The organism is Acinetobacter sp. YH12117 (assembly GCF_013418865.1).
Classification (GTDB): domain Bacteria; phylum Pseudomonadota; class Gammaproteobacteria; order Pseudomonadales; family Moraxellaceae; genus Acinetobacter; species Acinetobacter indicus.
In genome coordinates this window covers 1-57,671 of record NZ_VPBF01000018.1, presented here as the reverse complement: position 1 = coordinate 57,671, position 57,671 = coordinate 1, and the positions used below count along the sequence as shown (strand labels likewise).

Here is a 57,671-nt window from a genome sequence, read left to right as displayed (position 1 = left end):
GCTGCTTCCACCATGCCCGCACCAACGGTCACGTTGCTTAAACGGTCAATGAAAATAAACGAGCCGGTATAACGGCTGTCCTGATAACGGTCAAATACCACTGGCGCATCAAACTCGATCTGAACATCAGCAATCGCGTTCAGTTCCAGCTGCTCTACCTGGGTTTTTTCCAGCGTATTCACGTTTACACGATAGTTAATTTCAGCAATTTTGGCAGGAACAGTTTGTGTACCGAGCTTAATGTTGTACAGCTTGCCTTTGACCAGTGGCTGATCATTCATCCACACCACAGTTGCGCGTGCAGAACGTGAAATTTCCGGTTGATCGCCCGCTTTGACCAGCAGGTTACCGCGTGAAATATCAATTTCGTCATTCAGGGTAAGGGTAACCGCCTGACCGACAAAAGCACGTTCCAAATTGCCATCAAAAGTTACAATGTCTTTGACGGTAGAACGTTTGCCTGATGGTAAAGCGACAATTTCATCACCCACACGGATGTCGCCCGAAGCAATGGTGCCAGCAAAACCACGGAAGTCGAGGTTTGGACGGTTGACATATTGCACCGGGAAGCGGAATTCGTTTTTACCTGAAGTCCGGCTAATTTCCACGTTTTCCAGCGTTTCCATCAAAGTTTCGCCGCTGTACCACGGAGTATTGGCCGACTTGTTCACCACGTTATCGCCATTCAGGGCAGAAATTGGCGTGAAAATGATATTGGCCGGTTTACGGTCACCAAGCTGGTTCACGAACTCGTTATATTGCGCCTGAATTTCATTGAAGCGCGCTTCAGAGAATTCCACCAGGTCCATTTTGTTGATGGCAACAATAATGTTCTTAATACCCAGCAGGCTGGCAATAAAGGTATGACGACGGGTTTGGGTCTGCACGCCATAACGTGCATCAATTAAAATAATCGCCAGATCCGCAGTTGATGCACCAGTGGCCATGTTACGGGTATATTGTTCATGTCCCGGGGTATCGGCAATGATGAACTTACGCTTTTCAGTCGAGAAATAGCGATACGCCACATCAATGGTAATACCCTGCTCACGTTCTGCCTGCAGGCCATCGACCAGTAAAGCTAGGTCAGGTGCATCCCCTGTCGTCCCGACTTTTTTCGAGTCACGGGTTACCGCTTGCAACTGATCTTCATAAATCAGTTTTGAATCATAAAGCAGACGACCAATTAAGGTCGATTTACCATCATCGACGTTACCGCAGGTCAGGAAACGCAATAAGTCTTTATTTTCGTGCTGTTTTAAATAGGCCAAAATATCTTGGCTAATGAGTTCTGATTGATGAGACATTGCTCAAACTCCACAAATTCTTTAGAAACCGGTTTAATCTCCCTGTATTCCCCTTTTACCAAGAGGGAATTTCCTCTCTTGTCTAAAGAGAGGTGGGGAGAAATTAGAAGTAGCCCTCTTGCTTCTTCTTCTCCATCGAGCCGGCTTCATCATGGTCAATCATACGACCCTGACGTTCCGAGCTGGTGGCCAGCAACATTTCCTGAATAATTTCAGGCAAGGTATCTGCGCCTGACTCAACTGCACCGGTCAGTGGGTAACAGCCAAGTGTACGGAAACGTACCGATTTCATTTGTGGTACTTCGCCTTCATGTAAACGCATACGCTCATCATCAACCATAATGAGTGTGCCGCTACGTTCTACCACTGGACGTTCAGCAGCAAAGTACAACGGAACAATTGGAATCTGCTCGAGATAAATATATTGCCAGATGTCCAGCTCGGTCCAGTTCGACAATGGAAATACACGAATGCTTTCGCCTTTGTTGACCTTACCGTTATAAAGGTTCCACAGTTCTGGACGCTGGTTTTTCGGGTCCCAACGGTGTTTGGAATCACGGAAAGAATAGACACGTTCTTTGGCACGTGATTTTTCTTCGTCACGGCGCGCACCACCAAATGCAGCATCAAAACCGTATTTATCCAGCGCCTGTTTCAGCCCCTGGGTTTTCATGATGTCGGTGTATTTCGAGCTACCATGATCAAATGGATTGATTCCGGCGTCACGGCCTTCCTGGTTCTGATGCACAATCAGATCAAAACCATGTTTTTTGGCCATGTTGTCGCGGAATTCAATCATATCTTTGAATTTCCAGCCTGTATCAACATGTAACAGAGGGAATGGAAGTTTTGCAGGATAGAAGGCTTTCAAGGCAAGATGCAGCATCACCGCAGAATCTTTACCAATCGAGTACAGCATAACCGGATTTTCAAACTCGGCAGCAACTTCACGGATGATATGAATACTCTCAGCTTCAAGCTGTTTCAGATGAGTAAGTCTTTCCTCATTTAATGACATGGACAACACCAGCTTAAATCAACGTGTACTTATTACACTTTATAAAATTTATATTCATTATAGAGATTTAGTTATCTGTACTATTGCTTGTTTTATTATATTAATATGCAAAAACGTCATATACAGGATTACTGATATTGCTATCAAAGTTTACTCATACCCTGCACAGCATCGCTTATTTTTAGCCTGATCACTATTTTCCAGTCGCCGTTTTTATGCTCACCTCTATCTATTGAGTTATTGTTAAAAGCTCTAATAGATCGCTTCATTTTCCAAGTGAAACACCTAAAATAAAACAAATTTTAATTTTTTCTGATTGCTCCCATGCCTTATAGTCATTACGATTTAGCCACCTTAAAAGCCCAGCTGGAACAGGCGCAGCTTGCCGGCTTTCTGTATCAGCATCAGCAGCACATGCTGGTGTTGCAAGAAGCGTTTGATGAAGATGGTTCTGCACTAAATACCTTTGTCCAGCACGAGTTCAGTGCCGATCAGATCGGGCTGCAATTTGGTCTACGACTTTCGGACCATAACATCGAGTTTTTGATTGGCCTGACCCACAGTAATCAGGATCGCGGTTATGAAATTGGTGCCGGCAATTTAAAAGGTGACCAGAAAGCCTTTAACCTGATGTATGCCTTTTATAACTATCCAAAAGCCTTTTATCTGGTCAGCATGCCACTGGCCTCCACCTCAAGCCAGCTGGAACAGGCCATTGAACAGCAACTATTCCAGCGTCCGGAACTGGCCTTCCTCGACACCGCAGTCAAAACCAATCCAATGGGTGAACAGGTGCAGTGGATGAAATCGTTTATTGTGCAGCAAAGCCTGAACATGAAAGTGCGTATTCAGACCAGTTTAATCTAAGCGATTCTTCTGATCTGTGCTTTACGTATAGCTTGATGATACTCAAACAAAAAAATAACCCGCGAGATTCGCGGGTTATTTGATGTAGCAGATTTTAGTTCTTGTGACGCATATGCGGGAACAAAATCACATCACGGATACTTGGTGCATTGGCGAACAACATCACCAGACGGTCAATCCCGATCCCTTCACCTGCTGTAGGTGGCAAGCCATATTCCAGTGCTTCAACGAAGTCTGCATCATAGTGCATCGCTTCATCATCACCAGCATCTTTCTCAGCTACCTGTGCCTGGAAACGCTCCGCCTGATCAATTGGATCATTTAACTCTGAGAAGCCGTTTGCCAGCTCACGACCACCAATGAAGAATTCAAAACGGTCAGTGATGTGCGGGTTTTCATCATTACGGCGAGCCAGCGGTGAGGTTTCTGCTGGGTATTCAGTAATGAAGGTTGGCTGACGCAGTTGAGTTTCAACTGTTTCTTCAAACACGATGGTTTGCAGCTTGCCTAAACCAAATCCTGGTTTTACCTGCTCTTTCAATTCGTTTTGTACGAAGTTGGCCAGAAATTCACGGTCATTCACGTTTTCAGGGGTGAATTGCGGGTTGTGCTCAAGAATCGCATCAAACATCGAGATTTTCTTGAACGGACCTTTGAAGCTATACACTTCATCGCCATACGGCACATCGGTCGAACCCAAGATGTCGATGGCCAGTTTCTCCAGCATCTGCTCGGTCAGTTCCATCAAATCTTTGTAGTCTGCATAAGCCTGATAGAATTCAATCATGGTGAATTCCGGGTTATGACGGGTCGATACACCTTCGTTACGGAAGTTACGGTTAATTTCGAATACGCGTTCAAAACCACCCACCACCAGACGTTTTAAATAAAGTTCTGGCGCAATACGCAGGAATAATGGCATATCCAGTGCATTATGATGGGTTTCAAATGGACGCGCCGATGCACCACCAGGAATCACGTGCATCATTGGGGTTTCAACTTCCATGAAACGCTTTTCAGTTAAAAACGCACGGATGCCCGATACCACTTTGGCACGAATTTCAAAAGTCTTACGGGTTTCTTCGTTTACAATCAGGTCCAGATAACGCTTACGATACTTCACTTCAGTATCGGTCAGGCCGTGAAACTTGTCTGGTAATGGACGCAGCGATTTGGTCAGCAATTCAAAATGCTCGATATGCACATATAAATCGCCTTTGCCTGAACGGCCGATATAACCTTTAACGGCAATAATATCGCCCAGGTCTAAACCTTTAATGGTTTCCAAGGTTTCAGGGCTAAGTTCTTTACGGGCCACATACAGCTGGATACGACCCGTCATGTCCTGAATTACGATAAATGAACCACGGTTGAGCATGACACGGCCAGCCACCGACACATACACCTTGTCGCCGCCTTCAATTTCTTCTTTAGATTTGTCGGCAAACTGTTCTTGTAAATCTTGCGCGTAATGTTCACGCTTGAAGGTGTTTGGCCATGGGCTACTGTTGCTTTCCTGAGCCTTTTCTTGGATTTGCTTTAACTTGGCATGACGCTGTGCAATTAAATCGTTTTCGGAAATAGTGGGTTCAGAAGTCGACTGAGCGTTTGGTTGCGTCATCTCTGCCTCGAAAATTACTAAAAAATGAAGTGCAATAGCATAGCAGATTTATTTGGCTTTTCGTATGCTCTGCTGAATCCTAAGCCATTTTTTTCATTTTCCAAACCTCTGCTAAACAGCACCTCGCCTTTTGCTGAACTGTTAGACCAATAGCTAACTTCTTTCTTGCATCACCACTCTTACAATGAGCAGGAGAAATTAATTGAAAAGGGAACTTTTCAACTATTCAATAGACGCTTGAGTGTGAATGAAAACAATGAATAGATGCACCTCGAAAATCCTATTTCTGCATGGGCTGGATTCCTCACGTGAATCGAGTAAGTTTCATGCCATCTGCGCAGATAAAAAATACTGTATTACCGTGGATTATCGCAATCTGAACTACCAGACGGTGGCCAGTTTCTATAACGATATTATTGTTAAAATCCAGCCTGAAATTATTGTCGGACATAGCCTCGGCGGCTATTGGGCCTTAAAGATGTCGGCGCTGCATGGTATTCCCTGCGTCATTGCTAATCCGAGTTTACAGCCCGACTTCCGACCGGACTATCCGCAGATTTCCGAACAGGAACTGGACCATGATATTCCGCAGCTGGCCTATCTGGAACTCGGCGATGAACAGCTGGACATGCACTGGGTACAAACCCAGCTGGAAAATTACATGCCAATTCATGCTTTTAAAGGCGGTCATCATCGACTGGTGTGTCCGGAAAATATCAATCCTTTAATCTGGCAACTGGAACAGCAATCACTGCACAAATAAAAAAGCCTTGCACTCGGCAAGGCTTTCTATGTTTCACAGGGTAGTGCTCAGACTTAAGCAACTGCTTCCACCGGCTTAGAGCGTTCATCCAGTACCGACCAGATGTTCAGACCCAAATCTGCGTGTAAATCTGGTAAATCCAGGAAAATGCTCGCACCCAGAATTTCATGCTGACATTTTTCTGCCAGTTGTTTCACTGCTTTTAAGGTACCGCCAGTCGCTAATACATCATCCACAATAATAACTTTCTGACCGGTGACATCTGCCGCCATTTCCAGACGGTCCAGACCGTATTCCAGGCTATAACCCACACCCACTACCGGTGGTGGTAATTTACCGGCTTTACGCACCAGCAATAAGCCCTTGCCAGTACGCTGTGCCAACAGGCTGGCCAGCACAAAACCACGTGCTTCTACCGCAATAAAGCTGTCTACTTCAGCCAGTTTTTCTGCAGGAATACTTTCAATTAAAGCATCTGTCAACGGACCAATATTTTTCATGAATAAAGGGGTCAAGTCATAAAAACAAATACCGGCTTTAGGAAAGTTTTGGACAGTACGAATGTGAGACCACAACGTTGTAGACAGCTTGCTCATAAGGAGATCGGAGAGAGATTAAAAAGAATAGGTGAATTTTACAGCGTCTTGACCGCGAAGACCAGCCAAAGTCCGCCCTTCAGGTTTAAATAAAACCCGATTAAAATTAGTAAATCATTGTTTTTATTATTGGTATTTTTATACTAAATAACCAATATAGATTATCCTAATTATAGAATAGCCTATTTAAGCAAAAATAGCTGTCCGACTTTAGTCGAAATTTAGATGATCTCTCATATATTTTGAAAAGATTTGCGCTGGTTTTTAGTGTGCATATTGTCCGACACTATGCAATATTTGAGATTTTAAAGATAAATTTTGTCCTTCTTAGCCATTCAGCTTTAGAAATGAAGCATTAGACTCCGATATTTACTTTACTTTAACCTCATAACTGCGTAAAAATTTAAGCGAATATGAAGTGTTAAAATCATATCAACTGAGTCATGCTGGTTAGGGAATTTTTTGCCGGTCAGGTTTATTGAAGATCGGCTTTTGGAGAGTCAAATGAAAAAGTATCAATGCATCGTTTGTGGATGGATTTATGACGAGGCAGAAGGCTGGCCGCAAGATGGCATCGTCGCGGGCACCAAATGGGAAGATATTCCAGATGACTGGACCTGCCCGGACTGTGGCGTATCTAAAGTCGATTTTGAGATGGTCGAAATCTAAGTACGCCTCGAAGACCATAACTGCATGGTCTTTTTTTATGTCTTGAAACTTATGCTCAACCTTTTATGGAGAAAATAATGCATCCGATTGTCATCATTGGTTCTGGTATGGCTGGCTATACAGTCGCCCGTGAATTTCGCAAACTGAACCCTGAGCAGGAACTGGTCATGATTTGCGCAGATGATGCAATCAACTATGCAAAACCTACCCTCTCCAATGCCCTGGCCGGCAAAAAAGCACCCGAACAGATTGCGCTGGGGGATGCCGCAAAAATGGGGGCACAGCTGAATATGCGTATTGAAGTGCATACCTGGGTCAAAGCCATTGATGCCGAGCAGCATCTGCTGACTTTAGAGAAAGATGGCGTCGAAAGCCAGCAAGCCTATGCCAAACTGGTACTGGCAGTCGGTGCCAACCCGATTCGTCTGGCCATTTCTGGCGATGGCAGTGATGATATTCACGTGGTCAATAATTTAAATGACTATAAAGCCTTCCGCGAACAGCTGGCAGCGCGTCAGGACAAACGTGTGGTGATTTTAGGCGCGGGCCTGATTGGCTGTGAATTTGCCAATGACCTGCAAAATACCGAGCATCAAGTCACGGTGATTGATCTGGCACCTCAACCGCTGGGCCGTTTATTGCCTGAATTTATTGCCACTGCATTTAAACAGAACCTGGAAGAAACTGGGATTCATTTTGTCTTGGGCACCACGGTCGATAAAGTATCGAAACTGGATAAGGGTGATTATCTGGTGACACTGGCCGATGGCCGTAGCCTGAGCGCTGATGTGGTACTGTCCGCCGTCGGTTTACAGCCGAATATCACTTTAGCCAAAGAAGCCGGCATTCATACCAGTCGCGGCGTGCTCACCAATGGCTTACTGGAAACCAACCTGGCTGATATTTATGCAGTGGGCGACTGCGCTGAAGTCAACGGGACTTTATTGCCGTATGTCATGCCAATCATGCAGCAGGCACGTGCCCTGGCCAAAACCTTAAATGGTGAAACCACACAAGTACACTACCCGGCTATGCCGGTTGCAGTGAAAACCCCGGCGGCACCATTAACGGTGTTACCTGCCCCGGTAGATGTGGAAGTGACCTGGCAAAATGAAGAACTGGACGATGGCATGATTGCCAAAGCCTTTGACAGCACTGCCACCTTACGCGGCTTTGTGCTGCTCGGGCCAACAGCCGGCAAACAGCGCCTGGCTTTAAGTCAACTTGTTCCTGACTTGATTCCAGCGGCAGTTTAGCGCTTTAATCCATCAGGGGTGCGCGCTCACCTTGAAGAAAGGAATATAAGAATGAATAGTTTGCGGTTAAATGTTTCACCTTACAGCAGTTTTATGCACGAAACCAAAGTCGACTTGGGCAATGGCATTGAATTGCATGTCGAAATGGGCGGCGAAATTGGCAATCCGACCATTTTACTGGTCATGGGATTGGGCGCACAGCTGCTGTATTGGCCAGACTTTTTCTGCAAGTCACTCATTGACCAAGGCTTTCGGGTCATCCGTTTTGATAACCGCGATATTGGCCTGTCCTCTAAAGTACGCCATCAGGGCGAGCGCCTGAATACCCTAAAACTGATGGGCCGTTTTGCCTTGGGTTTAGAAAATCAGGGGGCGCCTTATAACCTGTATGATATGGCCGATGATGTGGCCCTGCTGATTGATAAACTGGAGCTGGAACAGGTTGATGTGATTGGCGCTTCAATGGGCGGCATGATTGCACAGATTCTGGCGGCCCGCTATCCGGACAAGGTCAGAAAACTGGCACTATTGTTTACCAGCAACAACCAGCCTTTCCTACCGCCACCTTTCCCGAAACAGCTGTTCAGCTTAGTGGGCAAGCCGGCATCCAATGATGAAGAAGGTATTATTAACCACAGCCTGAAACTGTTTAAAGTGATTGGTTCGCCGGGTTATCTGAATGAAATGGAAGCGGTACAGACCGCCCGTAAATTATATCAGCGAAGTTACCATCCAGCGGGTGTACTTCAGCAGTTTTTAGCAATATTATGTACAGGCTCATTGCGCAGTCTGGACAAGCAGATCCAACAGCCCACGCTGGTTGTTCATGGTTCTCGTGACCGCTTACTTCCACCTGCACATGGTAAGGCTGTTGCGAAAGCAATACCTGACGCTAAATTTGAATTAATTGAAGGAATGGGGCATGATATCCCTCCGCATTTCATTCCATATCTTAGCGAATTATTTGCTCATCACTTTAAATTATAAGCATTAGGACACTATGGCTGCATTACCATCCTTAAGACAGCTGTCATACCTCGTTACACTGTCTGAAACGTTGCATTTTACAGAAGCGGCGCGCCGTTCATTCGTGACTCAATCGACATTGTCGGGCGGGATCATGGAGTTAGAGCGCTTATTGGGTGGCGTATTGGTTGAACGCGATCGCCAGAATGTACGTTTGACTCCTCTCGGTGAACAAGTTGTAGCCCGAGCGCGTGTTCTATTGGCCGATGCGCAGGACTTGATGCGCCTAAGCCGTGAAATGAGCGAGCCCTTAACCGGCGACCTGCATTTAGGTGTGATTCCAACCATTGCACCGTTCATTTTGTCGCAGCTGTTAGATGAAGTGCATAAGCAACTGCCAAAAATCCAGTTACACCTGCATGAAGCACAAAGTGAAAAAATTGTAGAAAAACTGGAACATGGTAACCTGGATATGGTGTTACTGGCGCTGCCGTTTGATACCCGCAGTCTGAAAGTTGCCGAAATTGCCAAAGAAAATCTGGTACTGGTCCACCATAAATCCGATGCACACTCGGCTCAGGCCAAATCTTTAGAAGATCTGGACCTGTCTCGCCTGATGCTGCTGGAAGAAGGCCACTGTTTGCGTGATCATGCCTTAAGTGCCTGCCCGATTGGCGAGCGTAAAAATGATCATCGTTTAAAAGCCAGCTCGCTACCAACCCTGGTGGAAATGGTATCAGCCAACCTCGGCTTTACCTTACTGCCTGAAATTGCCATTCATACCAATATGATTCAGGCCAATTCAGAGCTGGTGGTAAAACAGATTGACGCGGCGCCTACCCGTACCTTGGCCTTAGTAACGCGTAAGAGTACTCCGCTGCAAAGCGAATTTGATGTGTTATTGCAGATTCTGCAAAAAATCTCGCACAGCTAAGTTCTTCAATACCCATAAAAATAAGGAGCATCAGCTCCTTATTTTTTTAGCGGATAAAAGCCTGACATTCTTTAAATGTCAGGCTTGCCTCGCTTACTGAATCATCTCGATCAGGGTGCGCTGTGCATTGGAAGCCGGCTCACCTTCTGCGGCCTGCGCACGAATCCAGGTACCATCTCCCTGCAGTAGCCACGCCTGCTGGTTATCTTGCAGATAAATTTGCAGACCTTGCTGATAAATACGTTTTTTCAGTGCCGGATCTTCAATCGGGAAGCAGGCTTCAACCCGGTTAAACAGGTTACGGTCCATCCAGTCAGCACTTGAACAGTAAATACGCGCATCACCATTATTGCTGAAGTAATACACGCGGGTATGTTCCAGGAATCGGCCGACAATGGAACGTACCCGGATATTTTCCGACAGCCCCGGCAAGCCCGGACGCAGGCAGCAAATCGAACGGATAATCAGGTCAATCTGCACGCCAGCCTGGGAAGCTTCATACAGTTTATTGATCAGCTGCATTTCGGTTAAGGCATTCACCTTCACAATAATTTGTGCTGGTTTACCAGCTTTGGCATTGGCAATTTCATCATCAATAAAGTTGATCAGCTGGGTATGCAAAGTAAACGGCGCATGCAGCAGCTTTTTCAGCTTGGCCATTTTGCCCATGCCGGTCAGTTCCTGGAAAATGCGGTGTACATCTTCACAGAGTTCCTTGTCTGTAGTCAGCAAGCCGTAGTCGGTATAAATCCGCGCATTACCGGCATGATAGTTACCGGTGCCCAAATGCACATAACGCACCAGCTTGTTGTTTTCACGGCGCACCACCAGAATCATTTTGGCATGGGTTTTATAACCGACAATGCCATAGACCACCACCGCGCCGGCCTCTTGCAGCACGTTGGCCACAGCAATGTTGGATTCTTCATCAAAACGCGCACGCAGCTCAATGACCGCGGTCACTTCTTTACCATTACGCGCCGCTTCCGCTAAGACTTGTACGATTTCAGAATCGGCACCACTACGGTACAGGGTCTGTTTAATTGCCAGTACCTGCGGGTCACGCGCCGCTTCACGCAGCAGGTTAATCACCGGGGCAAAGGATTCAAACGGATGATGCAGCAGAATATCCTGCTTTTGCATGGCCGAAAAAATATTCTCGGACTTTTTCAACACTTTCGGAATCACTGGCGTATGTGAGTCATAACGTAAATGTGGACGTTTAAAGTTAGACAATAAACGCGCCAGATTCACCGGACCATCCACTTTATAGAGCTGATCTTCATGCAGATCGAACTCATTTAGTAGATATTCATAAATCGGTTGCGGACAGTTCTGGGTGACTTCCAGACGCACCGCGCGGCCAAAACGGCGGGAGTTCAGCTCGCCTTTCAGCGCTTTAGCCAGATCTTCGACATCTTCGTTTAAGGCCAAGTCAGCATTACGGGTGACACGGAACTGATAACAGCCAGTCGCAGTCATGCCCGGGAACAGGTCCGATACATGCTCATGAATAATCGCAGACAGCATCACGTGATGTTCTTTACCACCGGTCAGTTCATCTGGTAAACGCACCACACGTGGCAAGGAACGCGGCGCTGGTACCACGGCCAGGTCAATCTGACGGCCGAAAGCGTCTTTCCCTTCCAGCGTCACAATAAAGTTCAGACTTTTATTGACCAGACGCGGGAATGGATGGGCCGGGTCCAGGCTGATTGGGGTTAAGACCGGTGCAACCTGTTCCTGGAAATATTTTTTCACCCAGGCCGATTGGGCTGGCGTCAGCTCACCACGGCGCAAGAAACAGATGTCTTCTTCACGCAGTTTAGGCAGAATTTCCTGGTTTAAAATACGGTATTGGCGCTCAATGGCAGCGTGGGCAGTTTGGGAAATCTGCTCCAGTACCTGTTTCGGAGTCAGACCATCCGGGCTACGGCTTTCATTACCCAGATCCAGCTGCTCCATGACACCTGCAACACGAATTTCAAAAAACTCATCTAAGTTACGTGAAAAGATGAGTAAAAAGTTCATACGTTCCAGCAACGGATGCAAAGGATCGACTGCCTGCTCCAGCACGCGCAAATGGAAATCGAGGATAGAAAGCTCACGATTGATGTATCGATCATTATAGGTATAGTCTATTTGCGCAGGGGTCGCGCTCGCTGCCGTATTCATATGCACCCTATGACTTTTTCTCAAGTATTCACTATTCATAAGTATGCTTCAATTTTGTGACAATTTCATAAAAAAAGCCCACTGCTGTGGGCTTTTTTTCAATTTTACAACTCAAGGAATCTCGCTGTAACGCATGTATTTACGGATCATGCGTTTACGTGGTTCCAGACCACGGCCGGAACGGTTGTCCTGATAATATTTTGGATTCGGTAAAATCGCAGCCAGAAAAATCGCTTCTTCACGACTAAGGCTGCGTGAAGACTTGCCAAAATAATGCTGGGTCGCCGCCTCAATACCGTAAATGTTGTCGCCAAACTCTACCGAGTTTAAATACACTTCCAGAATCCGCTGCTTGCTCCACATGCGTTCCATCATCCAAGTGGCAATCGCTTCCTGACCTTTACGCAAAAACGAACGCTGGTTAAATAAAAACAGGTTTTTCGCCAGCTGCTGGGAAATGGTCGAACCGCCAGCCACCACCTGTCCCTGATCTTTATTGCGTTCCAGCGCATGCTGAATACCTTCCCAGTCAAAGCCATGGTGCTGCATAAACTTGCCATCTTCGGCAGCCACCACGGCTTTTTTCAGATATTCACTGATCTGGTCATAGTCACGCCATTCATGCCGGATGGGCTGGGAAGTATCTGACCAGTAGTCCAGGCGCATCATCATGGTACTTTGTACCGGCTGGGTTCGCCACCAGGCCAGACTCGAGAAAATCCACAACTGGATCAATAAAAACAGACTGACAAGAATTAATAAGGTACGGACAATAAAAGCTTTCATGTCAGCTTGGGGCTCCTGAGGCGTGAATTTTTCGTGTTAAGCTTATAACGAAATAAATCATCATTGTATAAAAATAGCATGTCTGAATATTCACCGCCGCTGATTCACCGTAAACCCGAAACGCATTTATGGTGGCTGACGGCCCTGTTGATTGCCCTCAATATTGGTGTATTTGCCTGGCAAATCCTGACCGGTGTCGATGCCAGCCAGCCCAGCACCCGGGATGCGATTCTCTGGGGCGCCGACTATGCTCCCCTGACCTTTCTCGAACAGCCGCAGCGTCTGTTCAGCAGCATGTTTTTCCATTTTGGCATGATTCACCTGATGCTGAATATGTGGGCCCTGTATATTTTTGGCAGCGTGGCCGAACAGCTTTTTGGCCGGATGTATTTTTTAGGCCTGTATCTACTGGCCGGACTGATGGGCAGCCTGCTCAGTGGCTATTTACAGATTCAGGATTCTTTAGAAATTCTTGCACATGGCCTGACCAGCCCGGATTTACTGCCAAGTGTGAGCGCTGGTGCATCGGGTGCAGTGATGGGTTTGGGTGCGTCCCTGACGGTTTTATCATTATTGCCACGTCTGCCAAAACAGCGTTTCCTGCTGGATAAAAAAACCTTATTGCTGGTGATGGGTCTGAACCTGTTTATGGGCTTTATGATTAGCGGGATTAACAATGCCGCACATATTGGCGGCATGGTGATGGGCGCAGCCCTGGCAGCGCTTTGGTATGCCGGCCAGAAGCTGCACAAGTCAGCGCTGTTTTCACTGCTGGCGCTGACCGGCGCCGCCATCATCAGCTGGCTGTTTTATCAGTACTGTCTGCAACAGGTACAGATCCTTGCCCCGCTGTGGCAGGAAATTCTACAGATGATGCGCCAGCAATTGCAGCTTTAATGCATTCCTATCATTTTAATGCAGAGATGACGCTTATTGATTCATCTCTCGCAGGCTTTGCAAAGGCGGAATATCCGATAAATAACTAAGCCGATAACGACCAATCAAAGCACACAATAAAGTCATTACAACCGGCAAGATTAGCCAGATTTCCCAGTGTGGCTGAATTGCCAGTTCCATCCGGTAACTGGCAATCGCACTAATCACCTCGGCAAACAGACAGGCCACCACTCCGGCAATCCCGCCAATCAGGCCAATTTCCAGACTCATCATCCGTTTTAATTTCTGCTTGGAACTACCAAAAGAACGCAGCAAGGCCACCTCACGTTTCCGCTCATCCATCAGCAGGTTTAAACAGGCAATCAGCACCAGAATCCCAGACACGGCCACCAACACTGCCAGAATGGTAATAATCTGTACCAACACATTCACAATCCGTTTAATCTCTTCCAGAATCAGACTGACATCAATAAATACGGTATTGGAAAACTGCTGGATCAGCTGCACCAGTGCCGGCCGGTCCTGCTCTGGCACATAGAAACTGCCCAGATAGCTGCCGGCATTTTCATCCATGGTCTGCGGTGAAAAAATAAAGAAGAAATTCGGACTAAAACTTTCCCATTCCACGCTGCGCAGATTGATGACTTTGGCCTGCAACAAGCCTTCCGGCAAACTAAAGGTCAGCGTATCGCCAATCTCAATGCCCAGCTCTTGCGCGGTATTGGCCTCAACCGAGACCTGCCCGATCTGGCTAAACTGTTCCTGCCCGGCCACAATCAGGTTATCGGCCGGAAAGCGCTCGGCCTGGGTCAGGTTTAATTCACGTCGGAGCGAATTATTGTGCTGGATTAGCGCTTCTGCAAAGGGCTGATCGTTTTTGGCCACCAGCCGCCCGCGCACATTTGGGTACAGCGGCGTACTGTGCCAGCCCTGCTGTTCAAGCTGCGCCTGAAACTCTGGCATATCAAACGGTGGTAAACCATAAACAAACTGGTTCGGCGTGCCTTCCGGCAATTGCTGCTGCCAGCGATCCAGCAGATCGGTACGTAATACTGCCAGCACGGTAATCAGACTAAGGCCCAGCGCCAGTGCAGTAATCTGAAATGCAGTCTGATACGGCGTGCGTACATAGGCCGAGATACCGCTTTTTAAATTGCGGATCAGTTTCAGGAAGCTCCAGACTACGGCATAGAGTACGCTACACAGCAGGATGATGGCGCCCATGACCCATAGCGTTAGCACGATATTTTCAGTCAACACCACACTAAACAGCATCAGGCTGAGTGTGCCAGTCAGCAGCATCCATAGCATCGACTGGACTGATTTTTCCTGCTGGCGAATCACCCTGATTGGTGGGGTATTTAGCAGCTGCCACAGACTTGGCAAAATAAAGCCCAGCAGTACCACGGCACTGGTCAGCATGGCAATCGGGAGTGGCCCCAGCAGCATCTCGACAGCGGAAAACTGCAATTGCAAATGCGGAATCAGCTGTAACATTAATTGCAACAGCCCATAGCCTAGCGTAATGCCGACCGCACTACCGAGCAGCATCGCCAGTAACAGCACCACCGCCAACAAGGTCAGATAAGCGCCCAGAATCTGCTTCTTGGTCGCGCCAATGCAACGCATTAAAGCAATATGATCCTGATTCTGCTGCACATAACGCTGGCTGGTCAGGGCAATGGCAATGCCGCACAGTAAAATGGTGAGAATATTGGCCAGCTGTAAAAAGGTATCCAGATTGGCAATTGGACGCATCAAGCGGGTATTGCCTTCACTGGCATTGCGCAGGCGCAGCCCATCCGGCTCACTGATATTCTGCCCGTCAATTTCCTGGGTCTTGGGCAAGCTTTCCTGATACTGTTTAAAATCCTGCTCGAACTGGCGAGTATGCTGGGGTGTACCGGCCATCAGCAAGCGGTAATTAATCCGACTGCCAACCTGAATGGCATTGGTACGCGCCACATCTTGCTGGGCAATGATCACCGTCGGTGAAAAACCGCTAAAACCCAGTTCCTGATTGGAATCATGCTCGATGCTGGCCGTGACCTGAAAGGCGCCATCGGCAATATTTAAGGTATCGCCCACCTGAATTTTTAGCAGCTCCATCGCGCGCTGGCTGACCCAGACCTCGCCCGGTTGAATGGCAGCAGCAGGCTGCGGCGCAACCCGCAGCTCTCCGCGTAACGGAAAGGCCTGATCAATGGCTTTGACATTCACCATCACAAATTCATCGCCGGTGTGTGCCATCGAGCTAAACACCGTAACATGCGACTGCTTTAGCGCTAACTCATCGGCCGCCGCTTCCCAGCGCGGTGCAATCGGTTTATTGTCAGACAGCACCAGATCACCGGCCAGCATTTCTGCCGCCTGCAAAGCCACCGCATTTTGAATCTGCTCATTGCTGAATTTCAGCGCGGTTGTGGCACTAATTGCCAGAATTAGCGCAATCAGTAACAGATAAACACCGGTACTTTTAAAACTCTGGGTCAGTAAAGGACGAAATAACGGGTTCATCTCATCCTCCTGCCGGGTGTTCCAGCAATTGTCCCTGACTGAGTTCAAAATGGCGCTGACATTGCTGCGCCAGTTTCGGATCATGCGTCACCAGCACCAAGGTGGTCCCCAGTTCACGGTTCAGTTGAAATAACAGCTGTTCAATTTCTTTGGCGGTTTCGCCGTCTAAATTCCCGGTCGGTTCATCGGCAAAAATGATTTTAGGCTCACTGATTAAAGCCCGGGCAATCGCCACCCGTTGCTGCTCACCACCCGACAGGACTTTCGGGGGCTGCTCTGCCTGCCGTTCCAGTCCGACTTTTTTCAGTAGATTACGCGCCTTGTGTTCGGCCTCGGCAAATTTAAAATTCGGTTGCAAGCGTAGCGGCAGCATGACATTTTCCAGTGCGGTTAAATGCGGCAATAACTGGAACGACTGGAATACAAAACCAATATATTTCAGCCGCACCAGCGCACGCTGTTCTTCATTCAGCTCCTGAATTGATTCACCACAGACCGTTAACTGCCCGGCACTGGCCTGATCCAAGGTCGCCAGAATCCCCAATAAGGTCGATTTGCCTGAACCGGAACGGCCGGTAATTGCCACCTGTTCCCCCGCCCGGATCTCCAGATTTAAATTTTCAAAAATCGTCAGTGTTTTTTGTGCAAGTTGTATCTTTTGTGTCAATTGTTGGGCAGAAATAATGCTTTGTGGCATGATGGCGGTATCTGTAGTGAATTGAGTCATAGTATCCTTAAATGCACATTCGCAATTTCAAAATGAGTTGTTTTGCTTATTTCGCTGTGGCTGGGCTTGCCTTCATGCCCATGCTGGTGTCTGCCAAAACCATCATGATTCTGGGTGACAGCTTAAGTGCCGGTTACGGTTTGCAACCACAACAAGGCTGGGTCCATCTGTTACAAAAACGTTTAGAGCAACAGTATCCGAAACAGCATAAAGTGGTCAATGCAAGTGTGAGTGGCGAAACCACCAGCGGCGCGCTGGCACGTTTGCCCAAATTACTGCAAACGCATAAGCCGCATGTGGTGGTAATTGAACTGGGCGGTAATGATGGCTTGCGTGGTCAGCCACCGCAGCTGATTCAAAATAATCTGGCGCGGCTGATTCAGCACAGTCAACAGGCCAAAGCCAAGGTGATTGTATTTGGCATGAAAATGCCACCCAATTATGGCAGCGCCTACAGCAAGGCGTTTGAAAATAACTACAAAGTGGTGAGCCAGCGTTATCAGGTCAAATTACTGCCCTTCTTCCTAGACGGTGTCGCCGGTAAAAATACCCTGATGCAAAAAGATCTGATCCATCCGACGGCTGCAGCCCAGCCCATTTTGCTGAAAAATGCCTATCCCTTGATTCAGGCAGCATTAAAATAAAGCCGATTCAACGCTGAGATGGTTTTCAAGATCCGGATTTCAGCCATAAAAAAAGCGGGACATCAATGCCCGCTTTTTGATTATTTTTAGAATCAATTAAAAATCAAAGAAAGTTACTTCACCGGTTTCTAATGAATATTCTGCACCTACGACTTTCAGCTGCCCCTGTTCAATCAGGTTTTCTAACACTGCTGAACCATGACGTAGCTGATTGACTGAGGCAAACACATTGGAACGAACCGCATGTTTCGACAGCTTGGCCAAATCATTTTTCAGTTCAGTCTGCATCAGCGTTTCTACGGACGGGCGAACACGGTTCACAATTGACATCAGATTGGCAGATGGTGGACAGTCCGGGCACATCAAGGTATCAATGGTGGCCTGAATCGCGCCACAGTGACTATGGCCCAAGACCACAACCACGGCGCAGTCATAACGCTCTGCCGCAAATTCAACACTGCCGACCTGAGATGGCGCAACAATATTCCCTGCCACACGAATCACAAACAGATCGCCGAGTCCCTGATCAAAAACCATTTCTGCAGGTACACGTGAATCAGAACAACCGAGCACAATCGCAAAAGGATTCTGGTCTTCGGCCATCTCTGCACGTTGATGGTGGGTTAGTTGTTTCGGATGATTGGTATTGCCCGAAACAAAACGTTGGTTTCCTTGTTTAAGACGTTCTAAAGCCTCTTGAGCTGTGAGCATTCTTGTTACCACCAGTTTTTGAATTTTCAGCATTTTAATCCTCTGCCGGGACAAAGTCACTTGCAAAAAAAATAGCTGATCAATTTTTATAAGATAAATTTTTTCAAATTTTCCTAAAGTAATTGCGATTTACATCACACTTCAAAAGCAGCACACCAACCCGATCAAAAAACAGCTAGGTGACATTTTCTGCAAAGCCCTTACAATAACCAGAAACAGCATTTTCAATTCGACTTAAGGCGAAAATTTACACAATTCAAACAAGCCAAGCCGACGCCTATTTAAAAAATATTCTTGGGGATATCGTCAATGAAGCAGGATTCTTCGCGATTTTTGTCTTGGCCACGACTGGCAGTCCTGGCACTGGCACTGTCTGCACCTCTGCTCAGCTCTGCCGCCAAACTCTCGCCTGAACAGCAAGTGGTGCAGCATTATTATCAGACTGAACGCCAGGCGGCGGGTCTGGTCTCGAAAAGCTTGAAAATTGGCAATATTACCTGGCGCTATAATGAAGGCGGCGATGTTAATCGGCCAACCATTTTGCTGTTACATGGCTTTGCCGGACACCGCGACAACTGGAACCGGGTGGCCAAATTTCTCACCCCGTCCTATCATGTGATTATCCCCGATTTACCCAATACCGGTGAAACCCAGAGTTCGGGCAATTTTGACCTGTCTGTACCAAGCATGAGCGCACAATTGCGTCAGCTGGTAGAAACCTTGAATATTGCCGACAAACTGAATATTGCCGGGCACTCATTGGGTGGCTCTGTGGCAACGGTCTATGCAGCCCAATATCCGTTTGATACCCAAAGCCTGTTCCTGCTGAACAGTGCCGGTATTTATAAACACTCCAATACGCCTTATACCAAAGATCCGCTGTTACTGAAAAATCTGGTGGTCACCGCGCCGGGCGATTTAGACCATATTGCGCATCAGCTGATGCAAAACCCGCCGAAAGTACCAGAGCAGTTTAAATCTGCTCAAGAAAAACTGTTAATTTCACGGGCCAGTCAATCCTTAAAATTTATTGACCAGATGGTCACCCTGAACCGGATTTATACCCCGGACAGCTTTGCCCGTCTCACCCGCAATATTGAAGCACCGACCCTGATTCTCTGGGGCAAGCACGATAAAATTATTAATGTTGAAGTGGCCAAAGAATTACAGGGTCTGTTTAAACGCGCAGAAACCCCGGTCATTTTAAATAATGTCGGTCATGTGCCAATGCTGGAAGCCGAACAGCAGGTGGTACAACATTATTTACCCTTCCTGGCCAAAACACAGAACCTAAAAAACCCGCTAGCTGATAAACTGATTCCTTTAAATTAAGTTCCAGAGATTGTATGCAGCAAAACCCGATGCTTGAGCAGTTGATTGAAGCTCATCTTGACTTTTTAGCACATGAGTTTTCTCAGCCTGAAACCGTACAGCAGGAATTTCTGCATTTTTATCACTGGTTCCGCAAGCAGCATCTGAAAGATCTCTGGAGTTGCGAACAGCTGAATGCCCTGCTGCAAAAACAGATTCTGGACACACCGGCCAGTGCCTTTCTGATTGAACAGATTGCAGAACACATCCGCTTTGCCTTGGTGCATCCGGTGAATGACAGCGCCAAAATTGCCGATGTCATTCCGGTACTGACCATTGATAAAATTGCCCAGTATGTGGCCAGCAAAAGTGGTCATCGTCAGCGTCTGATTAAAACCGTGGTCAGCAATCCGGCCTTTTCTGCGATGATTAGCCAGTTAATCCAGCACTCGATTCAGGATTATCTGGACAATTCACTGATTGCCAAAAGTGTGCCTGGCGTGTCGCGTTTTATGAAAATGGGCAAATCGGTACTGGAAACAGTGACCGATTCCAGTTTAGACAGTGCAGTGAGTGCCTATTTGCAAAAGAATATCTTAAAGCTTAGCCAGATGAGTGAATCGGTCCTGAACCAGCATTTTGATGATGACAAGCTCTATCATCTGCAGGCCAATATCTGGCACAAGATTAAAGACCTGCCTTTGTCGGTCTTAAAAAACTATATTGAAGTACAGGATCTGCCACAGACTGTGGCGCTGGGTCATGAAATCTGGGACTTTATGCGCCAGAGTGATTATTTAAAACAGCAGCTACATGATGGGGTACACGCCTGGTATGTCCGTAATCAGGAACGCACTTTTGACCTGTTATTGCGTGATCTGAATATTGATGAAGCCCTGATTCAGCAGGAATTGCAGCAACTGTTGAACCCGGTGATTCAGCAGATGCTGTCGCAGCAGTATTTACGGGAACGTGCACGGCTCTATCTAGAAAAGTTTTATTATTCCGAGCCAGCACAGAAAATTCTGAACACCAATACCTAAGCCTCAAAAAAAGCCGCAATTTCGGCTTTTTTTCTTGCTTGATCATTGAAACGTAGATGTTTAGCAGTTGATGATTAGAACCTGGCCATCAGGCTAATGCCATAACGGCGGCCATCTAGAAGCTGGTCACCATCACGGTCTTCAGCTTTTTCATCCAGCAGGTTATACACGCCAAATTTACCACTGATATTTGGGGTAAATTTATAGTTCAGACCCACATCTAAAAACTCATAACCCGGATTTGGCTGGGCAACAGAAGTCCGGCTTAAATAGGCAGATGTTTCTGAACGATAATGCAGGCGTGACCAGACATTCAAGGCATCATTAATTTCATGATCGACCGTAATATTCAGCATATGCTCTGGCATCTGGTTTACAGGCTGGCCTTTGAACTCACCTGTCTTAAATTCGGAATCGGTAAAGGTATAGTTGGCCATGAGCGTGGTGTAATCACTCAGGCTGGCTTCCAGAGTCGCTTCCACACCTTTTAACTCGGCTTCATCGACATTAATCCGTTCACTGATGAAATAAAACGGTGTATCGCCTTCAAAACATTTCCACTCCTGCCAGTTATCCCGGTTGGTCGAGCTGCCATCGGTATCGGTTTCGCAGGCACGCACTTCGGTAATCCGGTCTTTATACTGAGTGACATAAGCGGTTAAGGACGCCTTGACCCTGTCATTTTGCCAGTTCACGCCCAGCTCTGAAGACAGACTCGATTCCGGGTCTAGGTCCGGATTGGCGCGAATAATGCCGCGTCCGGTGGCTAACGGTGAACCACCACCGCCGGTGACGCTATAAAAGCCTTCCGTGGCAGCACGAATATCCGGCTGTTTATAACCGGTTGACACCCCACCTTTCACGGTCCATTGGTCATTCAGGCTATACACGCCATATAAGCGCGGCGAAACATGACCACTGTAGTTTTCGTCATGGTCATAGCGCAGCCCGGCGGTTAAATCGAAACGGTCACTCAAATGCCAGGTATCTTCCAGAAAAGCCGCGGCCGACCAGCGGGTTAATTCACTAAACTCCGGCGCATTCGGATTACGGTTGGTGGCCTTATCGGTGAGTTTCTCATCTTTATAATGCGCACCAAAAGACAGTGTATGATTGCCCAGCAACCAGTTCCACTGGTTATTAAAGGTCCAGGTATCCAGTTCAATGCCTTTGGTGCCCAACTGGGTATTACCACGATCGGGGTTTTTAGAATTTTCATACTGCAGATAGGTGGTACTATCAAGCTGATCGCTATAACGGCCATGATGGGTTAAGGCATAAACATGACGATAATTACGTGAACTGGAATCGGCGGCATTGTTGGCCGGTGCAACCGTTTTACCCACCGTGGTTTCCGATTCCTGCTGGACAAAATTGGCTTCCAGTTGCAGATCATGATTGTCATTGAGTATATAACTCAAGCGGCTATTCAGGCTTTCCCGTTCAGTCCCGCGAAAACCGCCAACATAGGCATCTTCTTCACGTTTTTGCTTATTCAGCGACAGCTGTAAACCAAGCTTGTTCTCTAGTAATGGACCCGCCAAATAGACCGAACCATTTTGAATATCGCCGGCATTGCCCTGATCCTGAATGACACTGCCCAGTTCGACACTGCCCGACCAGCGGTCACTGACTTTCTTGGTAATAATATTCACCACCCCGCCCATCGCATCTGTTCCATACAGTGTTGAGGCCGGCCCACGAATAATTTCAATTCGCTCAATCGCGGAGACCGGCGGCAAAATATTTTTCTCAAAACCGGCATCATCGCCATTTGGATTGACATCACGGCCGTATTGACGTTTGCCATCGACCAGAAACAAGGTGTAATTCGAGCTCATACCGCGAATGCTGATGGTTTGTGCCGAGCCAGAACCGGACACCACCACGCCGGGAGTATGTCTAAGTACATCTGTAATATCATTATATTCACGCTTTTCCAGCTCTTCCCGATCAATCACGGTAATGGACGCCGGCGCCTTGGACAGGTCCTGTTCATAGCCGGTAGCGGTTACCACAATGGTATTTAACTGGGTCGCATCTGCAGTGCTATTGTCTGGATTTGCTTGAGCAAGGCTGCTCATCACGGCAAGGACCGCAAAAGATAATGCTGACTGGTTCAGAGTTTTATTCATCAGGTTATCCCAATTTAATTAAGGAGAAATTCTGTGTATTTCGTTGCGCATTGTAACAATCTTGACTGATAATTCAATTATTACTGATAATTATTATCATTATTATATTTATTTAAGACAGTAAAAAGCCTCCACGATGGGAGGCTCATTTGCTGAAGTGAAACTTATTTATTATTTAAAATAAGCACCTTCGGCCTGGCTGTGGTCAGTCTGGTCTACCACACGCATTAATTCAGGCACATGCTGTTTTAATGTGGTTTCCACACCCTGTTTCAGCGTGACATCAATCGCTGAACAGCCCTGACAACCGCCACCGAATTTCAGGATCGCGGTTAAACCATGTTCCGGATCTTCAACCACTTCCACCAAGGCACAGTTACCGCCGTGACCGGCAAGGCCCGGGTTAATTTCAGACTGTAATACGTAAGTAATACGCTCTTCGATTGAGGCATCCGGACCCACGCGTGGCACTTTCGAGTTAGGCGCACGGAAGGTCAGCTGGCCCCCAAAACGGTCTTTGTTGTAATCAATAACCGCATCCAGTAAATATGGAATAGACGGGGTGTCGATATAGGCCGGAAAATCCGGATAATCCTGCTTATAATCTGTTGGTACGACTTCTTCTGGCGCACTATAAGCCATACAACACTCAGCACGCGGCGTTCCAGGATTCTCAACAAAAACGCGCACACCAATCCCCGGTGTATTTTGCTTTGCCAATAAATCTTTTAAATACTCTTGAGCATTTGGGGTGATCAATAAGTTTGGAATCTCTTCTGCAACTGCAGTGCTGTGGTTCTCAGTCGACATAACAATATTTCCTCATGCTGAAGTTGCCATTTTAACTGAAGATGCGGCGGAATTAAAAAAATTCAACTAAAATTGTCGGAATTATCCTATGAAAGTTCTGTTTCATTTGTTTTTTAATGGCATTATGATCAGGAAACCCGAAAAGAAGAACATCTGTTTATGTTAGATTTACCGTTTAATCATACTGTTACGCTGATTGTGATTACAGCGATTATCTCCTTTATTGCTTTTTCCAAAGAAAAAGTCATGAACCGGCTGATTTTCTGGCCACCGGCGTTGGAACGGGGTCAATATGACCGCTTCATTACCCACGGTTTTGTCCATGCCGATGGTACCCACTTGCTGTTTAACATGATTACCCTGTTTTTCTTCGGCAGTATTATTGAAAGCTTTTACCGTCAGTATCTGTATGATCTGGGCTTTGTGCTGTTTTACCTCGGTGGTCTGATTGCCGCAATTTTACCGAGTTATCTAAAACACAAAAATGATCATCGCTGGGCCAGCCTGGGTGCTTCCGGTGCGGTGTCTGCAGTACTGTTTGCCTATATCCTGTTTGAACCATGGAAACTGATTTTTGTGTTCTTTATTCCGGTTCCGGCAATTATTTTTGCGGTGCTGTATGTGGCCTATAGCATCTGGTCGGGTAAACGTGGCAATTCCAATATTAACCACAGCGCGCATTTGTGGGGAGCAGCCTATGGGGTGATTATCACCATCATGATTGAGCCGCGTTTAATTCCACATTTCCTGAATAAACTTAGCCAGCTTCCGTTCTAAATTTGAGCAATCTGAAGCGCCTGCGGTATATTTTGACAACGCATAACTACAATTAACACAGTATGCCTCAGCGGTTGGCGTCTAAAATAACTCGAATAATAACGAAGATGGAAGATGAGAGATGAAAAAGTTATTTCTGATTGCCGGCTGTTTACTGAGCTTGAGTGCCTGTGCCGTCCATACCCCAGAAGGCCGTTTGGTGATTGATCCTGACTCACGTATTTATGGCTATCCAGGAGATTTCTGCCCACCAGGTCAGGCCCAAAAAGGCCGCTGCTAAGCCCATTTTTCCATTTAGCCTCCAGAATGGAGGCTTTTTACTGCGTCCTCATAAACTGCAATTTCATTGGATAATTCATACAATTTTGGTAGTTAATGCCACCCCATCTCACAATTTGGCATAGATAATGTATACATCTGTATATTAATTTGCTTTCAAGCTGCGAGTTTTTGCATGTCCACATTAGACGGCCTACAATTTCCACATTTCGAAAACCAGAAACCCAGTACTTCACGCACAGGACGTGCGATTATTGCCGAGGCACTGGCCGGTGTTGCACCGCAACTGTCCCAGCAAACTCTGTCTGAAAAAAACTGGCGCAAACAGTATCCCAAATATTTTAAGGCGCTGGTCGAATACGGCATTCAGACCTGCCAGAACCCGATTCAAATTGCTGAACAGGGCCTGAATAAAGCACATGGCAGTTTCGAGTTTTATCGACATGGTCAAAAACATCTGCTGAAAGATGTGATGAGCCTCGATGCCCAGCCTTTGCACACAGTTAAAATCCAGGGCCAAAGCACGGCGGCGCCGGAATGGTATGTGCCGTATCAGGGACAGAAACTGCAAGGTCAGACACTGCTTGAGCAAATCCAGCGCTGGGAAGATGGCGGGATTATTGAACACAGTCATGCTCAAGCTTTACGTGCAGCAGTCGCTCATCCGGAATGGTTCGATTTATCAGACCGTACCATGGTGCTGTTTGGTGCTGCTTCTGAAGCTGGCCCCCTGACCTGGCTATCGAAATGGAAAGCCAATATTGTCGCGGTCGATTTACCCAATGCCCGGGTCTGGAACAAAATTCTAGAAACCGTGCAACAGGGTAATGCCACCCTGTATGCACCAGCGACTGAAGCGCTAGATGAAAACAGCACGACTGAGCTATTAAAAGAGCAGCTTGGCGCCAATTTACTGACTCAAACTCCTGAAATTGCCCAGTGGCTAACCCAGTTTGAACAGCAGCTGGATTTGGCTGCAATTGCCTATTTAGATGGTGAAAAACACGTGCGTGTGGCCATGGCGATGGATGCGATTATGCAGGCCGTCAGCGCGCAAAAAGCCGAGACCAGCCTGATGTTTATGTGCACCCCAACTGATGTCTATGCAGTGCCTGCCGATGTGATTCAGGCCTCAAAAGACAAGTATCAGCAACGCTCGAAAGCCCAGCAACTGCTGACCCGTGGGGTTTCAACGGTCACGGCGCAACATTTCTTCCAGAAAAACCTGCATGATCTGGTGCATTCAGACAATGGACAGGATTACGGGATTGCCGACTGTCTGGTGGTGGAACAAGGACCGAACTATGCGCTGGCCAAACGTATTCAGCAATGGCGCGCCACCCTCGCCCGTCATCAGGGACAACGCGTCAGCATTAATATTGCACCATCAACCACGACCTATTCGGTGACTAAAAATCCGTTATTAAAAGCGGCATTTAATGGTGCCAGCCTGTTTGATGTAGAAGCTTTTGCGCCAGAAACCACCAATGCGATTATGGCCGCGCTCTGGATTCATGACCTGCGTAATCCACAGTCGGGGGCCAATCCGGAAGTGACTCTGAACCATCCTTTAGAGTTGATGATGGAAGGGGCCAACCATGGCGGTTTATGGCGTGTCGCATATTTGGCCCGTACTGCCCTGCCTTTTGCAGCCTTATATGGTTTTGCTACCGAGAAGCTGCCTAAAGGCTTACTGGCCAAGTTAAAGAAATAAGAGATTTTAATCTCTCTTCGATCGTTCCCTCTCTCTTGTGTAGCGGTGCTACGTATCCAAAACGGAGAGGGAGATTTTTTTAGAGACCTGCTGTCTACCTGAAAGATAAAAGAGTGGATAGGTTCATTAAAGAAAGAGAAGCTTTGATATTGCTTAGGCTATTTCCTTACCCCCAGCCCTCACCCCTTGAGAGAATGCATTGTAGATTTGCTGTCTATCTAAAAAATAAAGGACGTCACGACTTAGCATTTGGATCATCTGTTTCATCTACAGATATAAAAAAACGCTGCCCAGGCAGCGTTTTTTATTGCGGATGAACCGGCTTAGAATACTTTCAGGAATAACCAGAACAGGCCACCCGATAAACAGATGGTTGCAGGCAAGGTGAAAATCCACGCCGATAGAATGGTTTTAACCATCTGGAAATTCAGGCCAGATTTATTCGCCACCATGGTCCCGGCCACCGCACTGTTCAAGACATGCGTGGTCGATACCGGCATACCAAAGCCATCTGCTGCAGCAATGGTCGACATCGCCACCAGCTCGGCTGACATGCCCTGACCATAAGTCATGTGCTGTTTACCAATCCGTTCACCCACGGTGACCACAATACGCTTCCAGCCGACCATGGTTCCTAAGCCCAGTGCCAGTGCCACCGCAACTTTAACCCAGGTTGGAATATATTGCAGGAAGGAATCGAGATGGTCACGGTAATCATCGACTACTTTTTCCTGTTCCTTGCTCATGGCAGGTAAAGCTTCCGCTTTATCCAGACGCTTGAATGACGTGGTGCTGAGGTACATATCATTACGCAATGCTGCCACTTCTGCTTCCGGAATATTTTTCAAATCGCCGTATTGACCCACACGCTCACCTAAATGATCAGTCAAACTGGCCAAAGCCGGTACCACTTCCGGGGTGATTTCCTTGGTCTGGATGTACTTGGTGATTACTTCACGGGCCTGCGCATCCGGAATATCGGTATGGTTGGCATAAATTGCAGACGCGGTTTGCGTCGACAATTGCTGGAAAGACTGGATATGCTGATTGTCCAGTTCCTTATTCAAGGAATAAGCCAATGGCACAATCCCAATCAGAATCAGCATGATTAAGCCCATGCCTTTCTGACCATCATTGGAACCGTGGGCAAAACTCACGCCAGTACAGGTAAAGATCAGGATGGCACGGATTAATGGCGGTGGCGGTTTGTTGCCTTCAGGCGGCTGGAACAGTTCCAGCTGACGTTTGAAAATCTTTTTCACCAGCAGGAACAGTACGGCAGCAAAGGCAAAACCAATTAATGGCGAGAACAGTAAAGCCTTACCGACTTTCATCACCTGTTCCATATCCACGCCGGATGCACCAGCGCCCGCATTGAGGATGTAGTTCATAATTCCCACACCCAGAATGGAACCAATTAAGGTATGCGAACTTGAAGCCGGAATACCGAGGAACCAGGTGCCTAAATTCCAGAGAATGGCCGCAATCAGCATGGCAAAAACCATGGCAAAACCTGCGCCTGAGCCAACATTCATGATCAGCTCGACCGGTAGCAAGGCAATAATACCGTAGGCCACGGCACCACTGGCGACCATCACCCCAAGGAAGTTACAGAAACCGGCCCACATTACCGCAACCGGTGCAGACAAGGCATTGGTATAAATGACCGTGGCCACCGCGTTGGCGGTGTCATGGAAACCGTTAACAAATTCAAAGCCTAGCGCAATAAATAAAGCGGTGGCCAGCAGAATCACCGAATACAAGCTAAGCGCCGGAACATGCGATAAATCTGCCGATAATTGAAAGCCAATATAAATAAGCGTTGAAATAATAAGCGTTAGAAACACCGGCATAAAGAATTTCGGTGTTGGCACATGAACATTGGTCGACTTTTTCGGAGCCGACTGGTGTGCTGAATCTACGGGAGTTTGATTAGAATTCATGCAAGCAGGAAAAGAGGATACAAAATCCCCTTATTGTTCAGTTAAATTGTGACAATTATATGACAAAAGCAGGTCAAATAAAGTAATTTTTCTACTTTATTTGCCACAATTTCCTGATAATTTTATAGACAAAAAATCAAACTATTCAAAATAAATCAAAAACTTATAAACCACCATCTCATCTTCATCCGGTTTTCTGTCATTGCTGTCATCTTTGATGACCTTGAAATATTACAAGCACAGCAAAACCCGGCCCATTTTTAGACCTTCTCATGCTGCCATAGCTATATGACAATTTTATGAATCCTTACAATGATTTATTTATAACGATGTGTATATTTTCAAAATAAGCCCATGAAAACGTATACTTTTTCAGCAAAGATGCCACAAAGTTCCGTTCCATCTCATCAATTGCGGAAAAAAGCAGTCGAACTCTGCTAAAATATTGCGCATTTCTGATTCATCAAAACAAGGGTTTTTTATGTCCACGCTTGCTACCCTGAAAGAACTTCTTGCCAAAAGAATTTTAATTATCGATGGTGCCATGGGTACCATGATCCAACGCCATAAATTGGAAGAAGCCGATTATCGTGGTGAGCGTTTTGCTGACTGGGCCTATGACCTGAAAGGCAACAATGACCTGCTGGTACTGACCCAGCCGCAGATTATTCAAGGTATTCATGAAGCCTACCTAGATGCCGGCGCTGACATTATTGAAACCAACAGCTTTAACGGCACGCGTGTTTCCATGGCGGATTACCACATGGAAACGCTGGTTCCGGAAATTAACCGTGAAGCTGCGCGTCTGGCCAAAGCTGCCTGTGAAAAATATTCAACACCGGAAAAACCACGTTTTGTGGCGGGTGTCTTGGGGCCAACGTCACGCACCTGTTCAATTTCACCAAACGTGAATGATCCGGCATTCCGTAATATCACTTTTGATGAACTCAAAGAAAACTATATTGAAGCCGCGCACGCCCTGATTGAAGGCGGTGCCGATATTCTGCTGATTGAAACCGTTTTCGATACCCTGAACTGTAAAGCGGCAATTTTTGCGGTAAAAGAAGTCTTTAAACAGCTGGGCCGCGAATTACCGTTGATGATTTCCGGTACCATCACCGATGCCTCAGGTCGTACCTTAACCGGCCAGACTGCTGAAGCGTTCTGGAACTCGGTGCGTCATGGTGATTTACTCTCTATTGGCTTTAACTGTGCCTTAGGTGCAGATGCCATGCGTCCACACGTAAAAACCGTGTCCGATGTGGCTGATGTCTTTGTTTCTGCACACCCGAATGCCGGCCTGCCAAATGCCTTTGGCGGTTATGATGAAACCCCGGAACAAACCGCTGCCTTCTTAAAAGAATTTGCCGAAAGCGGCTTAATTAATATTACCGGTGGTTGCTGTGGTACCACGCCGGATCATATCCGTGCCATTGCACAAGCCGTTGAAGGCATTGCACCGCGTCAACTGCCAGAAATTGAACCTGCCTGCCGTTTAAGTGGTTTAGAGCCATTTAACATCACCAAAGATTCCTTGTTCGTGAACGTCGGTGAACGGACCAACGTCACCGGTTCGAAAAAATTCCTGCGCCTGATTCGTGAAGAAAACTTTGCCGAAGCGCTGGATGTGGCCCGTCAACAGGTTGAAAGCGGTGCACAGGTCATCGACATCAACATGGATGAAGGCATGCTCGATTCACAGGGCGCGATGGTGCACTTCCTGAATCTGGTGGCCTCTGAGCCGGACATTTCCCGTGTGCCAATCATGATTGACTCATCTAAATGGGAAATTATTGAAGCCGGTCTGAAATGTGTACAAGGTAAAGCTGTCGTCAACTCGATTTCCCTGAAAGAAGGTTATGACGAGTTTGTCGAAAAAGCGCGTCTATGCCGTCAGTATGGTGCTGCCGTGATTGTGATGGCCTTTGATGAAAATGGTCAGGCCGATACTGCCGCACGTAAAAAAGAAATCTGTAAACGTTCTTATGATGTGCTGGTCAATGACGTGGGCTTCCCGGCTGAAGATATTATCTTTGACCCGAACGTGTTTGCGGTTGCAACCGGTATTGAAGAACACAACAACTATGCGGTGGATTTCATTGAAGCCACGGGCTGGATTAAACAGAATCTGCCACATGCCATGATTTCTGGCGGTATTTCTAACGTGTCGTTCTCTTTCCGTGGTAATGAGCCAGTGCGTGAAGCAATTCATGCCGTGTTCCTGTACTATGCGATTAAACAGGGCCTGACCATGGGTATTGTAAACGCTGGTCAGCTAGCCATTTATGATGATATTGACCCGGAACTGAAAGATGCGGTTGAGAACGTGATTCTGAACCAGAATCAGGGTACCAGCGGTCAGGATGCTACGGAAAAACTGCTGGAAGTCGCGGAAAAATATCGCGGTCAGTCGGGCGTTAAAAAAGAAGAAGAAAACCTGGAATGGCGTAACCAGCCGGTGGAAAAACGTCTGGAATATGCGCTGGTCAAAGGAATTACCACCTTTATTAATGAAGACACCGAAGAAGCCCGCTTAAAAGCCAAACGTCCGCTAGATGTGATTGAAGGTCCACTCATGGACGGTATGAACGTGGTCGGCGATCTGTTTGGTGCCGGTAAAATGTTCCTGCCGCAAGTGGTGAAATCGGCCCGTGTGATGAAACAGGCGGTGGCCTGGTTAAACCCGTACATCGAAGCAGAAAAAACTGTGGGCGAGTCCAAAGGTAAAGTGCTGATGGCCACGGTAAAAGGCGATGTCCACGATATTGGTAAAAATATTGTCGGTGTGGTCTTGGGCTGTAACGGCTATGACATTATTGACCTAGGCGTGATGGTACCGGCAGAGAAAATCCTGCAAACCGCGATTGATGAAAAAGTCGATATCATTGGCCTGTCGGGTCTGATCACTCCATCTTTGGATGAAATGGTCTTTGTGGCCAAAGAAATGCAGCGTAAAGGCTTCAATATTCCATTGATGATTGGCGGTGCGACCACCTCGAAAGCACATACGGCCGTGAAAATTGATCCACAATATTCCAATGATGCGGTGATTTATGTGGCTGATGCTTCACGTGCTGTTGGTGTGGCAACCACCCTGCTGTCACAAGACATGAAACCAGCCTTTGTAGCAGACACTCGTGCTGAATATGCCAAAGTACGTGAGCGGATTGCCAACAAGCAGCCTAAAGCGGCGAAACTGTCTTATGCAGAATCAATTGAAAACGGCCTGAAAATTGACTTTAAAGCCAATACACCGGTAAAACCAAACTTTATTGGTACCCAAACCCTGACCAACTATCCGCTGGAAACACTGGTTGAATATTTTGACTGGACGCCATTCTTTATTTCATGGAGTCTGGCCGGTAAATTCCCAGCCATCCTGACCGATGAAGTGGTGGGTGAAGCAGCGACCGATTTATACAATCAGGCGCAGGCGATGCTAAAAGATATTATCGACAATAAACGCTTTGATGCGCGCGCGGTATTTGGCCTGTATCCGGCCAACCGTTCCGGTGCAGATTCAGTCGAAGTGTATGATGCAACAGGTACGCATGTCACGCATACTTTCCAGCACGTTCGTCAGCAGTCAGACAAAGTCACTGGCAAACCGAACCTGTCACTGGCCGATTTTGTCGCGCCAAAAGGTGAAGCGGAAGACTATTTAGGTGGCTTTACCGTGTCGATCTTTGGTGCAGAAGAAATGGCCAATGAGTACAAAGCCAAAGGCGATGACTACAATGCCATTCTGGTACAGTCTTTAGGTGACCGTTTTGCCGAAGCCTTTGCCGAGCATTTGCATGAACGTATCCGTAAAGAGTTCTGGGGCTATCAGGCCAATGAACAACTGTCAAATGAAGAGCTGATTAAAGAGAAGTATGTCGGGATTCGTCCTGCACCGGGCTACCCTGCTTGCCCAGAGCACTCTGAAAAAGCGCCTTTATTTGACTGGTTAGGCTCAACTGACAAGATTGGTACGCAACTGACCAGCAGCTTTGCGATGTGGCCACCTTCATCAGTCAGTGGTTTCTACTATGCCAACCCTGAAAGCCAGTACTTTAACGTGGGTAAAATCGCAGGCGACCAGCTTGAAGATTATGCGCAGCGTAAAGGTTGGACACTGGATGAAGCGAAACGTTGGTTAGCGCCAAATTTGGATGATTCGATTTCTTAAGAATCTCTCTAGTCCTCTTTATTAAAGGGGGAACTAAAAATCCCCCTAAATCCCCCTTTTTCAAAGGGGGACTTTGTCATGTGATTAAATGAATTACGAATCCAAAACCACCATCAAATTCGCGTAAAGTTCCCCCTCTGCCTCTCAGGAGAGGGTCAGGGAGAGGTATTTAAAACAAAGCGCCAGAAAAGTTGAAGGAGAGGCCCTTTCCTCATTCATACTGTTGCAAATAACGCTCTAGCTCTTCCTGAACCAGCACCGCTGCATGCTTCTGAATTTGCGTTTGACTTAACAGTCCTTCCGAATCAACCACCACCACACGATGTCCATCTTGCTGCAAACGCTCTACTCCTTCAAACAGCATCCGTGCACCCACATCATGAATTAAGGTGAGGTTGGTCAGATCGAGTACAATCGTCGTATCACCCGGTGGCTCTTCCTGTAAATTGCGCAGCAACATTTCTGACTCGGTAAACTGCAACACTCCGCGCAGTTCATAGACGCGAACATCATCATTTTTTCCAGCCCAATAACAGCTCTGAATAATGGTTTGTGCGGAAGGCGTCCCTTCCATCAGATGCAGGCCCATATCGGCAGATAAACGCTCAAAAATATCAATCCCGCGGACACTGTTGCCATGTTCATCCACGCGCGGTGAAAATACTGCAATACCGACCTGCCCTGGCAGCACACCAATAATCCCACCTGAAACGCCGCTTTTGGCCGGAATCCCCACCGTGGTGAGCCAGTCTCCGGCAGCATCATACATACCACAGCTCAGCATCACGCTTAACACCTGCCGCACCACGGCCCGATCCAGTAAACATTCGCCCGTTTTCGGATGTAGGCCGCCATTGGCCAAGACACTGGCAATGTGTACCAAATCCTTAACCGTGACTTTAATTGCACACTGCTGGATATACCCATTCACAATCTCGACCGGGTCAGTGTCCAGTGCACCGACAGTACGCAACATATAGCCAATCGACAGGTTCCGGAATGCGGTCTTCATTTCGGAGGTATAGACCTGCTCATCAAAACTTAATTCCCGTCCGGCCAGTTCACTTAAAAAACGGCGCAGCTGCTCGGCCCGTGAAATGCCAGCCGTAGTTTGAATTAATGAATGGGTGGTAATCGCCCCCGAGTTGATCATCGGGTTTTTCGGAATATTCAGTTCTTTGTCTAAGGAAATCTGGTTAAAGGCCTCGCCAGAAGGCTCCACACCTACTTTTTGCAAAATTTCCTCAATCCCTAACTGCTCCAGCACCAGCGCATAAGCAAAAGGTTTGGACATGGACTGGATGGTAAATTCATGACCATCATCACCACTGGAATAGATCATGCCATCTGCGGTGGACAGGGCCAGCGCCAGCTTGTTAGGATCAGCCTGTGCCAGTTCCGGAATATAATCGGCCAGCTGCCCGCCCGCATTGCGCTGACATTGTGACAAAACATGCTTTAAATAATCTGGAACAGGCGTTTGCATAGGATGGGTCCTTTTTGGGCATTATCATTGTTGTAGATGGCAACTTTATTTTATACCGCAAGCCGGTGCATTTTGGCCCGGCAGTTACAGCATCGCTACACGCATCGCTTTTCTAAATCTTCTTGATTCAATTATGCGCTCAAGATTGTGCACTTTTTTAGATCACTGTCTGGGAGAAGCTGCTATGATGGCGCGATTTTTTGACTTACCTGCAATTTGTTCATGTTAGCCGAAAATTTCTCCCTCTACAGTGCGCTAATCCCGCTGTTTATGATGGCCTTTGGCAGCGTCATTCTGCTGCTGTGGCTGTTCCAGCCAATTCCCACCTATTTTCTGTGGTATGCCGCATCGACTCTGTGTACGGGTCTGGCCGTACTGATCATTACTGTGGTCTCCGCCCAAGTGTTGCCGACCTTTAGCTTTATTCCGTCCACGCTGCTGTTTATCAGCTGTGCGATGTTCACCCATGCCATTCATTTACGGCTGAATGTGACCACGCGCTGGGCGTTTCTATTGGTACTGATTACCATTGCCGAATCAATTTATGTGTATTTTTCGGTGTTTGATGAGCAATATGCACAGCGGATGCTGGTGCTGACCATCACCATTACCCTGATTTTTTCGCATAATTTAAAGGCTTTATATCAGGTCAAGCTCAAGCAGAAACTGGATCGCCTGTTACGCCTGTCACTGTTGCTGTTAAGTGCGGTGATTGCGCTGCGCACCCTGTATCTGTTTGTGGTATTACAGCCGACCAACCAGATTTTAAGTAACAACTTGGTCGCTGCCGGCACCCAGCTGATTATTCTCTGCCTGAGCCTGCTGATGGCCGGGCTGCTGTTTCATAGTGCCTATCAGGATATTTTCCAGCAGCTGCAAAAAGAACGGAATCTTGATCCATTAACCGGCTTGCTGAATCGCCGGGCGCTGGAGGAACGGCTGAAACGCTTAAAACAGCACAGCCGTTCCAGACAGAATGCGATTATTCTGTGTGATCTGGACTTTTTTAAGCAGATTAATGATCAATATGGCCATAAGGTTGGCGATGTCGCGCTACAGCATGTCACCGAAATTATCAGCAAAGCGGTACGCAAATACGATGAAATCTGCCGGATGGGCGGTGAAGAATTTCTGATTTTACTGCAAGATACCCCGCTGGATATCGCAATTCAGGTGGCAGAACGGATTCGCAGCGGCATCGAAACCACACCACTGATTCAGAGTGGTCAGGTCATTTCAATGACCGGCAGTTTCGGCATCAGCTTTTTCCAGCACTTTGATGAGTTTTCTCAGGCCGCGCAGCAGGCCGATTTATTGTTATATCAGGCCAAAAATCTGGGCCGCAACCAGCTGCACTGGCAACAATAACAATCATCCACACGTGCAGACTTTTATAACTATTAGTTTATTTTTCCCAAATAAAGTTTGATTATTCATAGCTATAGCTCTTCTTTAAAATTACGGTTCCTGTTTTTAATCCTGTCAGAAGATACGCATGGATGCTACTCCCCGTTTAAGCCGCGAAGACAAACGCACACTTGGCCTGTCCTCACTCGGTGGTGCACTCGAATTTTATGACTTTGTCATTTATGTCTTTTACGCCAAAATTATTTCCGATCTGTTTTTCCCAAGCACCCTCAGTCCATTTTGGGCCATGCTGAATACCTATGGGATTTTTGCAGCCGGTTATTTCTTCCGTCCGCTCGGCGGTGTGGTGATGGCGCATTTTGGCGATTTAATTGGCCGTAAACGCCTGTTTAGCCTGTCCATTTTATTAATGGCTCTACCCACGCTATTTATTGGCATCATGCCGACCTTTGAAAGCATTGGTTATGCCGCGCCATTATTGTTACTGCTGATGCGCGTGGTACAAGGTATTGCTATTGGCGGAGAAATTCCTGCGGCCTGGACCTTTGTTTCTGAGCATGTGCCAGAAAAAAGAATTGGTTTTGCCAATGGTCTGCTGACCGCCGGCCTGTCCTTGGGGATTTTACTCGGCGCGTTAATGTCGCTGTTTATTTCACTGCAATTTACTGCGGCCGAAATTCAGGACTGGGCATGGCGTATTCCGTTTATTGTTGGCGGGATTTTTGGTCTGGTGGCGCTGTATTTACGTAGTTATTTACATGAAACCCCGGTATTTAAAGCCATGCAGGCACGCAAGGAACTGGCCAAGGAATTACCAGTGAAACAGGTGCTGGCGCAGCATCGTAGCGGTGTGGTGATGGGCATGTTCTTTACCTGGTTCCTGACCGCCTGTGTGGTGGTGCTAATTTTGGCCATGCCAAATCTGCTGGTCGGTGCATTTGGTTTTGACCGCGCCGATGCCTTTAAAATGCAAAGTGCCGCCATTGTCATGCAGATGATTGGCTGTATTGTGGCCGGGCTGCTGGCCGACCGTTTTGGTGCTGGGAAAGTCATTTTATTCGGCTCCCTGCTGGTCGCTGCAATTGCCTCACTGTTCTATAACAGCCTGGGCCATGTTGAAGCATCAACAATCTTTATGCTGTATATGCTCTTGGGTCTGGCCTCTGGAACAGTCGGGATGGTGTCATATAGCATGGTAAAAATGTTCCCGGCACAAATCCGTTTTTCCGGTATTTCATTTTCTTATAACGTGGCTTATGCCATTGCCGGTGGCATCACCTTACCGCTGGTGCAGTGGCTAAGCCTGTATAGCAATATTGGCGCGCTATATTATATCTGGGTGGTGTGTCTGGTGGCGTTTATAACCGCCTGGTTTTATCAGCAGCGCTTTGAGCGTGCCCGATCTTCGGTTTAATCCACCTCAAAACAAAAGAGCCCGGATTCATCCGGGCTTTTTATACAAAGATGTGCAGATTTTAACTTTTTAAATTCTTCTTGAGTTCATCTTCAACAATATTAATTTCCACTTCGCTAAAGCGGCGAATTTCACCTTCTGCATGTTTTTCCAGCATCCCGCCAATTAACGGCACTTTCACTTTTACTGTCCAGTTCAGCTGGATCTGAATCTGCTGATCATTGCCCGTCACCGAACGTGCGCAGCGGGCCTCTAAGGGCAAGTTCGCACCTAAATCAATGGTCGAGGTCAATGCACTCAGATTGGTGACATCGGTGCGCTTTAAACGAAAAGCATCTTTTAGCAGTTTTTTGGCGATGTCTGGAATATTCACATCCAGGTTATAGGCACGGCGCAAGGTGTAAATATCACCATTGATCTGCGATTCCAGAATCTCCAGATTTTCCCCCGGAATGCGTTTGCACACATTTTCATGTAATGCAGTATTTGCAGCCAGCTGTTTGAATTCGCTCAATGAAACACCCTGAATGGTGGCATTGACAGTAAATTGATGCGCCATAGTTGATCCCTGATTTTATCTTTTTCTTCGGTCTTGTTCTTGGTGGGGAACCTGCTGTTGCAGCCGGTTCATCGCCTGTTTATTTAAAAGAATTCTGCACGCGCTGTCATTGGCTGAATGTGGTCGGATTGTTCTGGTGTCGGCCATATTCAATCCGCAGCATCTCACCGGCATCAATCCGGACAAAACAGTCCAGATAATCAATCCGGGCATAAAACTGTTCAGCACCATCATCCAGTCCGGTCACCGACCAGCGAATGCCGGCCGGAAACTGCTCAAGCCAGCCCGACTGATAAAAATCAGCAACTGAATCAAAATGCAGGCCCTCGGCAGCGGCCTGTTGCAGACGCTGTGCCACCTGTTCAAACCTGGCCTGTTGCTGCTGGCGAAAATCAATCAGCATGGCTTATCTCATCCTGCTTTTATTGCTGTTTATTTCTATCGCTGTTTATTTTAAACCTTCTGGCCGATGAACGCGCCAGTTTTGACACTGCCCCTCTGCAACATTCAAACTAGAGCCAGTCTAAAAATATACGAGTTCAGGATGAACACCACTGCTTCTGCAATTCACACATCGCCGCTTGAAATCAGCAGCGTTACTTTCCCGGCCAGCGATGGTTATCTGCTGACCGGCACCTGTTATACCCCGCCGCAGGTTAAGGCACAGCTGCTGGTGGCCTGTGCAACCGGCGTGCCGCAAGCCTTTTACCGCCGCTTTGCCGAGTACATGAGCCAATATCAGTATCAGGTGCTGTGTTTTGATTATCGCGGTGTGGCCAAATCGGCACCCAAACGGCTGAAAGGCTTTCAGATGTCTTATCTGGATTGGGGCAAACTGGATCTGGCCGGTGCGATTGCCTATTTTAAACGTGACCAGATGCCGCTATTTATGATCGGTCATTCCTATGGCGGACAAGCGCTGGGATTGGCACCGAATCATGCGCAGGTCACGGCACTGTACTGTTTTGGTACTGGCGCCGGCTGGCATGGCTATATGCCGCTGAAAGAAAAAATTAAAGTGCAGTTTGTCTGGAACCTGATTTTCCCGCCAATGGTGGCCCTGGCCGGTTATTTGCCATGGAGCAAGCTGAACATGGGCGCAGACCTGCCGCTGGGCGTGTATCAGGAATGGCGTAAATGGTGTAAAAATCCGACCTACTTTTTTGGTGACCCGGCACAACAGACGCTGTTTGAATGTTATGCACAGGTCAAAACCCCAATTTATGCCGCTTCTTCACTGGATGATGACTGGGCCTTACCCAATTCCCGGTATGCCTTTATGCAGCATTATTGCAATGCCTCAGTGAAAATGATCAACCTGAGTCCGCAGCAGTTTGGCTTAAGCCAGATTGGGCATATGGGCTATTTCCGCCAAGGTGCAGAAAAAATCTGGGATCAGGTGGCAGCCACGTTTGCCTCATATCTGCCATCCGATACAAACACCGGAGTGAGCATTTCACCGTAATCAGGACGATAAAGACAGGCGCTGCTGGGTTTCACGGCCCTCCCGATCCACATGGGTGATAAAAATACCGTACTGGCTGACGTAATATTCCAGCGACTGTTCATAGAAGGTCCAGTAAATGGTCCATTCGCCCAGATCGGTATCTGCAATCCGGGTCTGGGTTTTGGCCGGCATTTTACGCAACACCTGTTCCTGCAGCATCGGGCCATCCTCTTTATGCTGTACAACTAATGCGTCCTGCATAAAGATGTCCGCCACATCATCAAACAGCTGCTGTTCATAGGCAGCGACTTCTTCAATCACCTCTTCAACCGGTCGCGGGCATTTCTGGCTAATCGGGCCTTGTACCATATTGCAATAGGCAGCCTGATGTTTCTGAAAGGCACGGTTAATTCTGATTTTAATCATGACTTTCCACAGCGCATAAAAGGCCAGAAAAATCAGGAGGATTGCCAGTATTTTTGCCATAAGCCCGCTTACCTCAATGGTTCGGTTCTCATTTCCCAACGTTTGGTCTCGTGTCTCTTATCTCAGCGCTCTTGCAGATGGATCATGCATGAAAATAATGAGGATGATTCCATGCGCTCATGAAAATGATTCAATCGCATCTACGCTGCCAAACTGCTGTCTTTTTATTCATTTTGACACAAAACAGTATCAATCCCCCAATAAAAAATTCTCACAACGCCTAAAAAACTGCGCAAATCACAACAAGATTGTCATTTTGTTGAAGGTTTATTTACATTCAAATAGGTGCTTGTTTATGCCTTTACCAACACAATGATTAGATCCGCTCGAATTCAAGATGTCCCGAGCCTTATTCGCGTTTTGCACGACAGTATCCGATCCTGTAGCCTCGATCATCAACATCGTGAAATCAAGATTCAACGCCTGCTCGAAAATAAAAATCAGGAAAATCTGCTGTTACTGATGCACTATAACAACTGCTGGGTGTATGAGCTTCAGCATCAGGTGGTCGGTTTTATTCTGGCCAGCGATCAGGGTGAAGTATTAATGAATTATGTCGCACCCGATGTCCAGCAGCGCGGTATTGGCAAGCTGCTGCTCAATGAAGTGCTGCATTATTATCAGCAACGCCAGATGAAACGGATTGTGCTGGCCAGCACCCGCACGGCGCTGCCCTTTTATCAAAAATATGGCTTTCAGATTCAGCCGCAGGCAATTGAGCCTGTTTTACATATTCCTTTGGTCAAATATCTGGACTAAAGATTTTTCTCTGGCTTAATGTCCGGCAATCCTGCACTGATCCCGGCCGGCTTCTTTGGCCAGATACAGCTGCTGATCGGCTGCTTTCATAAATTCCAGTACACTGGCATAGGGCTGCTTGCCGGTCATCCAGGCCACGCCCATACTGACCGTAACATAGTCTTTCGTATCCTGACGGGCAATGTGCTGCATTTGCTCGGCACGAACCGCCTGTAATACCTGTGCCATCATCGGCTCTAATAAGGCAATTGGGACATTGTGCAGTATCAAGGCAAATTCTTCACCGCCATAACGTGCCACATAGGCATTTTCAGGCAAGGCACGATTTAAGATCAGCACCAGCTGCTGCAAAACCTGATCTCCTTTTAAGTGGCCATAATGGTCGTTATATTTTTTAAAATAATCGACATCCAGCATCACAAACGCCAGGGTATATTCAGGCTGCTGACAGGTCTGCTCAAAACGTAGCAGGATTTCATCATTCAAGGCACGGCGATTATAGGCACCGGTCAGCGCATCAATTTTTACCTGCAATTCCAGCTTGGCATTTAACTGACTTAACTGGGCGGTACGTTCCTTGACTTTAACATCCAGCGAATTATTCAGGCTCAGCAAACGGTTATTCAGTTTTTCAATATAGGCGGTATCACGCGCATAGTTACGTGCCTGCTGCAGCATAATCAGCAAGGCATACAGACTGGTAGAAATAAACGATAAAGCAATTGATTCAATCAGGTTTAAGGCCAGCAGCAGATCATGAATAAAGCTGCCAAACAGCAGCAACACTGCACATACGGTTAATTTGGAATAACTCAGTTTCTGCCGCAAAGTTTCGGCAAAACCGTAGATAAAATTGACTAGCACCAGCAGACTGAATAAAGAACTCCATAACGCCAGCTGTTCCAGCACCATCGGCGGTGCCCACAATGCAGCGACCAGATTAATGGCAATAAGCAGCAGCGCAGCACAATATACCCACCGATGCAAATAACGCTGGTTAAACAGGAACATATAGCTCAAGAAAAATAAAATGGCCAGAAAACTGAACAGATATTGCAGCCGCAATCCCCAAATCCAGTTAATGTCGGTAAAGGCGGTATAAGCATACGGGGCTGCAAACAGGTTATGCAGTGCCAGAAACACAATAAAAATGCCAAATACAAACATACTTTGTGCATTCGGCGACATCACCCCACGGAAAAAGGAAAAGACCAGGGTAAACAGTCCAATCCCGAGCACCCCACCGCTGATCATGGCCACGCTCATCATCAGGCGCTGGTATTGGTAGTTTATGGTACGGCTGAGTCCAATTTTTATTGAATGTTCCAGCCCGCCCCTGAAGTTCTGGAAACTGGAGGCCTGAATCGCCAGGGTAAAATATTCACTGTCGGCAATAAAATAGGCAAGCCGATGACTATTGCCGTTTTCATGGCGGGCAGCATCAGGACCGGCTTCCCCCACGCGTGCCAGCGGCTCACCATTTAAATACACCCGGTAGGCACCCTGCTGGCTAGGCATCCAGATCGCAATGCGGCGACCGACAAACTCTTTTGGCAACTGAAAATGCCCAATAAATGTGCCATAGCCTTCCATTTGGCCAGTCAGTTGCTGAAAAGAAGCCGGTAAATGCACCCGTTCTGCAGTCAGTACTGCACTGGGCTGTTGAATAAACTGCTGATTGTAAAACAGCCACGAGCCATCCAAATTGGTGCTGGAGCGTTCACTAAACTGCAGGGTCGTAATCAGCTGCTGCTGATAATAGGAGTCTGGTGGGGAATCATAATGTGCTCGCGCCGGAGCAAGGCTGAGTGCACACAGACACAGCCAGGCCATCAACAGGAGAGGAATCCGAAAGTACGCGCGCTGTTCCAATAAAATGATAATCCCTGCAGACATTGGAAAGGAATAATTTTAATGTACTGTGTATTGAAGGGTTTTCAAATTACTTTTTGCACTATTTTTGCACAAGCCGACCAGAGACATCCTGTTCTCCGGTCAGGGAATGTGGAAGGCTTATTCGTCGCGGGTTTTCACGTCAAATAATTCAATTTCAAAAATCAGGTTGGAATTGGCCGGAATAATATTGCCAATTTTACGTTCGCCATATGCCAGATGAGATGGCACGATCAGCTTGCGCTTACCGCCAACTTTCATCCCGAGAATGCCCTGATCCCAACCTTTAATCACACGGCCGGTACCAATCACGGTTTCAAAATAGTTACCGCGGTCAATGGAAGAGTCGAACTTGGTACCATCTTCCAGCCAGCCGGTATAGTGAGTGGTAATTAAAGCGCCTTTGACCGCTTCTTTGCCCTCACCCACTTTTAAATCAATAATTTCTAATTCTTTTGACATGCGCCTGCTCTCTTCAACCAAATCAATTGTGCATGAGTATAAAAGGAATTGATGACAGCTGCATAATTTAGGCCGCTAAATTGCAGCCGTTTATTGACCTGACACCACAGCAGCAACCGGATGGGTTACTGCAACTGTTCCCATTCAATCACAGCCTGGGCCTGATCGCCAATTAAGGTCCATTCGCCATCCATCACATTTAACTGTAGCTGCATGGTACGTTCACACAGTTGCTGAATTGCTTCGGTGGTGGCGGTAGACAGTTTCCAGACCTGAACATTTTTCAGGGTTTTCAGCTTGCTGGAGCGTTTATACCAGTCATCGACATTGCTGCCATAGGCCACCACCGCCACCTGTTGGCAACGGGCGCTGGCTTTTTTGACCTTGTCTTCATCCGGGCAGCCGACTTCAATCCAGTTTATTAGCTGACCTGTGAGATCTTTTTGCCACAGCGCCGGCTCATCGGTTTCAAACAGGTCTTTGGTGAATTCCAGTGCCTCATCGGCATAGCGGGCAAATGCCAGAATACGCACCATCAGGCGCTCGATGGTTTCAGACGGATGCAAGGCCATGGTGAGCTGATAGTCACCATATTGATGCACATCCATATTGGCAATATTTAAATCTGCTTTATAAATTGTTGCTTTAAGCGCCATACACGTGATCCTCAAATTTGGCGCCTAGCATATCGGATTTTGCTGCCCCGTGCTGAACAGATTCTAGGCAGTATTGTCAATACGACAGGCCAGCAGCTGTTCCTCAAACGCGCTCCAGTCCCGGGCGTTACGATAAATCAGCTCGATCCGGTTATCGGTATTTTCGGGCGATGACTGATAGTTAAATTGCTGCGGATTGAAATTAAAGGTTTTCCAGCCCTGATTGGTGTGAAAAATTGCTTTAATCCGCAACCAGTCCTGCTGCTCACAGAGCAGATCCAGCAATGCATAAAAGTCAAATTGCCAGCGCCGGGAAAATTTCCAGCCGGCCACCGAATACCCCTGCGCCGTTTCCACATAATGATAGGGCAACTGTTTAATTTCCGGCAGCTCTGCCTGTGCCGGCAGTGTGCGTTGCAGCTGCAATAAAGGCTGGATTTTACGCTGGATGCCGACATGGGCCAGATCAATTTCAGCCAATGGCAGCTGACCGTTTTCAGCAGCTAGCCAGCGCGGTGCATAGGCCTGATATTCCTGCTTTAATTTTTCCAGGCCCTGTTCATCTGCCGGCTGCATCTGATCCGGATGTGAAATCACAATAATCTGGGCGGCTTTTAACTGGTCGGTATACAGGTTTTGCTGGGTCCAGTCGGCATCGTGCAAACGTGAACCATCCACCACCGTGACCAAGGCGCGCATATCCAGATGGCTGTGCCAGTGCGGTTCGGTCAGCTGTTCCAGTAATTGCAGCGGATGGCCCAATCCGGTAGGTTCAATAAACAGCCGGTCGGGCTTGGCTTCATCTAGCAAGCGTGACAAGGCAATCTGCATTGGTAACTGGCTGCTGCAACATAAACAGCCACCGAGCAGTTCCTTAATTTCAAAACCTTCACTTTGCGGCAAAATCTGCTGGTCGATGCCGATCTGGCCAAATTCGTTCATCAACACCGCCCAGACTTCCTGCTCCGGTTTTTGACGCAGCAATTGCTGTAACAGCGTGGTTTTCCCGGCTCCCAGAAAACCGGAAATAATATGGGTTGGAACGGCGCATGTCGGTGCAATCAGTTTCACAGGTCTACTCTTTGGCTGGGCAACGTTTGCATGCTATGCAAGATTGCCATGTGGTTCAAGCCAGCACTGCGGCTTTCTGGCTGAGATTTTTTCAGCTTGAGCCAGAAAATGCGCCTACCTTTGCTATCTTTTAGAAAAATTTAATTACATTTATCTGCCCGCAGTTTTTTCCTGTAACGCTGCAATATCGGTAGCAATGTAATTTTATTTATCTCGGCATGGGGATAGTTCGAGCTATCTCCTCTGTAAGTTCGCCGATTTTAGATGCAAAAAACGGTAAATTCTTACCCAATTGCTACATTTTCTTCATTCATGTAGAGCCAATGTTAAGCAGATTTTTTGCTTTGTTGCTTCGATTGCTCAATCTCCTACTGCGGCATAGCATGAAGCCTGTCCTCGATGCAGGTGATGTGCATACGAGGTCAACTCTAAAATGAATATTAAAGGATGCCTAACATGAAATTAACTCAAATTTTACTTGCGACCACGTTTGCGGCTGCTACCGCAACCACTTTTGCTGCACCGGCAGCACCAGCCAATACCCAAACTGAAGACAAAGTGATTGTCAGCACCCAGGAGCAGCCAGCAGCAGCGGCCAATGCCGGGGCAGCAGATCAGCCTGCGTCTGAAGCCGTATCAAGCGATGACAAAGAAAAAACTGCACGTTAATAGTTACCATACTGTGCGTTGCTATTTTTGATGGCAGCACCGTATTAAATACCATTGTGTGAAGGTGAAACCGCTTTGATGCGGTTTCACTTTTTTATGGAAATGGTCTTTTTACTATAGAAATAAATGATCGTAACATCATCCTGAATGATTGTATTTTTATTATAAATATTCATCTAATCAACAAATTATAAAAATCATCTTATTTACTATCCTCTACAGTCGACCTCTGTTTCCACTATGGCATAACTTGTTGAATCCCAGCCTTTCACCGTTAATGGACGTTAATCTGACGTGATGGATGGACCTCGCGATGAACACAACAAACTATACAACTGAAGTGGCAATTCTGGGTGCCGGTCCGGTCGGCTTAACCATCGCCAACTATTTAAGCAAACAAGGTATTCAGGTGATGGTGGTGGAACAGCTGGATCGCCTGATTGATTACCCACGCGCCATCGGGATTGATGATGAATCGTTGCGGACTATTCAGTCTTTAGGTCTGGTCGATCAGGTCTTGCCACATACCACGCCCAATCATGCCATGCGCTTTCTTACCCCAAAAGGCCGCTGCTTCGCCGATATTCAACCGCTGACCCGCGAATTTGGTTTCTCGCGCCGTAATGCCTTTATCCAGCCGCAGGTTGATCAGGTGCTGTTAAACGGCTTGACCCAATATGAACAGACCCAAGTGCTTTTTTCCCGGGAACTGACCGAATTTATTCAGGATGCCAACGGCGTGACGCTCAAACTGCATACCCGTGAGGGTCAGCAGGAAGTGATTCAGGCACAATATCTGATTGCCTGCGATGGCGGCAATTCTCTGGTACGCCGTCGTCTGAATATTGCCTTTGATGGTAAAACAGCTCCGAACCAGTGGATTGTGATTGATATTGATAATGACCCACTGGCCACGCCGCATATTTATCTGTGCTGTGACCCGGTGCGTCCTTATGTGTCCGCCGCCCTGCCGCATGGCATCCGCCGTTTCGAATTTATGGTGATGCCGGGCGAAACCCAGGAAGAACTGAGCAAACCGGAAAATATCGCCAAGTTACTGTCTAAAGTCTTGCCAACCACCGATGGTATCGAGGTCATTCGCCAGCGTGTCTATACCCACAATGCGCGTATTGCCGAAAAATTCCGTGTCGGCCGGATTTTACTGGCCGGTGATGCAGCACATATTATGCCGGTGTGGCAGGGTCAGGGCTATAACAGCGGCATGCGTGATGCCTTTAACCTGGCCTGGAAAATGGCGCTGGTGATTCAGGGCAAAGCCGCTGCCGAGCTGCTCGATTCATACCAGATTGAACGTAAAGACCATGCCAAAGCCATGATTGATTTATCGGTGATGGCCGGGCATGTGCTGGCACCGCCAAAACAATGGCAAGGTATTATCCGTGATGGTATTTCCTATGTGCTGAATTACATCAAGCCCATTAAACAGTATTTGCTGGAAATGCGCTTTAAGCCGATGCCGAAATATCAGGATGGCGCCCTGTTGCCACAAACCGATAAACACTCGCCGGTCGGTAAAATGTTTATTCAGCCGCAGGTACAACTGGCCTCAGGTGAAACGGTGCTGCTGGATGACGTACTGGGCAATGACTTTGCGATTATCGCCTGGGGGGTTGATCCAAAATGGGGACTGTCTGACAGCAGCATGCAGCAATGGCAGAAACTGGGGGTGAAATTTATTCAGGTAATTCCTGCGGTGCAGCTCAAACATCCACAGCCGAAACACTCTGCAGATGTGATTACCATTGGTGATCTGGGCACAGAAATTCGCAGCTGGTTTGGCAAAACCACAGGCTCGGTGGTAATTTTACGCCCTGACCGTTTCGTTGCGGCGCTGGCAATTCCGCAAACCCTGGAAAGTACCAGTCAGCAACTGTTCCAGAAACTGCATGCCCAATAAGATGAACCCTTCAAAAAACCACGCTCAGGCGTGGTTTTTTGCTATTCGCGCTCATGTTCATGCCGCTGTTTCAATGCTGATCCAGCTGCTGAAACCAGATCACCTGACTTAAGGATGGCCGCTGCGCCATCCATTGCAGATACGGCCGGAATTCTTCCAGATAAGGAATGGCCTTCAGAGCAATGGCATAGGCCAGCCAGTACGCCAGATACAAATCTGCGGCACTCATACGCTCACCGAGCAAATAGGGGTTGGCCTGCTGCAGTCCCTGTTTTAAAAACGCCATCAGATCTTCCGGCAATCCCATCCCTAAACCGCGTTTATGCTGTTCGAGCTGGGCCTGACTGATCTGGAAATTGCTCAAGTCAATCCATTCGGTTAATGGGCCATGACAGAAAAATAGCCATTTGAAATAGGCGCCGCGCTGCGGATCATCCAGGGCCGGGGCCAAACCTTGTTCAAAGAAATGATCAGCCAGATAGGCAAAAATTGCCGGGGTTTCACTAATAAAAACCGGGCCATCGACCAGTAGCGGCACTTTGCCCAAAGGATTCATGGCCCGATACTCTGGCTGTTGCAGATCTTCCCAACTGACCTGAATAATCTCGATCTGATCCTGAATCTGCAACTCCTGTAATAGCGGCATCAGGGTCTGACCACGTGATTGAGGATGCGTATACAGTTGCATGTGGAGTTCCTCGACAGCATCAATGCTTATATTTTAAGCTTGCTGTCCGGCGAGAAACGCTGTTGATTTGTGTCCATCTTTAACGGCTTCACCAATTTTAAAAAACCGGCTGCGCCGATATGCAGTTAGGCGTAACACACACGCTTTAGCCAAAATCCATATAAAACTGCGCTTTTAACACTTTTAAAATCAGCTCAATCGCTTCGCTGCGATGTTGTTTGCGATAGCTGGCATAGAGGCCAATCATCGGCAGTGGCTCTAATGTATTTTTCACCACAATTTTATCGCCAAGTAGCGGAATCACATAAGCGGGCACCAGACTCCAGCCGACGCCCATCCCGACCAGATTAACGTTCATCAGGATATTGGTGGAATGCTGCACCACATGAATCTCCAGCCTGGACTGCTTTAAAAAGTCCTGAATAATTTTGTACAGCTGCGGTGAGGCGTGCTCATCACTAATCACAAAATCCTGCTGCTGAAAACTTTTGATGCTGATATGTTTTAAGCTGGCCGCCGGAGAATCTTTCGGCACAATCAGGGTCAGTGGTTCATCAAAAATCTGGATTGACTCAAACGCTCCAGATTCATCTGGATAGCGGGTAAAAGCAATATCAATTTCCGCCCGACTTAAGGCCTTAAACTGCTCGGCATCCGGCAGGCTATGAAAATGGATTTTTAAATCGGGAAACTGGGCGCGAATATTCGGCATGATATAAGGAAACACTTTCATTTCAGCCACCGGCACAAAGCCGATATTCAGCTGTGCTTTCTGTGCCTGTGCCACTTGCCGCGCTTCCTGAATGGCTTTGTCGGCATAGTCCAGACACAAACGCGCCTGCTTTAAAAAGGCCTCGCCTTCTGGAGTCAGTTCCACTTTACGGTTGGAACGCAGCAATAACTGTACCCCGACCTCCTGTTCCAGATCTTTAATTTGCTGGCTTAAAGATGGCTGCACGGTATACATTCTGGCTGCGGCCCGGGTAAAGTTCAGCTCTTCTGCCACCGCAACAAAATAACGTAAATGTCTTAATTCCATGTTGAAGCCTCTTAGGGAGCCTGACGCAAGGTTGGTGTGACCATGGCTTTGTAAAGCAGCAAGGTCAACAGCACCAGCACGGCGCAGAGTAAATAGGTCAGCTGGAAGCCCATCCAGGCAATCAGGATGCCCATCAGCACGGAACCGAGTGCCAGCCCCAGATCAAACAGGGTAAAGAACGTTGAAATCGCATGACCCATGCGCTGTTTATTGACCGTTTGAATGGCCACGGTTTGCAGACACGGAAACAAGGTGCCGTAGCCAATACCAATAAACACCGCCGACAGCCATAAAATCCACGGATTAGATAAAAAGCTGACAATCACCAGTCCCATGGCAAAACACACAAAGGACGGATACATCACCGCACTTGGACCTTTACGATCATAACGCTTGCCGACCCACGGCCGCACCACAATCATGGACACAGCAAAGACCACAAAGAACAGACTGGTATAGGCCAGTAACTGCTTGGCTTCACTATAGGCAGTAATAAAACTGATCACGCTGGAATAGGCCAAGGCAGTCAGCATGGCCACCAGCCCCACCGGAATGACCCGGGTTTCGACAATATCATGCAGGCTCAGCCGGGGTTTCGTGGCAGATGGATCAGACAGATTAGCTGGTTTGACCCGATCATCCTGCAGTTTCAGGCTAAGGCAGAACAGAAAACCCATCGCCATAATCACTGCCAGCACGGCAAACAACACCCGAAAACTGGTGAACTGGATGGTGGTTAAGGCAATTAAAGGCCCAAAAACCACGCCCAAATTGGTCGACATCACAAAATAACCAATGCCCTCGCCTTTACGCGCTTCTGGAATAAAGTCACTGGCCACCGGCACCGCCACCGTGGTTAAAATACTGAACCAGATGCCATGTAAAAAACGCACCAGCAGCAGGCTCCACATGCTGTCAATCCAGATATAGCAAAAGGCAAACAGCACAAAGCACAGCTCAGAACCACGAAAAGACAGTTTCTTGCCCAGCTTTTCCACGATTAAACCGGAAAACGGCCGGATGGCAATCGAGGACACCAGAAACAGGGTCAGAGCCAAACCGGCTTCTTTGACCGTGCCGCCCAGATCATTCATGATATAAATTGGTAATACGGCTAGCAGGGCAAAATAATAAACAAACAGAAACAGGTTATTGAAAAGACACAGAATAAATGCACGATTCCATAATGCAGCAGAACTTTGAGCAGACATAGGCTTAGCGCTCCTGCGCATCAATAAGCGGCTGAACCCGGACTGGTGCCAGCACCATCTCAATCAGCTGCTGAATATAGTCGGCATCGGGCATCCGGTTAAAGAAAATAATCTGGTAATGAATCGGTGCATATAGCGTGTCGAGCATCAGTTCAAACGGATACTGCGCCACAATTTCGCCACGCTGAATCGCCAGCTGAATCAGCTTGCGCATCTGTTCACGCCGTGGCAGCAAATATTCACGAAAAAATGCTGCGGCAGTTTCACGCTGCTCGGCCATCACCACCAGTACCGCCCGCCCAACCTGATGGTTCAGCGCCTGACTCAGCTTAAACAATTGCTGGGTCAGGTTAAACTGCAAAGACTGGCTAAAGTCGAGTTCAAAAATCGAGGCGGTTTGCAGCTTAAAGGCATCGAACACCAGTTCGGATTTATGTTTCCACCAGCGGTAGATGGTCGATTTCCCCACACCGGCCCGCGTGGCAATATCCTCAATGGTCAGATGGCTATAGTCATACTCTGCCAGTGCCTCGACCACAGCATTTAAAATACATTGCTGCCGCCGTGATGATTTTTCAGTTTCCATACCCAGCCCAAAACGAAACGATACGTATCGTTTTATAATAAGCCAGTTGGTGCCGGCTGGCGAGTGATTCTTTTGTCGTCTGGTATGAAAAAATTTGGCAATAAAAAAAGACCTGAAATTTCAGGTCTTTCTTCAACACAGTGAAAGTCAGACTTAAATCGACTTCTTGTAAATACTGCAAGATGGATGAGTACCTTCCTGTAAACGCGCCACTTTACGCTGTTCTGCCGCTTCAAAACGGCAGCGTTTCCAGTCATTGTCCAGATTTAAGGCCGGCACCTGTTTGGGTTTGCCCTGCTCATCAACTGCGACCATGGTGAAATAGCAGCTGTTGGTATGACGCACGGTGCGTTTTTGAATATTCTGCGCTTCGACGCGAATGCCAATTTCCATGGAAGTACGGCCTACATGGTTTACACTGGCCAGGAACGTCACCAACTCGCCGACATGAATTGGTTCCTTAAAGTTCACTTTATCTACCGAAAGTGTCACCACATAGCTGCCTGAATAACGGCTGGCACAGGCATAAGCCACCTGATCCAGTAATTTTAGAATTGTTCCCCCATGAACATTACCGGAAAAGTTTGCCATATCTGGCGTCATTAACACCGACATGGTTAATTCAGATTGATCTTCTAAGATGGGTTTAAGCTGATCTAATGGGGACATCTTGTTTTCGGCTCTTATAAAAGACAGGATATGTGAATATTATTATATCGTTTTTAACACAAATTAAATGTTCAATTCGGCAATAAAGTCATCATTATTATTTATGGTGATTGGGGTATTATTTAGAAAAATATATAGTGTTTTGCGCTATTACTTGAATTTTCAATTATTTATCCACATCCCGACACCACTTGAACAGGATTTCAGCAGGCGCGTCAGGAGGTGGATTTTTTCCATTCGGGCAGATGAGTTCAGCCCAAAATTGGACTTTTTACTGCCTGAGCTTTTAAGCCGGGTTGATATGACGCAACATTTCCGGCGACACGTGACCATAATTTAAAACATTTTGTACATCGAGCTGGGCTTCAATTTCATAGGAACCATCGGCATTAATTTTTTTAATGGTAAAAATAATTTGTTCCATGTTGGCCAGTTGTACAGATTGTCCAATGTGTAATTGCTTCATGCTCATGCCCTGCTCAGTTTTAGCTTCTAAGATAAATCGTTATATTCTGATGCGGCCAGTATAAGAGCTTTATTAACAACAGGTAAACTTAAATAGCTGAATTAAAATACACTTATATATAAACTTTAAATATTAATCACAACCTTTTGAGCATGAATCGAAATCCCTTTATTGAATAACATCAGGCAATTAACGCCAAAAGCAAATTGCGATATGAGCATTCTTGCCATTTTTATTCGACTTAAGTTATAGAAAAAACCGGCAGCATTCTAGCGCCCCGAATGTATCTCAACAGTATTTTGTTGCAGGTTATAGGTTTGAATCCGGTGACCATCGGCATAGCCTTTATGCTGATAGACCTGCGAAATCTGCCCCAGCTTGCCATAGGCGGCGACTACACCGGCCTGCATGGTGGCTTCGCGGCCCTGCACATCAAAAATATGTGCTTTTTCGCGTAAATCTGGCTGAATTACAATATCGGCATGTTTCAGCTCTTCCTGAGCCAGATGCTTCTGCATGATATTAATATTCTGGTTAAACAGCCCCCAGACATGGGTGGTTTCGGTATACATCGGCTGGGCCAGAATATCGACCGCAATCACAATGTCCGCACCCAGTTCGCGGGCGACATTTACCGGCACCGGACTGACCAGTCCACCATCGACATATTCGGCATCGGCAATTCGGGTCGGAATAAACATGCTTGGAATGGACACCGAAGCCCGTACTGCCTGTCCGGTATTGCCGGCATTAAATACCACTTTCTTGCCCTGTTTTAATTCAGTGGCCACCACATACATCGGAATTGGCAGCTGCTCTAACGGCAACTGGTTGACCTGCGTATTGACATAGTTCTCGACTTTTTTGCCATCGAAGAAGCCTTTCATATCCAGCTTGATGTCACGGACATCATTGGCCTTCATGTTCAGGGCAATCTGACGCAGCTCATGCGCGCTTTTGCCGCTGGCATAAATCGACCCGACAATACTGCCGGCACTGGTCCCGACGATAAAATCCGGACGGATGCCATTTTGTTCCAGCACTTCAATTACGCCAATATGGGCATAACCGCGCGCGCCGCCGCTGCCCAGCACCAAGGCAATGACCGGGTCCTGTCCGGTATATTGCGGCAACGTTTTAAAGTTCATGCGTGCGTTCTGCTGGCTGGCCTCTGCCATTGCCGGGGTTGCCATTAATTGGGAGGACACCCGCTGATGCTGTTCTGGCAGATGCTGACAGGCGCCTAAGGTCAGCATGACTGCCCCCATCACACTGATAAAGCCAAGATTTTTATTCAACATGGATTCCTCGATCTGAACTCGACAGGCCTGCTGTAGTCTAAGGAGATTTTCTGCAGTGCATTGTTTAAATTCGTTAAACTGTCATCTGCTCAGTTTAAACTTAAGTCGGGTTTTTTAAAATTCTAGCCAATGTCTTCTTTATCTTATTCACAGATTTTTCTGATTTTCTTTAAGCTGGGATGCTTATCTTTTGGGGGCCCAGCCGCGCATCTGGTGTTTTTTCACCAGACTTTTGTGCAGCGTTTGCACTGGCTCAAAGATGAAGACTATGCCCAGGTCGTCGCTTTAGCGCAACTGTTGCCCGGCCCGACCAGCAGTCAGGTTGGACTGGCCATTGGCTATTTAAAACGTGGCTATTTAGGCTCGGTGGTGGCCTGGCTGGGTTTTACCCTGCCCTCGGCCTTGCTGATGACCCTACTGGCCTTTATCGGTCAGCAGTTATTCCCGTGGATCAGTTCGGCTTATTTTCATGCCATTCAACTGATTGTACTGGCGGTAGTGTTCTGGGCCTTCTGGCAAATGCTGCAAAGCTTTTGCAAAAGCTGGTGGCAATACCTGCTGATGCTTGTGTCTGCGCTTATGATCTGGTTCCTGCCCTTGTCATATAACCAGATTTTGGTGATTGTGCTGGCTGGTCTGGCCGGCATGTGGATTGCCAAAGCACAACCTCAAAGCGGCAGTCATACCACGCCGAGTTTTCAGCTGGAACAGCGCAGTTTCGGCTCGACTACACTCTGGCTAATCTTATTTATCTGTCCATTTCTGCTGCTCGGTGCGCTGAACTGGATCAATCCGAATCTGCTGGCTGAAGGCTTTTTAGGCTTTTATCAGTCTGCTGCACTGGTCTTTGGTGGTGGGCATATTATTTTACCGCTGCTGCATCAGGACTTTGTCAGTACCGGCATGATCTCAGCCCAGCAGTTTGATTTAGGCTATGCCTTTGCCCAGCTCATGCCGGGTCCTTTATTCAGCTTTGCCAGCTATGTCGGCTATTTTCTGGATTTAACTGCCTATCCTGTGCTGAACGCGATCATTGCCACCATCGCCATTTTCCTGCCCTCGTTCTTTCTGATTTTTGCTACCCTGCCGCATTGGTCCTGGCTGATGCATCAGGACAAAATCAAACATGCGGTGATTGGTATTAATGCCGCGGTGGTGGGTTTATTGCTCGCGCTCATTGTTGATATGGGACAGGATTATTTAACATCAGTGCTGGATCTGGCGTTTGTGATGTTTGTGATTGTTTTACTGAAAAGCAAACTGCCGGTGTGGATCAGCCTGATCGGCAGCTTTGGCGTATATATGGGTTTGCTGTCTTTGCTAAGCTAAAGCATCTAAAAGATAACCTGCTATTAATAAAACAACAGCCTCATGATGAGGCTGTTATTGTTTGTATTACCAGATATCGGAATTAACCCGGTCTTTAAATTTAGGATGATTGTCCAGTTTAAATTCCGGCTCTTTCACGCCACGCTTCAGCTGTGCTTTGAAGTCTTTTAGCAACATCAGCACAAATGGCGTCAGCAGTAAAATGGCAAACAGGTTGATGGTGGCCATCACGCCCATAAACAGATCAGCCATCGACCAGATCAGTGGTACGGTAGCAATCGCGCCGAAATACACCATAAACAGCACCAGCAAACGGAAAATCAGCATGATCTTGCGGTTATTGTTAATAAACTGCACGTTACCTTCGGCATAGGCGTAGTTCCCAATAATCGACGAATAAGCAAACATAAACAGGATAATGGCCAGGAAGTCATCGCCCCAATGGCCAATCTGGCTTTCCAGCGCCATCTGGGTCAGGGTCACCCCTTCAAAACCGGCATTCTGATATAAACCGGAAGACAAAATGATGATTGCGGTACATGAACAGACAATAAAGGTGTCCACGAATACGCCCAGCATCTGTACCAGTCCCTGATTGACCGGATGTTTTACATCCGACACAGCAGCCGCGTTTGGTACAGAACCCATCCCCGCTTCATTGGAGAACAGACCACGCTTGATGCCCATCATCATCGCCATCGACACCATCGCCCCAAAGAAACCACCGGCAGCGGCATCAAACTCAAAGGCCTTGCTGAAAATCAGGCGGAAAATATCCGGAATAATCGGTATATTAATCACTGCGATATATAGCGCCACCACGAGATATAACAGCGCCATAATCGGGACAAACTTCTCTGCGACTTTGGCAATACGTTTAATCCCGCCAAAAATAATCATGGCGGTCATGACGACCAGAACCAGCCCCAACCAGGACAGTTCAAAACTGAATGCACCCATTGGCACAGTCAGATTGGCCTGATTCCAGCCCCAGGCATGTGATGTGGCACTGATAATCGAGTTGGCCTGCACCGCGTTAAACACGAAACCGTAAGTTAAAATCAGGGCAACCGCAAATACTACACCCAGCCATTTCTGTTTCAGGCCTTGGGTAATGTAATAGGCCGGACCACCACGGAACTGTTGGTTGCTGGTATCACGCACCTTAAATAGCTGCGCCAGTGAAGATTCGACAAAGGCCGAACTCATGCCTAAAAATGCGGTAAACCACATCCAGAACACCGCACCCGGACCACCAATCGCAATCGCAATCGCAACACCGGCAACGTTACCGACCCCGACCCGACTGGCCAAACCGGTCACAAGGGCCTGAAATGGGGTAATCCCATAACTGTCTTCGCCTTTTTTACGGCTCGACCTCATAGCTTTAATACTGTGCCAGAACAGGCGAATTTGTACAGCGCCGGTGATCAGGGTATAAAATATCCCGACACCGACCAGAAAGATCACCAGAAAATCCCACAGCGGGGTATTTAGAAGCGTCACCCAGGACATTAGGGTTTCATTTAATTGTTCATTCATTTTTTCGCACCCTTTGCTGATTGAGTCATCCTAAAAAGAAAAGCCTTTTAACAAGGCTTTTCCACTCAAATTACTTAAACAAAAAACTTAAGAATGACTTGAATGACAGTCGCATTAATCAAGTCGACAAAGAAAGCACCACACAGCGGTACAATCAGGAAGGCTTTATGAGAAGCACCGTACATATTGGTAATGGCCTGCATGTTGGCAACCGCAGTAGGTGTTGCACCCATACCAAAACCACAGTGACCCGCAGCCAGTACAGCAGCATCGTAGTTTTTACCCATAACACGGAAGGTAATGAAGGCCGCATACAAGGCCATGGTGATGGTTTGCGCGCCTAGAATGACCATTAGCGGGCCCGCCAGATCTGCCAGTTGCCATAATTTCAATGACAGCAATGCCATCGCCAAATATAAAGACAATGATGCATTACCAAATACGTCAATCGCACGGTCAAAAATAGTGACTTTGAAAATACCTTCTAATACGTTACGCAGAATTACCCCACCAGCCAAAGCCCAGACGAAAGTTGGCAACTCAAACAGCGTACCTTTGGCATAACCAGTCATAAAATCGGCAAAGGCCAGACAGGTTGCAAATAAACCTAAAGTGGTAATGGCATTGTCTGCGGTAATTAAACGCACCTGATGCGGATATTCAAATGGTACAAACTCACCCGGTACCGGTTCAACTGGCGTATTGTCACGCTGTTCAATTTGTGCATCGGTCCGTGGTGTAGCCAACTGATAACGGTTGATCAGCAGTTTGGCCAATGGCCCACCAATAATACCGCCAATAATCAGACCGAAGGTCGCACTGGCCATCCCCAGGGCCAAAGCACCCTGAATACCATGTTCAACCTCAAGGATTTCACCCCATGCACCCGCAGTCCCGTGACCACCGGTTAAGCTAATGGAACCGGCAATCATACCAATTAGCGGATCAATGCCCAATACTGTCGCCAGACTAATCCCGACAAAGTTTTGTACAATGATGAATAGTGAAATTGCGATCAGAAAGATCACCAGACCAATACCGCCTTCACGCAGTTTGGCAAAGTTGGCACTTAAACCGATGGAGGCAAAGAAAATCAGCATAAAACTGGTTTGTAGCGCACTACTGGTGGTAATGCTGTAGCCCCAGAAATTATGCACGATTAAAGACACTACCGCAGCGACCAAACCGCCCGCGACAGGTTCCGGGATGTTGTAACGTCTTAGAAAATCAATATTGTTAACTAAAAAACGTCCTAAAAGGAGAACGATTACAGCCGCAATTAAGGTGTAAAACGCATTAAAAGTAAATTCCATGGCAATATCCATTTAATATGGTCAATGCTTATTGTTTTCCGGTTCTGATTATTTAAACCTGATGATATAAGCACCTTTTATGATAAGGCTGCTCTGTTTAATTTAAATAAACGGGAAAACTCTGCAATATGAATAATGTAAATCAGAAAAAGTTCTGAGTTGGCGATGAAGCATCTGAGCTGGAGCGCAAGACTCAGCTTCGCTCCTCAAATTCATATCAACCGGCACTGCCTGAAAAAGAGGGAGTGAAAAATAAAATACAGACACTTCAGTGGCAGGGTAATGTCAGGCTGAAATCTCTGAATAGGCTTACTATAGAAAGATAATCTCATATAGGCTCCTAAACATAGAAAATGCATTGCTTCATGTAGCCAACAAATACATCTTAATTCATAGAAAAAGCTGAACAATACAGCTTAAAAAATCGCACATTATGCATCTTTTTCTCTAAAAATCTTTATTTTTTTAACGCTATTCGCTATTAGTCTAACTTATTGCTTTTAACTATAAATTTAAGCAACTGAATTTAAAATTGTTTTTTTTAAAATGGTAAATAAAAAAAAGAGGTGGCAAGCCCACTGCTGTCCCATAGTTTGCTTTAAATAAAAAAACCTGAGTCCTAACAGTTAAAATATGAGTGTAAACAAACACTTTAACGACCAGGATTCAGGTTTTGTCACATCAGAATACCGTATTTCATGA

The 57,671-nt window shown here is 47.1% G+C and carries 50 protein-coding genes (1 of these 50 running past the window's edge); 21 read left to right on the top strand and 29 right to left on the bottom strand.

What is annotated here, in order from left to right; genetic code table 11:
- On the bottom strand, nt 1-1,307 hold the 5' portion of the coding sequence (gene cysN, locus FTU55_RS08355; protein ID WP_127800567.1) for a sulfate adenylyltransferase subunit CysN. 307 nt of this gene lie to the left of the window's left edge; only the first 1,307 of its 1,614 coding nucleotides appear in the window; the start codon lies at nt 1,305-1,307; the stop codon falls past the left edge of the window.
- A 103-nt stretch (nt 1,308-1,410) separates the two neighbouring features.
- Nucleotides 1,411-2,325, bottom strand: coding sequence for a sulfate adenylyltransferase subunit CysD (cysD, locus tag FTU55_RS08350; protein ID WP_005179347.1), 915 nt, complete (start codon nt 2,323-2,325; stop codon nt 1,411-1,413).
- A 324-nt stretch (nt 2,326-2,649) separates the two neighbouring features.
- Between cysD and FTU55_RS08345 the strand changes: the two genes are divergently transcribed.
- The gene (locus tag FTU55_RS08345) at nt 2,650-3,192 is read left to right on the top strand and encodes a hypothetical protein (protein WP_016659284.1); all 543 of its coding nucleotides are present in this window, start codon (nt 2,650-2,652) and stop codon (nt 3,190-3,192) included.
- 94 nt (nt 3,193-3,286) lie between these two features.
- Here FTU55_RS08345 and lysS read toward each other — a convergent pair whose 3' ends face one another.
- Entirely contained in the window at nt 3,287-4,813 is a 1,527-nt protein-coding gene (gene lysS, locus FTU55_RS08340) for a lysine--tRNA ligase (RefSeq protein ID WP_005179355.1), read from the bottom strand.
- 256 nt (nt 4,814-5,069) lie between these two features.
- Here lysS and FTU55_RS08335 point away from each other — a divergent pair, with 256 nt between their 5' ends.
- The gene (locus tag FTU55_RS08335; protein WP_034598188.1) at nt 5,070-5,576 is read left to right on the top strand and encodes a YqiA/YcfP family alpha/beta fold hydrolase; all 507 of its coding nucleotides are present in this window, start codon (nt 5,070-5,072) and stop codon (nt 5,574-5,576) included.
- Between the two features lie 53 nt (nt 5,577-5,629).
- Here FTU55_RS08335 and FTU55_RS08330 read toward each other — a convergent pair whose 3' ends face one another.
- The gene (locus tag FTU55_RS08330) at nt 5,630-6,172 is read right to left on the bottom strand and encodes an adenine phosphoribosyltransferase (protein WP_005179368.1); all 543 of its coding nucleotides are present in this window, start codon (nt 6,170-6,172) and stop codon (nt 5,630-5,632) included.
- Nucleotides 6,173-6,676: 504 nt separating this feature from the next.
- Between FTU55_RS08330 and rubA the strand changes: the two genes are divergently transcribed.
- The 4 genes from rubA to oxyR all read left to right on the top strand — a co-directional run bounded on the left by rubA (nt 6,677) and on the right by oxyR (nt 9,997).
- Nucleotides 6,677-6,841, top strand: coding sequence for a rubredoxin RubA (gene rubA, locus FTU55_RS08325; RefSeq protein WP_005179369.1), 165 nt, complete (start codon nt 6,677-6,679; stop codon nt 6,839-6,841).
- 77 nt (nt 6,842-6,918) lie between these two features.
- Nucleotides 6,919-8,097 carry an NAD(P)/FAD-dependent oxidoreductase gene (locus FTU55_RS08320; protein ID WP_180046771.1) on the top strand — a complete coding sequence of 393 codons (1,179 nt, stop codon included), beginning with the start codon at nt 6,919-6,921 and terminating at the stop codon, nt 8,095-8,097.
- A 51-nt stretch (nt 8,098-8,148) separates the two neighbouring features.
- Nucleotides 8,149-9,084, top strand: a complete 936-nt coding sequence (locus FTU55_RS08315; protein WP_045796061.1) for an alpha/beta fold hydrolase — start codon at nt 8,149-8,151, stop codon at nt 9,082-9,084.
- 13 nt (nt 9,085-9,097) lie between these two features.
- Nucleotides 9,098-9,997: a LysR family transcriptional regulator OxyR gene (gene oxyR / locus FTU55_RS08310; RefSeq protein WP_005179377.1), complete on the top strand. Its 900-nt coding sequence runs from the start codon at nt 9,098-9,100 to the stop codon at nt 9,995-9,997.
- A gap of 93 nt (nt 9,998-10,090) precedes the next feature.
- On the opposite strand, the gene ppk1 is transcribed toward oxyR, so the two are convergent.
- Both ppk1 and mtgA read right to left on the bottom strand, forming a co-directional pair.
- Nucleotides 10,091-12,172, bottom strand: a complete 2,082-nt coding sequence (ppk1, locus tag FTU55_RS08305) for a polyphosphate kinase 1 (RefSeq protein ID WP_005179379.1) — start codon at nt 12,170-12,172, stop codon at nt 10,091-10,093.
- Between the two features lie 111 nt (nt 12,173-12,283).
- Nucleotides 12,284-12,958, bottom strand: coding sequence for a monofunctional biosynthetic peptidoglycan transglycosylase (gene mtgA, locus FTU55_RS08300; RefSeq protein WP_045796058.1), 675 nt, complete (start codon nt 12,956-12,958; stop codon nt 12,284-12,286).
- Between the two features lie 78 nt (nt 12,959-13,036).
- On the opposite strand from mtgA, the gene FTU55_RS08295 reads away from it, so the two are divergent.
- Nucleotides 13,037-13,855 carry a rhomboid family intramembrane serine protease gene (locus FTU55_RS08295; protein WP_104491519.1) on the top strand — a complete coding sequence of 273 codons (819 nt, stop codon included), beginning with the start codon at nt 13,037-13,039 and terminating at the stop codon, nt 13,853-13,855.
- Nucleotides 13,856-13,888: 33 nt separating this feature from the next.
- Here FTU55_RS08295 and FTU55_RS08290 read toward each other — a convergent pair whose 3' ends face one another.
- On the bottom strand, nt 13,889-16,372 hold the full coding sequence (locus FTU55_RS08290; RefSeq protein WP_180046769.1) for an ABC transporter permease: 2,484 nt from the start codon (nt 16,370-16,372) through the stop codon (nt 13,889-13,891).
- 1 nt (nt 16,373) lies between these two features.
- Nucleotides 16,374-17,099 (bottom strand): ABC transporter ATP-binding protein, encoded by a 726-nt coding sequence (locus FTU55_RS08285; RefSeq protein WP_180046767.1) that lies wholly within the window; start codon nt 17,097-17,099, stop codon nt 16,374-16,376.
- Between the two features lie 32 nt (nt 17,100-17,131).
- Between FTU55_RS08285 and FTU55_RS08280 the strand changes: the two genes are divergently transcribed.
- Nucleotides 17,132-17,743, top strand: coding sequence for an arylesterase (locus FTU55_RS08280; RefSeq protein ID WP_016659292.1), 612 nt, complete (start codon nt 17,132-17,134; stop codon nt 17,741-17,743).
- A 96-nt stretch (nt 17,744-17,839) separates the two neighbouring features.
- Here FTU55_RS08280 and FTU55_RS08275 read toward each other — a convergent pair whose 3' ends face one another.
- On the bottom strand, nt 17,840-18,454 hold the full coding sequence (locus FTU55_RS08275) for a carbonic anhydrase (RefSeq protein WP_034598190.1): 615 nt from the start codon (nt 18,452-18,454) through the stop codon (nt 17,840-17,842).
- A gap of 309 nt (nt 18,455-18,763) precedes the next feature.
- On the opposite strand from FTU55_RS08275, the gene FTU55_RS08270 reads away from it, so the two are divergent.
- Together FTU55_RS08270 and FTU55_RS08265 are read left to right on the top strand one after the other, a co-directional pair.
- Entirely contained in the window at nt 18,764-19,786 is a 1,023-nt protein-coding gene (locus FTU55_RS08270; protein ID WP_005179410.1) for an alpha/beta fold hydrolase, read from the top strand.
- A gap of 14 nt (nt 19,787-19,800) precedes the next feature.
- The gene (locus FTU55_RS08265) at nt 19,801-20,808 is read left to right on the top strand and encodes a hypothetical protein (RefSeq protein ID WP_104484146.1); all 1,008 of its coding nucleotides are present in this window, start codon (nt 19,801-19,803) and stop codon (nt 20,806-20,808) included.
- A 74-nt stretch (nt 20,809-20,882) separates the two neighbouring features.
- Here the strand turns inward: FTU55_RS08265 and FTU55_RS08260 are convergent, their stop codons facing one another.
- On the bottom strand, nt 20,883-22,943 hold the full coding sequence (locus FTU55_RS08260; RefSeq protein ID WP_104510347.1) for a TonB-dependent receptor domain-containing protein: 2,061 nt from the start codon (nt 22,941-22,943) through the stop codon (nt 20,883-20,885).
- A gap of 171 nt (nt 22,944-23,114) precedes the next feature.
- Nucleotides 23,115-23,753, bottom strand: a complete 639-nt coding sequence (gene nfuA, locus FTU55_RS08255) for a Fe-S biogenesis protein NfuA (protein WP_005179419.1) — start codon at nt 23,751-23,753, stop codon at nt 23,115-23,117.
- Between the two features lie 159 nt (nt 23,754-23,912).
- Between nfuA and FTU55_RS08250 the strand changes: the two genes are divergently transcribed.
- The 3 genes from FTU55_RS08250 to FTU55_RS08240 all read left to right on the top strand — a co-directional run bounded on the left by FTU55_RS08250 (nt 23,913) and on the right by FTU55_RS08240 (nt 26,523).
- Nucleotides 23,913-24,530, top strand: a complete 618-nt coding sequence (locus tag FTU55_RS08250) for a rhomboid family intramembrane serine protease (protein WP_005179422.1) — start codon at nt 23,913-23,915, stop codon at nt 24,528-24,530.
- 121 nt (nt 24,531-24,651) lie between these two features.
- Entirely contained in the window at nt 24,652-24,810 is a 159-nt protein-coding gene (locus tag FTU55_RS08245) for a hypothetical protein (protein ID WP_180046765.1), read from the top strand.
- Nucleotides 24,811-24,984: 174 nt separating this feature from the next.
- Nucleotides 24,985-26,523 (top strand): hypothetical protein, encoded by a 1,539-nt coding sequence (locus FTU55_RS08240; protein ID WP_180046763.1) that lies wholly within the window; start codon nt 24,985-24,987, stop codon nt 26,521-26,523.
- A 323-nt stretch (nt 26,524-26,846) separates the two neighbouring features.
- Here the strand turns inward: FTU55_RS08240 and FTU55_RS08235 are convergent, their stop codons facing one another.
- Nucleotides 26,847-28,466 (bottom strand): inorganic phosphate transporter, encoded by a 1,620-nt coding sequence (locus FTU55_RS08235; protein WP_005179429.1) that lies wholly within the window; start codon nt 28,464-28,466, stop codon nt 26,847-26,849.
- Between the two features lie 481 nt (nt 28,467-28,947).
- On the opposite strand from FTU55_RS08235, the gene metH reads away from it, so the two are divergent.
- Nucleotides 28,948-32,637: a methionine synthase gene (metH, locus tag FTU55_RS08230; RefSeq protein ID WP_104487315.1), complete on the top strand. Its 3,690-nt coding sequence runs from the start codon at nt 28,948-28,950 to the stop codon at nt 32,635-32,637.
- A 211-nt stretch (nt 32,638-32,848) separates the two neighbouring features.
- Here the strand turns inward: metH and FTU55_RS08225 are convergent, their stop codons facing one another.
- The gene (locus tag FTU55_RS08225) at nt 32,849-34,123 is read right to left on the bottom strand and encodes a glutaminase (RefSeq protein ID WP_180046760.1); all 1,275 of its coding nucleotides are present in this window, start codon (nt 34,121-34,123) and stop codon (nt 32,849-32,851) included.
- A 222-nt stretch (nt 34,124-34,345) separates the two neighbouring features.
- Between FTU55_RS08225 and FTU55_RS08220 the strand changes: the two genes are divergently transcribed.
- Together FTU55_RS08220 and FTU55_RS08215 are read left to right on the top strand one after the other, a co-directional pair.
- A complete protein-coding gene (locus tag FTU55_RS08220) occupies nt 34,346-35,491 on the top strand; it encodes a GGDEF domain-containing protein (protein ID WP_180046758.1) in 1,146 nt (381 codons plus the stop codon).
- A gap of 127 nt (nt 35,492-35,618) precedes the next feature.
- Nucleotides 35,619-36,905, top strand: a complete 1,287-nt coding sequence (locus FTU55_RS08215; protein ID WP_152342471.1) for an MFS transporter — start codon at nt 35,619-35,621, stop codon at nt 36,903-36,905.
- Between the two features lie 61 nt (nt 36,906-36,966).
- Here the strand turns inward: FTU55_RS08215 and FTU55_RS08210 are convergent, their stop codons facing one another.
- Together FTU55_RS08210 and FTU55_RS08205 are read right to left on the bottom strand one after the other, a co-directional pair.
- Complete coding sequence (locus FTU55_RS08210; RefSeq protein WP_005179441.1) at nt 36,967-37,464, bottom strand: DUF2505 family protein; 498 nt, start codon at nt 37,462-37,464, stop codon at nt 36,967-36,969.
- A 106-nt stretch (nt 37,465-37,570) separates the two neighbouring features.
- Nucleotides 37,571-37,867 carry a hypothetical protein gene (locus FTU55_RS08205; RefSeq protein ID WP_152342472.1) on the bottom strand — a complete coding sequence of 99 codons (297 nt, stop codon included), beginning with the start codon at nt 37,865-37,867 and terminating at the stop codon, nt 37,571-37,573.
- Between the two features lie 141 nt (nt 37,868-38,008).
- Here FTU55_RS08205 and FTU55_RS08200 point away from each other — a divergent pair, with 141 nt between their 5' ends.
- Complete coding sequence (locus tag FTU55_RS08200; protein ID WP_180046756.1) at nt 38,009-38,929, top strand: alpha/beta fold hydrolase; 921 nt, start codon at nt 38,009-38,011, stop codon at nt 38,927-38,929.
- On the opposite strand, the gene FTU55_RS08195 is transcribed toward FTU55_RS08200, so the two are convergent.
- The gene (locus tag FTU55_RS08195) at nt 38,930-39,397 is read right to left on the bottom strand and encodes a hypothetical protein (protein ID WP_075167098.1); all 468 of its coding nucleotides are present in this window, start codon (nt 39,395-39,397) and stop codon (nt 38,930-38,932) included. It abuts the gene before it with no gap.
- 360 nt (nt 39,398-39,757) lie between these two features.
- Between FTU55_RS08195 and FTU55_RS08190 the strand changes: the two genes are divergently transcribed.
- Entirely contained in the window at nt 39,758-40,156 is a 399-nt protein-coding gene (locus tag FTU55_RS08190) for a GNAT family N-acetyltransferase (RefSeq protein WP_228148571.1), read from the top strand.
- A 15-nt stretch (nt 40,157-40,171) separates the two neighbouring features.
- Here FTU55_RS08190 and FTU55_RS08185 read toward each other — a convergent pair whose 3' ends face one another.
- The 4 genes from FTU55_RS08185 to FTU55_RS08170 all read right to left on the bottom strand — a co-directional run bounded on the left by FTU55_RS08185 (nt 40,172) and on the right by FTU55_RS08170 (nt 44,238).
- A complete protein-coding gene (locus FTU55_RS08185) occupies nt 40,172-42,052 on the bottom strand; it encodes a diguanylate cyclase (RefSeq protein WP_180046754.1) in 1,881 nt (626 codons plus the stop codon).
- A 117-nt stretch (nt 42,053-42,169) separates the two neighbouring features.
- Nucleotides 42,170-42,511, bottom strand: a complete 342-nt coding sequence (locus FTU55_RS08180; RefSeq protein ID WP_005179461.1) for an FKBP-type peptidyl-prolyl cis-trans isomerase — start codon at nt 42,509-42,511, stop codon at nt 42,170-42,172.
- A 125-nt stretch (nt 42,512-42,636) separates the two neighbouring features.
- Entirely contained in the window at nt 42,637-43,167 is a 531-nt protein-coding gene (locus tag FTU55_RS08175) for a YaeQ family protein (protein WP_016659315.1), read from the bottom strand.
- A 63-nt stretch (nt 43,168-43,230) separates the two neighbouring features.
- Nucleotides 43,231-44,238, bottom strand: a complete 1,008-nt coding sequence (locus FTU55_RS08170; RefSeq protein WP_180046752.1) for a GTP-binding protein — start codon at nt 44,236-44,238, stop codon at nt 43,231-43,233.
- Nucleotides 44,239-44,694: 456 nt separating this feature from the next.
- On the opposite strand from FTU55_RS08170, the gene FTU55_RS08165 reads away from it, so the two are divergent.
- Both FTU55_RS08165 and FTU55_RS08160 read left to right on the top strand, forming a co-directional pair.
- A complete protein-coding gene (locus FTU55_RS08165) occupies nt 44,695-44,907 on the top strand; it encodes a hypothetical protein (RefSeq protein ID WP_104471182.1) in 213 nt (70 codons plus the stop codon).
- Between the two features lie 313 nt (nt 44,908-45,220).
- Nucleotides 45,221-46,825, top strand: a complete 1,605-nt coding sequence (locus FTU55_RS08160) for a bifunctional 3-(3-hydroxy-phenyl)propionate/3-hydroxycinnamic acid hydroxylase (protein WP_180046750.1) — start codon at nt 45,221-45,223, stop codon at nt 46,823-46,825.
- A gap of 70 nt (nt 46,826-46,895) precedes the next feature.
- Here the strand turns inward: FTU55_RS08160 and FTU55_RS08155 are convergent, their stop codons facing one another.
- The 7 genes from FTU55_RS08155 to FTU55_RS08125 form a co-directional block, all read right to left on the bottom strand.
- Nucleotides 46,896-47,513: a glutathione S-transferase family protein gene (locus tag FTU55_RS08155; protein WP_005179481.1), complete on the bottom strand. Its 618-nt coding sequence runs from the start codon at nt 47,511-47,513 to the stop codon at nt 46,896-46,898.
- 145 nt (nt 47,514-47,658) lie between these two features.
- The gene (locus FTU55_RS08150) at nt 47,659-48,552 is read right to left on the bottom strand and encodes a LysR substrate-binding domain-containing protein (protein ID WP_005179483.1); all 894 of its coding nucleotides are present in this window, start codon (nt 48,550-48,552) and stop codon (nt 47,659-47,661) included.
- Between the two features lie 11 nt (nt 48,553-48,563).
- Complete coding sequence (locus FTU55_RS08145) at nt 48,564-49,763, bottom strand: MFS transporter (protein ID WP_168370091.1); 1,200 nt, start codon at nt 49,761-49,763, stop codon at nt 48,564-48,566.
- Between the two features lie 4 nt (nt 49,764-49,767).
- Nucleotides 49,768-50,349, bottom strand: a complete 582-nt coding sequence (locus FTU55_RS08140) for a TetR/AcrR family transcriptional regulator (RefSeq protein WP_104488704.1) — start codon at nt 50,347-50,349, stop codon at nt 49,768-49,770.
- A 153-nt stretch (nt 50,350-50,502) separates the two neighbouring features.
- Nucleotides 50,503-51,018: an acyl-CoA thioesterase gene (locus tag FTU55_RS08135; RefSeq protein ID WP_005179490.1), complete on the bottom strand. Its 516-nt coding sequence runs from the start codon at nt 51,016-51,018 to the stop codon at nt 50,503-50,505.
- 286 nt (nt 51,019-51,304) lie between these two features.
- Nucleotides 51,305-51,484 carry a hypothetical protein gene (locus tag FTU55_RS08130; RefSeq protein WP_225876368.1) on the bottom strand — a complete coding sequence of 60 codons (180 nt, stop codon included), beginning with the start codon at nt 51,482-51,484 and terminating at the stop codon, nt 51,305-51,307.
- Between the two features lie 269 nt (nt 51,485-51,753).
- Nucleotides 51,754-52,785, bottom strand: coding sequence for a patatin-like phospholipase family protein (locus FTU55_RS08125; RefSeq protein ID WP_180046748.1), 1,032 nt, complete (start codon nt 52,783-52,785; stop codon nt 51,754-51,756).
- A gap of 129 nt (nt 52,786-52,914) precedes the next feature.
- Here FTU55_RS08125 and chrA point away from each other — a divergent pair, with 129 nt between their 5' ends.
- A complete protein-coding gene (chrA, locus tag FTU55_RS08120; protein ID WP_180046746.1) occupies nt 52,915-54,114 on the top strand; it encodes a chromate efflux transporter in 1,200 nt (399 codons plus the stop codon).
- Nucleotides 54,115-54,180: 66 nt separating this feature from the next.
- Here chrA and FTU55_RS08115 read toward each other — a convergent pair whose 3' ends face one another.
- Nucleotides 54,181-55,656 (bottom strand): sodium:alanine symporter family protein, encoded by a 1,476-nt coding sequence (locus tag FTU55_RS08115; RefSeq protein WP_168408426.1) that lies wholly within the window; start codon nt 55,654-55,656, stop codon nt 54,181-54,183.
- Nucleotides 55,657-55,730: 74 nt separating this feature from the next.
- The gene (gene gltS / locus FTU55_RS08110) at nt 55,731-56,969 is read right to left on the bottom strand and encodes a sodium/glutamate symporter (RefSeq protein ID WP_180046744.1); all 1,239 of its coding nucleotides are present in this window, start codon (nt 56,967-56,969) and stop codon (nt 55,731-55,733) included.
- Between the last annotated feature and the right edge of the window lie 702 nt (nt 56,970-57,671).

What these genes read in the sequence shown, in the direction of transcription:
- FTU55_RS08235 (WP_005179429.1), bottom strand. Translation starts at nt 28,466, where the DNA reads ATGAATTCTAATCAAACTCCCGTAGATTCAGCACACCAGTCGGCTCCG.
- FTU55_RS08315 (WP_045796061.1), top strand. Translation starts at nt 8,149, where the DNA reads ATGAATAGTTTGCGGTTAAATGTTTCACCTTACAGCAGTTTTATGCAC.
- FTU55_RS08140 (WP_104488704.1), bottom strand. Translation starts at nt 50,349, where the DNA reads ATGGAAACTGAAAAATCATCACGGCGGCAGCAATGTATTTTAAATGCT.
- oxyR (WP_005179377.1), top strand. Translation starts at nt 9,098, where the DNA reads ATGGCTGCATTACCATCCTTAAGACAGCTGTCATACCTCGTTACACTG.
- FTU55_RS08160 (WP_180046750.1), top strand. Translation starts at nt 45,221, where the DNA reads ATGAACACAACAAACTATACAACTGAAGTGGCAATTCTGGGTGCCGGT.
- cysD (WP_005179347.1), bottom strand. Translation starts at nt 2,325, where the DNA reads ATGTCATTAAATGAGGAAAGACTTACTCATCTGAAACAGCTTGAAGCT.
- FTU55_RS08275 (WP_034598190.1), bottom strand. Translation starts at nt 18,454, where the DNA reads ATGCTCACAGCTCAAGAGGCTTTAGAACGTCTTAAACAAGGAAACCAA.
- FTU55_RS08200 (WP_180046756.1), top strand. Translation starts at nt 38,009, where the DNA reads ATGAACACCACTGCTTCTGCAATTCACACATCGCCGCTTGAAATCAGC.
- FTU55_RS08155 (WP_005179481.1), bottom strand. Translation starts at nt 47,513, where the DNA reads ATGCAACTGTATACGCATCCTCAATCACGTGGTCAGACCCTGATGCCG.
- FTU55_RS08295 (WP_104491519.1), top strand. Translation starts at nt 13,037, where the DNA reads ATGTCTGAATATTCACCGCCGCTGATTCACCGTAAACCCGAAACGCAT.
- FTU55_RS08260 (WP_104510347.1), bottom strand. Translation starts at nt 22,943, where the DNA reads ATGAATAAAACTCTGAACCAGTCAGCATTATCTTTTGCGGTCCTTGCC.
- FTU55_RS08180 (WP_005179461.1), bottom strand. Translation starts at nt 42,511, where the DNA reads ATGTCAAAAGAATTAGAAATTATTGATTTAAAAGTGGGTGAGGGCAAA.
- FTU55_RS08345 (WP_016659284.1), top strand. Translation starts at nt 2,650, where the DNA reads ATGCCTTATAGTCATTACGATTTAGCCACCTTAAAAGCCCAGCTGGAA.
- nfuA (WP_005179419.1), bottom strand. Translation starts at nt 23,753, where the DNA reads ATGTCGACTGAGAACCACAGCACTGCAGTTGCAGAAGAGATTCCAAAC.
- FTU55_RS08250 (WP_005179422.1), top strand. Translation starts at nt 23,913, where the DNA reads ATGTTAGATTTACCGTTTAATCATACTGTTACGCTGATTGTGATTACA.
- FTU55_RS08215 (WP_152342471.1), top strand. Translation starts at nt 35,619, where the DNA reads ATGGATGCTACTCCCCGTTTAAGCCGCGAAGACAAACGCACACTTGGC.
- FTU55_RS08335 (WP_034598188.1), top strand. Translation starts at nt 5,070, where the DNA reads ATGAATAGATGCACCTCGAAAATCCTATTTCTGCATGGGCTGGATTCC.
- FTU55_RS08165 (WP_104471182.1), top strand. Translation starts at nt 44,695, where the DNA reads ATGAAATTAACTCAAATTTTACTTGCGACCACGTTTGCGGCTGCTACC.
- FTU55_RS08195 (WP_075167098.1), bottom strand. Translation starts at nt 39,397, where the DNA reads ATGGCAAAAATACTGGCAATCCTCCTGATTTTTCTGGCCTTTTATGCG.
- FTU55_RS08145 (WP_168370091.1), bottom strand. Translation starts at nt 49,763, where the DNA reads ATGTCTGCTCAAAGTTCTGCTGCATTATGGAATCGTGCATTTATTCTG.
- gltS (WP_180046744.1), bottom strand. Translation starts at nt 56,969, where the DNA reads ATGGAATTTACTTTTAATGCGTTTTACACCTTAATTGCGGCTGTAATC.
- FTU55_RS08185 (WP_180046754.1), bottom strand. Translation starts at nt 42,052, where the DNA reads ATGTCTGCAGGGATTATCATTTTATTGGAACAGCGCGCGTACTTTCGG.
- FTU55_RS08220 (WP_180046758.1), top strand. Translation starts at nt 34,346, where the DNA reads ATGTTAGCCGAAAATTTCTCCCTCTACAGTGCGCTAATCCCGCTGTTT.
- FTU55_RS08175 (WP_016659315.1), bottom strand. Translation starts at nt 43,167, where the DNA reads ATGGCGCTTAAAGCAACAATTTATAAAGCAGATTTAAATATTGCCAAT.
- FTU55_RS08265 (WP_104484146.1), top strand. Translation starts at nt 19,801, where the DNA reads ATGCAGCAAAACCCGATGCTTGAGCAGTTGATTGAAGCTCATCTTGAC.
- FTU55_RS08285 (WP_180046767.1), bottom strand. Translation starts at nt 17,099, where the DNA reads ATGACTCAATTCACTACAGATACCGCCATCATGCCACAAAGCATTATT.
- mtgA (WP_045796058.1), bottom strand. Translation starts at nt 12,958, where the DNA reads ATGAAAGCTTTTATTGTCCGTACCTTATTAATTCTTGTCAGTCTGTTT.
- FTU55_RS08320 (WP_180046771.1), top strand. Translation starts at nt 6,919, where the DNA reads ATGCATCCGATTGTCATCATTGGTTCTGGTATGGCTGGCTATACAGTC.
- rubA (WP_005179369.1), top strand. Translation starts at nt 6,677, where the DNA reads ATGAAAAAGTATCAATGCATCGTTTGTGGATGGATTTATGACGAGGCA.
- FTU55_RS08135 (WP_005179490.1), bottom strand. Translation starts at nt 51,018, where the DNA reads ATGTCCCCATTAGATCAGCTTAAACCCATCTTAGAAGATCAATCTGAA.
- FTU55_RS08240 (WP_180046763.1), top strand. Translation starts at nt 24,985, where the DNA reads ATGTCCACATTAGACGGCCTACAATTTCCACATTTCGAAAACCAGAAA.
- FTU55_RS08270 (WP_005179410.1), top strand. Translation starts at nt 18,764, where the DNA reads ATGAAGCAGGATTCTTCGCGATTTTTGTCTTGGCCACGACTGGCAGTC.
- ppk1 (WP_005179379.1), bottom strand. Translation starts at nt 12,172, where the DNA reads ATGAATACGGCAGCGAGCGCGACCCCTGCGCAAATAGACTATACCTAT.
- FTU55_RS08210 (WP_005179441.1), bottom strand. Translation starts at nt 37,464, where the DNA reads ATGGCGCATCAATTTACTGTCAATGCCACCATTCAGGGTGTTTCATTG.
- FTU55_RS08130 (WP_225876368.1), bottom strand. Translation starts at nt 51,484, where the DNA reads ATGAAGCAATTACACATTGGACAATCTGTACAACTGGCCAACATGGAA.
- FTU55_RS08245 (WP_180046765.1), top strand. Translation starts at nt 24,652, where the DNA reads ATGAAAAAGTTATTTCTGATTGCCGGCTGTTTACTGAGCTTGAGTGCC.
- FTU55_RS08225 (WP_180046760.1), bottom strand. Translation starts at nt 34,123, where the DNA reads ATGCAAACGCCTGTTCCAGATTATTTAAAGCATGTTTTGTCACAATGT.
- FTU55_RS08115 (WP_168408426.1), bottom strand. Translation starts at nt 55,656, where the DNA reads ATGAATGAACAATTAAATGAAACCCTAATGTCCTGGGTGACGCTTCTA.
- FTU55_RS08280 (WP_016659292.1), top strand. Translation starts at nt 17,132, where the DNA reads ATGAGTTGTTTTGCTTATTTCGCTGTGGCTGGGCTTGCCTTCATGCCC.
- metH (WP_104487315.1), top strand. Translation starts at nt 28,948, where the DNA reads ATGTCCACGCTTGCTACCCTGAAAGAACTTCTTGCCAAAAGAATTTTA.
- FTU55_RS08150 (WP_005179483.1), bottom strand. Translation starts at nt 48,552, where the DNA reads ATGGAATTAAGACATTTACGTTATTTTGTTGCGGTGGCAGAAGAGCTG.
- FTU55_RS08330 (WP_005179368.1), bottom strand. Translation starts at nt 6,172, where the DNA reads ATGAGCAAGCTGTCTACAACGTTGTGGTCTCACATTCGTACTGTCCAA.
- FTU55_RS08290 (WP_180046769.1), bottom strand. Translation starts at nt 16,372, where the DNA reads ATGAACCCGTTATTTCGTCCTTTACTGACCCAGAGTTTTAAAAGTACC.
- chrA (WP_180046746.1), top strand. Translation starts at nt 52,915, where the DNA reads ATGTCTTCTTTATCTTATTCACAGATTTTTCTGATTTTCTTTAAGCTG.
- FTU55_RS08205 (WP_152342472.1), bottom strand. Translation starts at nt 37,867, where the DNA reads ATGCTGATTGATTTTCGCCAGCAGCAACAGGCCAGGTTTGAACAGGTG.
- FTU55_RS08125 (WP_180046748.1), bottom strand. Translation starts at nt 52,785, where the DNA reads ATGTTGAATAAAAATCTTGGCTTTATCAGTGTGATGGGGGCAGTCATG.
- lysS (WP_005179355.1), bottom strand. Translation starts at nt 4,813, where the DNA reads ATGACGCAACCAAACGCTCAGTCGACTTCTGAACCCACTATTTCCGAA.